The following is a 57,671-nucleotide window of genomic DNA, read 5'->3' as shown; positions in this document are numbered from 1 at the left end:
TTCTATCTTAAATGCTGGTGACGGTGCACATGCTCATCCCTCACAAGCACTTTTAGACCTATACACTTTAACGGAGCATTTCGGTGATCTTAAGGGTAAGAAAATTGCCATTGTCGGAGATATTAAAAGCTCACGTGTAGCCAATTCAAATATTGAACTTTTAACTCGTTTTGGTATGGAAGTGATTTTAGTAGCTCCACCTCAATTTTTACCGAAAACAAATTTAAGAACAACACATCATTTAAATGAGATTATTAATGAAGTGGATGCGATTATGTCACTGCGTACACAAACAGAACGCCACTCTTCACAAAATTACGCATCACTCAAAGACTATGCAAGTGATTTCTGTATCACTGAAGAACTTGTAGGTGATCGTGATCTTATCCTTTTACACCCAGGACCAGTTCATAGAAATATTGATATTTCAGATGCAATGCTTGACGATCCGAGATGTAAAGTGCTTACTCAGGTAAGTAACGGCGTAAACATCCGTATGGCAATTTTGAAAAAACTGATAGCTGACAGTTAAAAGTTTTATGGGGTTTGAAACACTTAATCGCTTAGCAAAAGAGAAACATCCATTTCTCTTTTTAAGTGATTTTCATGGGGAAACCGTAAAAGTTTACCCTTTAGATGAACTGCATAAAGAAGATATAGAATTTCAAATAAAACACAATTTTAAGTATTTAGAACACTCTCATAGACTAAAAAAACTCCCCGTCTCTTTTGCAAATTATAAAGCTAAGTTTGAGCAGGTAATTGAGAATATCAAATCTGGAAATACATACATTTTAAATCTTACACAACCCACACAGATTGAAACTTCTTTGAGTTTAAATGAAATCTATACACTTGCAAATGCAGATTACAAACTGAGATATAAAGATGAATTTGTATGTTTTTCTCCTGAAAAATTTGTGCAGATTCAGGGGAATAAAATAGCAACTTTTCCGATGAAAGGGACTATAGATGCTTCGATCCCTAATGCAAAAGAGAAAATTTTAGCAGATGAAAAAGAGATGGCTGAACACATTATGGTCGTAGATCTTTTAAGAAATGATCTCTCAATCGTGGCAAAAAACGTTAAAGTGGAAAAGTTCCGTTATATTGATGAGATAAATACAGGGGAGAAAAAATTACTCCAGGTGAGTTCTCATATCAGCGGTGATCTGAAAGAGAATTGGCAAGAACACTTAGGGGATATTTTAAAAGCTCTTCTACCTGCAGGGAGTATTAGCGGTACACCGAAAAAAAGTACGGTAGAGTTAATTGAACAAATTGAGGGGTATGAAAGAGGCTTTTTTACCGGAGTATTTGGTGTTTTTGATGGGAAAAATTTTGACAGCGGTGTGATGATCCGTTTTATAGAAAAAACTCATGATGGGTATATGTATAAAAGTGGAGGGGGTGTGACTCTTGACAGTAATGCTTTCGCAGAGTATCAGGAGATGTTAGACAAAATTTATCTTCCTTAAGAAATGTTGGGTTATAATAAGTTAAAAAACCGAGGAAGTTATATATGTATATTGAGGATTTGAAGTTTTCATTATGGGCAGATTTTATTGAAAGAGATTTTTTAGATAATGAATTTCGTGAATTAATTGATGCAAAAATTATTAACGGTGCAACTTCAAATCCGTCTATATTTAAAAATGCTATTTTAAATTCACCCGCATATCTTTCCCAACTACAGACCTTAGAAGATTTAGAGCCAAAACAAAAATATGAAGCAGTGGCAATTTACGATATTCAAAAAGCTGCAGATATTTTACGCCCTTTATATGATAAAGGTGATGATGGTTATGTGAGCATAGAAGTTGATCCGCATCTGTGTGATGATGCAGAGGGAACAATTGCAGAAGGGAAACGTCTTTTTGCTACCATTGACAGACCAAATGTAATGATTAAAGTTCCGGCAACTGAGGCCGGATATAAAGCGATGGAAGCACTTACTTCTGAAGGTATTCACGTAAATGCTACACTTATATTTAAAAAAGAGCAAGCTATAAATTGTGCTGAAGCTTTTGCAAAAGGTGTAGCAAAACACGGTTCTAAAGTAGATACGGTAATTAGTATATTTGTTTCGCGTGTAGATAGAGCACTTGATGCGCATCTTAAAAACAACGGTATAGATGTGGCACTAAGCGGGATTTATAATACTGCGGATATTTATAGTACAATTAAAGAGATGAACGTAAAAGGATGCCGTGCTCTTTTTGCAAGTACAGGAGTAAAAGATGATTCTCTTCCTGCATATTATTATATTGAGAAACTACTTGCATATAACACTGTTAACACAGCACCAATCGAGACGATTAACGCATATGTACAAAACGGCGGAAAAGAAAAAGCGTTGCCAATTGACTCTAGCATAATTCAAGCACATTTTGATAAAATAGCTGCAGCGGGTATAGACTTTGATCTTGTTTTAACACAACAAATTGAAGATGGTCTAGAAGCATTTAAAGACGCATTTCAAGAGATTTTGGAGGCATTATGAGTAATGAAGTAGATGTAAGCAAATTAACTTTTGAACAGTTAAAAAAGGTAAGAGTTCATCTTAAAAAGATGATTGATGTTGGCGGCAGTGACCTTCATGTTAAGGCTAATGCGGTAATGCGTGCAAGAATTAACGGTGAGATGAAACAATTCTCTGGTGGAATTTTATCGAAAGAGGATGCACTTACATTTGCAAAAGAGTTGCTTAAAGGGCGTTTTGCAGAGTTCGTTGAGAAAAAAGAGCTTGACTTAGTATATCCATTTGATGAAAATAACCGTTTTCGTGTAAATATCTTTTTTCAAATGGACGGAGTTTCAGCGGTTTTTCGTGTTATTCCAGTACGTATTCCAAGTTTAGAAGAGCTGCATCTTCCTGAAGTTGTTAGAGGTTTCACAAAAAAAGAGCGTGGGCTTGTCCTAGTAACGGGTGTAACAGGTTCGGGGAAATCAACAACGCTTGCAGCTTTAATCAATGAACTGAATCTTACAAAGAAAAAACATGTAATTACAATTGAAGACCCAATTGAATTCGTTCATAAAGATAGAGGGTGTATTATCAACCAGCGTTCAGTAGGACAAGATACCCTTTCATTTGCAAATGCTCTCCGTGCTGCACTTCGTGAAGACCCGGATATCATCCTAGTTGGGGAGATGAGGGACCGTGAGACAATTAACTTGGCACTACATGCTGCAGATACTGGACACTTAGTATTCTCAACTCTGCATACGCTTGATGCAAAAGAGACGGTTAACCGTATCATTGCACAGTTCCCGACAGAAGAGCAAAATCGTGTTAGGATTTCATTAGCTGGTGTACTTCAAGGAGTTATTTCTCAGCGTCTTGTTCCTGCTAAAGACGGAACTCGTCGTGCAGCATTAGAGGTTCTTGTACGTACACCGCTTATTGAGACTTTGATTATGGAAAATAGAGATGTTGAGATCCGTGATGCGATTGAAGCAGGGAAGGACCACTATAAATCGCAAAGTTTCGATCAAGCTATTTTAGACCTTTATAATGATGGTGTGATTTCAAAAGAAGCAGCTATGGATTATGCAACAAGTGCATCTGACCTTGAACTTAAAATTTCCGGACTTACAAGCGGTAAAATTACGGGTGCTCCAAATGGTCAACATGGGGAAACTCATGAAATTACAATGGATGATGACGTATTTGACTTAAAGTAGAATTAAATCAAATTTTAGTATAATTTCGCCCATTTTATTAATTAAGGACTTCATATGTTAGAAGGTATCGTTAGAGAGAGTACTGGTAAGAAAAGTGTTAAAGCACTTCGCCGTGATGGTTATCTAATTGCAAATATTTACGGAAAAGGTTTTGAGAATATCAATGCTGCATTCAAAGAAAATGAATATATCCGTACAGTGCGCAACAAAGATTCAATTGCATTCGCTATTAAAGTAGATGGTAAAGAGATGAATGTTGTAGTACAAGCATATGAGTCTCACCCAACTACTGGTAAATTACTTCACGTTGATCTTATGGTTGCTCAACCAGGTGTTTTAACACACTATATGGTTCCAGTTGTAGCACAAGGTGACGCTATTGGTCTTAAAAACAAAGGTATGGTTTTCATTTCTAAACCACGTCTTCGTGTAAAAGCTAAAATTGAAGATTTACCAAAAGAGATCGTTGTTGACGTAACTCCTATGGATGTTGGTGATGCAAGACTTATCCGTGACTTACCAACATTTGAAAATGTTACTTACACTGATGCTGACCGTGTAGCAGTTTTAAGTGTGATCAAAGCTAAGTAAGGAATTACTAGTGCTTATAGTCGGACTAGGAAACCCTGGCCCGAACTATGAAAAAACACGCCATAACATAGGTTTTATGGTTATTGATGAACTTGTTCGCAGGTTCAATGCTTCCCAACAATCCTCTTCAAATTTTAAAGGGGACCTTTTCAAATTTAAAAATCATTTTTTATTAAAACCGCTTACATATATGAATCTTTCAGGAGAATCTGTCGTAAAAGTAAAAAACTTTTATAAAATTGATGATGTTGTTGTAATACATGATGATTTAGACTTGCCTTTTGGAACACTTCGCTTTAAATTTGGTGGTGGACATGGCGGTCATAATGGTTTAAAATCGATTGATGCACATATCTCAAAAGAGTATGCTCGTGTGAGAATGGGGATTGGAAAACCGGAACATAAAGGGGAGATTGCCTCATATGTTCTCAGTGATTTTTCTGACAAAGAGAGAGTGTGTCTAGATACATGGATTGAGCATACATGTAATGCAATCGAGTTTTTACTTACAAATCCACTCGAAGATACAAGCTCACAATATGCTAAAAAAGGTGCTATATGTTAATTTATAGATATATAGCGTTACATTATTTTAAATATTTTTTCGTTATTTTACTTGCACTTGTTTTATTTATGGTTGGCTTTGACTATATGAGCAATGCTGATGCATTATCCAAATCAGCAAACTTAACACTTATTTATTTAACATATAAAACTTTTTTTGCGATAGATACTCTTTTGCCTATTTCTCTTGTCTTTGGAATGATTGCAACAAAGATTTACCTGATTCGTTCTAATGCTTTAGTTTCAATGTATTCCCTTGGATATTCACGTGTAGATGCATTGAAACCATTTGTTCTAGTTGCTTCTTTAATTATTTTTTTATTCATTTCTGCACATGCTTTTACAAAATTTTCTCGTGCACAAGAGTATGCTTACAATATTCGTGTTCATGGGAAATATCTCAATCCTAGTCGAGACCTTTTTTTCATACATAAAGGGCAATATATCTATTTTTCTAAACTATTACCTATTCAGGAAAAGGCGATGGGAATTAGAGTTTTTGAAGTGAATAATGGCTCATTGAAAACTGTAATTATTGCAAAAGAAGCACATTATGAAGATGATTATTGGCATATAAAAAGTGCAGATATCATTACAAAGCCTGATGATTTGAGTTTTAGTTCGAAAGGAATTACAGTTGACCAAGAAAAAGACATAAAAATTCTTGATGGTTTTAGACCTAAAATGCTTGATCAGGTATATTTGGGTCAGGTGGATTTTACGATTCAAGATGCTTTTGCAGCATATAAATTACTGAGTTCTCAAGGTGTTGAAACAAGTAATATTCGAGGGGCTCTCTATAGAATTTTCATCTATCCATTTTTTGCACCTACTCTTATAGTTATTATTTTCTTTTTTGTCCCTATTAGTATACGTTTTTTAAACATTTCACTTTTTTCTTTTGGGGCGATTCTCTCAACGCTGCTTGTTTGGGGTGGTTTGTTTATGCTCATTGAACTATCAAACCATAAAACTATACCAAGTGAAGTAGGTGTCATTACTCCAATCACAATCCTCTTTCTCATTGCCCTATGGCAGTGGCGGAAACATCGTTTATCAACTTAGGCACTTATAAGCACATTTTAGATAAAATCGTCAAAAATTTATAGGAAATTTTATGATCGATTTTAAATCTTTAGCAAATGAATATCAAACACCTTTATACGTGTATGATTTTGATTATATGCAAGCACAATTTGAAGAGTTAAAAGAAGCTTTTCGCGGTAGAAAATCAATAATCGCGTATGCAGTAAAAGCAAATTCAAATTTAAGTGTCGTACAACATTTTGCAAAGATGGGAAGCGGAGCCGATTGTGTATCTATCGGTGAAGTTCGTCGTGCACTTTTAGCAGGTGTTCCTGCATATAGAGTGATTTTTTCTGGTGTGGGTAAAACTGATGATGAGATTCGTGAAGCAATAGAAAAAGATATTTTATACATCAACGTTGAAAGTGAAGCGGAACTTGGACGTGTAGCACTTGTTGCAAAAGAATTGGACAAACAGGCACGCATTAGTATCAGGGTAAATCCGAACATCGATCCAAAAACACACCCTTATATCTCAACAGGTCTTCATGATAATAAATTCGGGGTTGATTTAAATACAGCAAAAAGAATGTACATTCAAGCGAAAAATTCTGAAGATTTAGATGCTGTGGGAATCCATTTCCATATCGGTTCACAATTAACTGAACTTGATCCTATTCGTGAATCTGCTGAAATTGTAGCTGATTTAGTTCGCTCTTTACAAGCACTTGATATTGAATTGAAATTCTTTGATATCGGTGGTGGTTTAGGTATTAAATATAAAGATGAAACAACTATTAAACCATACGATTATGCACAGGCAATTTTAGGAACTCTTACAGCACTTGATATGACAATTATTTGTGAGCCAGGAAGATTTTTGACTGCTAATGCAGGTTACTTCTTGACAAAAGTATTGTATGAGAAACAAAACGGTGAGAAAAAATTTGTGGTAGTTGACGGTGCGATGAATGATCTTATCCGTCCTTCTCTTTATAGTGCATATCATGAGATTGAAGCAGTGACTGAGAGTACTGAAGAAACTAGAGAAGTAGATATTGTTGGACCAGTGTGTGAAAGCGGTGACTTTTTTGCGAAAAACTATCCACTTCCTCCGTTAAAGCATAATGATCTACTTGTGATTAAATCGGCAGGTGCATACGGTTTTGGTATGGGAAGTAACTATAACACTCGTGGAAGAAGTGCTGAAGTTGCGATCAAAGACGGTCAGGCTAGAGTGATTCGTCGTAGAGAAAACTTTGAAAATTTAATTGAACTTGAACGTGAGTTTTTAGAAAACTAAGAGAGAAAAACATTGTATTTTATAGATGTGCAAGGGACTTTGATAAGTGATGAGGATAAATCTCCTATAGAGGGAAGTCGCGAATTTATCTCATATTTAAATGAGCATAAGCTTCCTTATATGGTGATCACAAACAACACAAAAAAAGCCTCGAAAGATTTCTATAACTTTTTGCAAGCAAGCGGTTTTGAATTTGGATTTGATAAATATCTTGACCCTTTAATGCTTTTAGAAGAGAAAGTTGAGAAAGACGCAGTAGCAGCTTACGGTGCAATTGAGTTTTTGAAAACTTTGGAATCTATGGGTTATACGCTTAATTATACAAAACCAAAAACTGTACTTGTCGCAATCAAAGAAGATTTTACATCTGAAGAGTTTGCACAGATGATAGAGTTTTTACTTCAAGGTGCAAAACTTGTTGGAATGCATGAAACGTCAATCTATGCAAAAAATGGTAAAAGATATCCGGGTGTAGGTGCAGTGCTTAAAATGTTAGAGTTTGCTACAAGTGTTTCGTATGAAGTTGTAGGTAAGCCCAGTACGGCATTTTACGGTGAATCACTTATGCATTTACAAAAGCAAAATCCTGCAGCTACATTTGAGCATATCGAGATTATCAGCGATGATGTAAAGGGTGATCTCGGCGGTGCAAAAGAGCTTGGAATGAAAACAATTTTTGTAACAAGCGGAAAATATAAGACGGCAGAAGAGATAGTACCTTTTTTAGATGAAAACCTAAGACCGGATTTTGTATATAAAAATATGCAAGAGATTTTAAGCCAGCACAATTTGGAGAGAAAATGAAGACTTTAGATGATTGTAGAGTAGCGATAGATGAGATAGATACACAACTTTTAGAACTTTTAAACAAGCGTATGAAAGTTGTGGAGCGTGTTGGTGAAATCAAAGCAGACACTGGCGGTGCTATCTACAGACCAGAACGTGAAAAGGCGATTATTGAAAGACTTGCTAAACTGAGTGAAGATGAAGGTGGTATTTTAAATAAAGCTGCGATTGAGGCTATCTTTTTAGAGATTTTTGCTGTTTCACGTAATCTTGAACTTCCTGAACGTATTGCATACTTAGGACCTGAAGGAAGCTTTACACATCAAGCAGCAGAGAGTCGTTTTGGGGCAATGAGTGAATATCTTTCAATTAATTCTATAGAGTCTGTGTTTAAAACAATCGAAGCCGGACGTGCAAAATTCGGTGTAGTACCTATTGAAAATTCACGTGATGGAATTGTTGGGGAAACACTTGATCTGCTTTCACGTTCACCTATGAAAATAGTTTCAGAATTTTATATGCCGATTCATGTTGCATTTGCTACAAAAGCGGAAAAACTTGAAGATATTAAAAGAATTTATTCGAAAGATAAAGGCTTCGGGCAATGTCGTGACTTTTTAAGTGAACATGGCTTTAACGAAATCGAACTTATTCCTGTCGAATCAACGGCAAAAGCAGCTATTTTAGCAGCTGATGATCCAAGTGCCGCAGCTATTTGTTCACATATAGCCGCAAAACTTTACGGAGTACCTATTCTTTTTGAAAATATCGAAGATGAGGCAGAAAATTCTACTCGTTTTGTGATTTTAAGCGATTTTAAAAACGCTATAAGCGGTGATGACAAAACATCAATTTTAGTGCGTTTAAAAGATGCGGTAGAAGCTGGAGCACTTGTACATTTTTTACAAGATTTTGATCAGGAGAAAATTAACTTAAGTAAAATAGAATCTCGTCCGTCAAAAGATAAAGACGGTGGTTTTGGTTATTGGTTTTATATCGACTTTTATGGTCATATAGATGAAGAAAGAATTAAAAAAGTTATTGAAAAACACGCTAGCGAAGTAACATGGCTAGGATCATATGTAAAGGGTGAAAATTGAAATTTAATAAACATCTTGAGAGTATCAAGACTTATGAAGCTGGAAAGCCTATAGAATTAGTTGTACGTGAATTTGGTATTGAGCCAAAAGATATCGTGAAACTTGCATCAAACGAAAATCCACTTGGATGTTCACCGAAAGTACAAGAAGCTGTAAGTAAAATTGTAAAAAATATGGCTTTATATCCGGATGATTCAATGATCAAATTAAAAGCAGGACTTGCAAAAAGATTTGACGTAGAGCAAAAAAATATCATCATCGGAAGCGGAAGCGATCAGGTTATTGAATTTGTTATTCATGCAAAAGCTAATGAAAATGCAAAAGTGTTAGTTAACAGTGTAACATTCGCTATGTATGAGATCTATGCAAAGCATGTAGGTGCACAGATTATAAAAACTGCTTCTCAAAAGCATAATCTAGATGAATTTTACGATCTTTATAAAAAAGAGAATCCATCAATTATTTTCTTATGTACACCAAACAATCCGACAGGTGATGCTATTGATGCACACGAGATGCTTGCATTTTTGGAAAAGATTGATGAGAATACACTTGTTGTTGTAGATGGTGCATATATGGAGTATGCTCAGTATGCAGATGAGAAGAAATCGGTTGATCCTAAAGCATTAATAGAAAAATTTAAAAATGTTATTTATTTAGGAACTTTTTCTAAAGCTTACGGTCTTGGTGGAATGCGTACTGGATACGGTATTGCAGATGAATTAATCATTAACGAACTCTATAAATTACGTCCTCCGTTTAACATTACAACACTCTCACTTGAAGCAGCTTCTGTTGCATTAGAAGATGAGGAGTTTGTGAACAAAAGTATCGCTTTAAACTTTGAACAGATGAAACGTTATAAAGAGTTTGCAAATGAGCAAAAAATAGATATAATTGAGAGTTATACAAATTTTGTTACTTTATGTCTAAATAAAAACCAAAATTCGACAAAATTAGCAGACGATCTTCTAAGACGAGGAATGATCGTTAGAGATTTAGCAGGCTATGGTCTGAACGCTATTCGTGTTACGGTTGGGACAAGTGAACAAAATGACAAATTTTTTGAGCTAGCACAGCAATATTTATAGGTGATTTGATATTTAATGGACTTTAAGGCACTTTTTTCCCAGTTATCAGTTGTATATGCAAAACTAACGAAGCAGCAAAAAGCTATTATCGCTTTTGCAATTTTAGGTATTGTTGCATTCTTGGTTTTTTTAGTAACATATACGTCAAGAAATACTGGGCTTAGTTCTTATGAGGTACTGTTTGATTCATTAAGTTCATCAGATGCTGCAAAAGTTGTTGAACAACTTGAAAAAGATAAAATCCCCTATAAACTTGAAGAAAATAATGTTATTAAAGTTCCTAAAGATGTGGTTTATAAAGAACGTATATCTATCGCTTCATTAGGTATTCCAAAAGATAATGTTGTTGGTTTTGAACTTTTTGATAATCAAGAATTTGGTGCTACAAAGTTTGACCAAGATGTAAAATATCTTCGTGCATTGGAAGGGGAACTTTCTCGTACAATTACGGCACTTGCACCTATTAAAAATACAAGTGTATCCCTTGCTCTTCCTAAAGATACTCTTTTTGTCTCAAAACAAACAGATCCTACTGCATCTGTTATGATTGAGTTGGAAGAAGACCGTACACTTTCAAATAAACAAATCCGTGGTATAAAAAATTTGGTAGCAGCAGCTGTACCTAAGTTAGAAGCTACAAACGTAATGGTTGTTAGCAGTAATGGTATTACCCTTGGCGATAATGATGAATTAGGTCAGATGGATGAGCTCTCAGTCGTACAACAACGTTATAAAACGAAAGAGGAAGGGAAACTCAGAAATAAAATAGTTGAGGTGGTTGCTCCTTTTGTCGGCGGGAAGGATAAAGTTGTTGCTCAAGTAACAATAGATTATGATTTTTCGATTCAAAGCTCTACTAGTGAAAAATACGATCCGGAAAATGTTGTAAGAAGTGAACAGGTAAGCGAAGAAAAACGTGAAGGTGCAACACCAGATGCAGTTGGTGGTGTACCGGGAACAGTTAGTAATATTGGTCCTGTTGAAGGTCTTCAATCGAATAAAACAAGTGAGAAATATTCTAAAAATACGGGGACTACAAACTATGAAGTGGGTAAAACAGTCAGTACGACAAAATCACAGTTTGCACGTATAAAACGAATTACTGCTGCTGTTTTAGTTGATGGAAAATATAAATATAAAGTTGATGAAAACGGTAATTTTACAAGAGAGACAGAATATACACCTCTAGATGAAGCAGATATTAATGCACTTACGGCACTTGCAAGTCGTTCTATCGGTATTAATCAAGGTAGAGGTGACCAAATCAGTGTACAAAACCTACAGTTTGAAAGAGAGGCACACGATCCGTCTGCTACACAAGTAAAAGAGGTACTCAAGTTCAGTGAAACATATTTAGTACCGTTTGCAGATTTATTCAAATATATTTTTGTATTACTGTTACTTTTAATACTTTACAAAAAAATTATCGTACCTTTTGCAGACAGAATGCTTGAAGTGTCAAAAGAAGATGAAGAACTTCAAAGACCATCTCTGGATATTGCTGACGATGAAGATGACGATTTGGTTGAAAAAGTACAAACAATGCGTAAAAAAGTTGAAGATCAACTTGGTATTAGCGGTTCATTGAATGAAGACGAACTTAAACATGAAGTACTGCTTGAAAAAGTACGTGTTATGGCTGAAGATGAACCTGACAATGTTGCAGCACTTTTACAAGCACTCTTGTCGGAAGAATTAGAAGCAACATCACATAGACGACCGAGGATAGACTAAGATGGCAAATTTAACACAACAGCAGCAAGCATCATTTGATGAAATGGGAATGGCTGAAAAAATTGCCATTTTATTATTACAGCTCGGTGAAGATATAACTGCAGCCATTTTTTCAAATATGGAAGTAGAATCGATTACTGAAATATCTAAATTTATTGCCGTTAACAAAAGTATAGACAGAGCAATAGCAACAGCAGTTCTTGAAGAGTTCCATGCAATTTTTCAATCGGGTCAGTATCTTACTACTGGTGGTTTAGAATATGCTCGTGAGCTTCTTTATAGAACACTTGGTCCTGAAGAAGCGAAAAAAGTACTTGATAAACTTAGCAAGTCAATGCAAAATACTCAGAACTTTGCTTATCTGTCAAAAATTAAACCACAACAGTTATCAGACTTTATTTTAAATGAGCATCCTCAAACAATTGCACTTATCTTGGCACACATGGATGCAACAGAAGCAGCAGATACATTGCAGTATTTTCCGGATGATTTAAGAAGTGAAGTTGCTATGAGGATGGCTAAACTTGGAGATATCTCTCCATCGGTTATCAAACGTGTTTCGGCTGTGCTTGAATCCAAACTAGAATCACTTGCATCTTACAAAGTTGAAGTTGGTGGAACACGTGCGGTTGCAGATATCTTTAACCGTTTAGGTGCAAAAAGCTCTAAATCGACTCTTGCAACAATTGAGCAGGTTGATGAAGAATTAGCAACACAAATTAAAGAGATGATGTTTACATTTGAAGATATCGTAACATTAGATAAAAATGCAATAGCTGAGCTGTTAAAAGCTATCGATAAACCTGACCTTATGTTAGCGATGAAATCTGCTCCTGAAGAATTAAAAGAAAAATTCTTCTCTGCAATGAGTGAAAGAGCACAAAATGCATTTGAAGAAGAGATGCAGTTTATGGGTGCTGTGAAAATGAAAGATGTTGAAGCTGCACAAAGAAAAATTGTTGAAGTGGTTAATCAGTTAGCTGAATCTGGAACTATCCAAATGGGTTCAACAGAAGAGATGGTAGAGTAAAGTTATGGCAACTGTAATTTCAAATGATGATATTGAAAGACATAATGTTAATACATACAATTTCAAAGTAATTGCTTTTGGAGCAAAAGATGAAGAGATTAAAGAGGAAGCAACAGTTAGCGTTGAACCTCAATTAGCTGATGAAACAATAGATTCAAGTGCACTCAGCAGCGGAACGAAAGATTCTTTGATTGAATCTCTCATGAAAAAAACCGATGAGATGACATCAAACTTTATTAAGTTGCAGATGAAGTTAGAGGAAAAAGAGGCAGAGTTTTCTGAAAATTTACAAAAAGCAAAAGAGGAAGCGTATCAAGAAGGTTTGGAAGCCGGTGTAAAACATGCCCAAGAGGGACTCGAAAAAAGTGTTCAAAATTCAATTGAACTCTATGCTGCATCAGTACAAAAACTGGAAGAATCTGCAAATGAATTCAAAAGTTCGATAGAGTCTTTAAAAAGTGAACTGGTTTTAGCAGCCTTAGATGTTGCTAAAGAAGTTGTAAAAGTTGAGGTTTCCGAGAATTCAAGTGAAATAGCAAAAGTCCTTTCAGAAGAACTTATAAAAGATTTACAAGGTGCTTCTAAAATAACTTTAAAGGTAAATCCTAAAGATCATAGTGTAATATCACAACATTTAGGGAATTTAGAAAATATAACAATAGTTTCAGATAGTGCGATCAGCGAGGGTGGCGTAATCGTTTTAAGCGATGCCGGTAATATTGATGCACAGATACAAAAAAGATTTGAAAGAGTAAAAAAAGCGGCTTTAAGTGAGTAGAATGAACATTAAAGATAAAAGTATTGAAGAGCTGGAGGCTCTTTGTGCTGATATTAGAGAAGAAATTTTAAGAGTTGTAAGTAAAAATGGTGGGCATTTAAGCTCAACGCTAGGTGCCACAGAATTAATTGTAGCTATGCACAAAGTATTTGACAGTCAAAAAGATCCTTTTATTTTTGACGTTTCACATCAGTCGTATGCACATAAGCTTATAACGGACAGATGGAAAGCTTTTGATACACTCCGTACATTTGGTGGAATCAGTGGTTATACAAAACCGAGTGAGAGTGAGCATGATTATTTTGTAGCAGGACATAGCTCTACATCTATTTCATTAGGTGTCGGTGCAGCAAAAGCGATAGCTTTAAAAGGGCAGCAAGATGAACGTATTCCAGTCGTTATGATTGGTGATGGTTCAATGACTGCCGGAATGGTGTATGAAGCACTTAATGAGCTTGGTGATCGTAAATATCCTATGGTTATTATTCTCAATGATAATGAAATGAGTATTGCAAAACCTATTGGAGCGCTCAGTAGAATGCTAAGTTCTGCTATGGCTTCGCCTTTTTATCAAAGATTTAAAAAGCATACTGAAAATTTTGTAGATAATTTCGGTGAGGGTGCTCGTTATATCGCTAAACGTATGGAAGAATCACTAAAGTTAGTGACACCAGGAATTATGTTTGAAGAGATGGGGATTGACTACATAGGTCCTGTTGATGGGCATAATATTTCACAGCTTATCGATATTTTTGAGACGGCTAAGAAGATGAAAAAGCCGGTTATTATTCATGCACAAACTCTTAAAGGAAAAGGGTATGAAATTGCTGAAGGGCATGAGGAAAAATGGCATGGTGTCGGTCCTTTCGATATTGATAGCGGCAGCAGTGCAAAAAAATCTTCAGCAAAATCAGCTACACAGATCTATACAGAAGCTTTAATGGCTTTAGCTGACAAAGATGAAAAAGTTGTTGGTATGACAGCTGCAATGCCAAGTGGTACAGGACTTACTCCGTTACTGGAAAAATATCCTGAACGTTTTTGGGATGTGGCAATTGCAGAACAACACGCAGTAACATCAAGTGCAGCATTGGCAAAAGAGGGCTTTAAACCTTTTTGTACAATTTATTCAACTTTCTTACAGCGTGCTTACGATCAGGTTATTCACGATACGTGTTTAATGGATCTTCCTGTTGTATTTACTCTTGACCGTGCCGGTATTGTAGGTGAAGATGGAGAAACACATCAAGGTGTATTTGATATCTCTTATTTAAGAGCTATTCCAAATATGACATTATTTGCTCCAAGAGATGAAAAAAGTTTTCATCAGGCAATAGGTTTTGCACATGAGTACCAACACCCTTGTAGTATTCGCTATCCTAGAGGTGCTTTCTTTGAATGTGAAGATATGCCTGAATCACAACCATTTGAGCTTGCAAAGTCACAGTTACTTCAAGCAAGTAATGAAGATATCCTTTTCATAGGTTACGGAAATGGAGTAGGACGTGCAGTACAGACTGCAAAACTCTTAGATAAAGACGTAGCTATTTTAGACCTTCGTTTTGTAAAACCATTAGATGAAGATATGTTAAAGACATTGGCACAAAAGCATAAAAAATGGTTTGTGTTCTCTGACAGTGCAAAAGCCGGTGGAGTTGGAAGTGCGCTTTTAGAATTTTTGGCAAAAGAGTTTATAGATGAGATTCAACTTGTCAGTTTTGAATATGAAGATAAATTTATAACTCATGGAAACACAAAACTTGTGGAAGAATCTTTAGGATTACTTCCTGAACAACTGGCAAAAAAAGTGCAAGAGTTACTATAACTCTACCACTGCACCAAATCTACCTGTATTTCCTTCTGCTCTATAAGAGAAAAATTTATGAGTGTTACAGCATGTACATGTATTTGAAATAGTATAGTTTTTAATTCCAAATTCATCAAATTGTGTTTTTAAAATAGCAGGAATATCAAGGTAATAGTTATTCTCTTTTTGCTGGATAGCATATTCAAGTCCAAGTTTTTCTGCCTCTTCTACTATCTCTAAGCCAACTTCATAACAACAAGGGCCTATTGCAGGACCTACAGTTACTTCAATATCTGTAATATCACTATTGTAAAGTATTGCAAATTTTTCGATAACATTTTTTGAGATATTTTTGAATGCCCCGGCTCGTCCGGAATGTGCAACGGCAATGGCATGTTTTTTCCGATCATAAAACACAATAGGAGAACAATCAGCTACCATGACCATTAAAGGGATATTCTTTTTATTTGTGATGAGAGCATCACATGTTGGGGGGTTTTCAAAGCTGTCTCCCTCTTCAACTTCATGGACAATATTAGAGTGTATCTGTTTCATATGTACAAGGCTAGAGAGATCATAATTATGCTTGAGTGCCAAAATTTCATGATTTGATAATACACTGTTGATGTCGTCGCCGACATGAAAAGCAATGTTACCATCTTCCCTATCTGTGAAAATTAATAAAGGCTTTTGATTTAATTTCATATAATCATTATAGCAGAAAAATGAGAAGGGTGATTTAGTGAGCAAACTCAGTGTATTCCCACCGAGATTAGATGGTGCAAATATAGAGGAAAAACGGCAAGAGATCAAGAGATACTTTAACAACAGTTTTGATCTGTTTGAAAAGATGTTTGATATGTTGAAGAGTGATACAGTATATTATAAAAAATCAGAACCTACACGCCATCCAATGATCTTCTATTTTGGACATACGGCAACTTTTTTTATAAACAAACTTATTTTGATGAAACTTATCACTGAACGCATAAACCCTGAGTATGAATCTCTTTTTGCCGTGGGTGTGGATGAGATGACTTGGGATGATTTGAATGAAAAAAATTATGATTGGCCGAAAGTTCACGAAGTCAGAGCATATAGAGTAAAAGTGCGCAAGTTAATTAACTCACTTATAGATACGCTTGAATTTACTCTGCCGATTACGCAAGACTCTGCTATGTGGATTATTTTAATGGGAATTGAACATGAGCGGATCCATATAGAGACCTCTTCGGTTTTACATCGTCAAATGCCGATAGAGTTTATTCAAGAGTTGGATGAATTTATTATTTGCGAAAGCAGTGGAGAGAATATAAAAAATGAGATGATCTCTATTGAGGGTAAAACTATAAGGCTAGGAAAGTCTCATGATCATCATCTGTATGGTTGGGATAACGAGTATGGAGAATACCAAGAGGAGATTAAATCTTTTCAAGTGGCAAAATATCTTGTAAGCAACGGTGAGTTTTTAGAGTTTGTACTTGCAGGGGGATATGATAATAATGAGTATTGGAGTGATGAAGGAAAAGAGTTCCTAGAGCGAAGTAAAGCAAAGCATCCCCATTTTTGGATTAAAAAAGAGAAAGGATATGATTACAGAGCTTTGAGTAAAATCATCCCTTTGCCGTTAAACTGGCCTGTAGATGTGAATGCTTTAGAAGCAGAAGCTTTTTGTAATTATAAGTCAGAAACAGATGGCAAAATATATACTTTGCCAAGTGAAGCAGAGTATATGGCAATTTATGAACTCTCTAATTTGCAAGATATACCTGAGTTGCATGAGAGTTCGGCTAATATTGATTTTTACCATTATGCTTCTTCGTGTCCGGTGGATCAATTTAGTTTTGCTTTAAAAAACGGTTCGGTTATATATGATTTAATTGGAAATGTTTGGCAATGGAGCCGTACACCAATCCGGGGCTTTGAAGGTTTTGAACCACACGTAGCATATGATGATTTTTCAACACCGACATTTGATGAAAAGCATGCTTTAATCCTTGGTTCCTCTTTTGCAAGTACGGGAAATTTGATTATGAAATACTCCCGCTATGCATTTAGAAGACATTTTTTTCAACATGCAGGTTTTAGATATGTAATTAGTAACAATGCAGATAATGATGAGAATATATATGAAACAGATGAACTGGTTTCGCAGTATTGTGAATTTCAATATGGTGAAACACATTTTGGAGTTGAGAACTTTGCAATCTCCTGTGGAAATCTTGCAAAAAAATATGCAAAGAAAACTAAAAAAGCACTTGATTTAGGATGTGCAACAGGACGTGCAACTTATGAGCTCGCTAAAATATTTGATGAAGTAGAAGGTATAGATTTCTCTGTGCGTTTTATCGGTGTAGGAACAAAGCTTCAAAAAGAGGGAACAGTCTCCTTTAAAGTAAAACAAGAAGGTGAAATTATAAAAGAAAAAACTGTAACCATTGAAGCACTCGGATATGATTCATTGAAAGAGAAGGTGAGTTTTTGGCAAGGGGATGCTTGTAATTTAAAACCGAATTTTACTGGTTATGATCTTATCCTTGCAACAAATTTAATTGATAGGTTGTATAATCCGAGACTCTTTTTAGATGATGTCTCTGAGCGATTAAATGAAGAAGGGATATTGATCATTACATCACCGTACACTTGGCAGGAAGAATCAACTGACAAAGAGTTTTGGTTGGGCGGTTATTATGATGAACGAGGAAATGTGGTAGAGACTTTAGAGAATATGAAAACAATTTTACAAGATAAATTTGAACTTGTAGCAGTAGAAGATTTAGAGTTTGTGATTCCCGAAACAAAAAGAAAATATCAACATACAATTGCAGAGGTAAGTGTTTGGAAAAAAATATAATGTACGATTTTACGACTGCGGCTGATAGAAGTCAAACAAATGCAGAAAAGTATACATTAAGAGAAAAGCTATTCGGAACTGAAGATGTACTTCCTGCATGGGTGGCGGATATGGATATAGATACGCCGGACTTTGTACTTGAGAGCGTAAAAAAAAGGTTAGAACACCCAATAGTTGGTTATGAAGAGTTTCCTGATTCTGCCTTTGAAGCACAAATAGAGTGGATGAAAAAACATCATAATGTAGAGTATAAATTAGATGAGATGTTTTATTCCCATTCTGTTGTTGCATCAATGCAAGTAGTAATTAGTGCATTTACAGAGTTTGGAGATGAGGTGATTGTACAAACACCGATCTACCCGCCTTTTTTTCATGCACCGCTTCAGATGGATCGAAAGGTATTGAAAAACCCTTTAAAACAAAAAGAGGATGGTACATATATTTTTGATCTGGATGATTTAAAGTCAAAAATAACAGATAAAACAAAACTGCTTTTACTCTCATCTCCACACAATCCGGTTGGTCGTGTATGGAGAAAAGAGGAACTTGAAGCGCTTTTAGAAATATGTATAGAGAACAATATTGTGATTTTTGCAGATGAGGTGCATTGTGACTTAGTGTATAAGTCGAATAAACATATACCATTTGCATCACTCAAAGGTGCAAAAGAGATTACAATTACAGCGATAGGTGTCGGTAAAACTTTTAATATGGCAGGATTTGCAGCAAGTAGTATTGTTGTACCGAAAAACTTGCAGGAAAAATTTAAAGAAGCGTATGATAGTGTCCATTTTGCACAGGGAAATGTATTGAGTCATGTTGCCTTTGAAGCTGCGTATAGAGAAGGCTCTAAATGGATTGAAGCACTTCTTGTACACCTATATAAAAATTATCAAATGTTAGAGGAATTATGTGCAAAATATAGTGATTATATTAAGTTAATACCTATAGAAGGAACATATCTCGCATGGTTAGATTGTAAAGGGATGCATTTGAGTGATAAACTATTACGCAAATGGTTTGTTCAAGAGGCTAAACTTGGACTCAATGCAGGACTAAGTTTTGGTAAAGAGGGAAGTGGCTTTATGCGCTTGAATTTTGCAGTCCCATCTGCTAAAATGACGCAAATAATAAAGCAGTTGGAAAATGCTTTGCAAAGGATGAAACAACAATGACAATTGATTGGGATGCATATAAAGATCATAAGCAATACAGTGTTAGAAAAGATAATTTTGAGATCACTTTAGAGTTTTTGAAAAGTTATTACAATATGACAAATCCATATGATGTTTTTGATGCTTTAAAAGAGGATGATATAGGTAGCATGATGCTTAATAAACGTAATATTACCGATGCAGCAGGACTAGAGCGTATTCTTGAACAACTGTAATGTCTGAAGATTTAAAAAAGATACATACTTTTATAAAAGAGCATCATGTTCTTACTCTGGCTACAAGTACTGATAACGAGATCAGTGCTTGCAGTCTTTTCTATGCTTATGATGAAGAGAAAAAAACTTTCGTTGTTGCCAGTAGTGAAGAGACACTTCATATCCAACATGTAAGACAAAATAATCATATAGCTGGCAATATTTTACTTGAAACTTCTGAGGTTGGTAAAATTCAAGGTTTGCAATTTCGGGGAGTTATGGAAGAAAATAGTGAAAAAAACTTCTCACAACTTTATTTTAAAACTTTTCCCTATGCACTTGCCTTAACTCCAAAACTATGGACCATAAAAGTAGATTTTTTGAAGTTAACAGACAATCGGCTTGGATTTGGCAAAAAAATTATTTGGCCTTAGCTTTCTCTTCAAAGAGCGAACACTCCAAACCGCTGCTTGAAAAAACAACCATGGATGGGATTTGTTTTGATTTAAAGCCGTATGCTTTACAGCCATGGGGTTGGGAAGCCTCCCATGTTACATAGTAGTATTTACATCTTCTGCAGTTAATTCTTTTCATTCTTATACTTTCTTTTATGAACGCTATTGTACAATAAATCAATAAATTATATAAAGAGAAGTCATGAACAGTAAAATTCTTTTAATGTTGCAATTACAAAACCAATTAAATGATGCTACAAACGGTGAAGAGTGGACAAAAGGTCTAACAAAAAACAATAAAGAGATCAACTGGAGACGCTGTATATATATGGAATGTGCAGAGATGATCGACAGTTTTTCATGGAAACACTGGAAAAACATTTATCAAGAACCGGATTGGATGAATCTACAGATTGAAGTTGTAGATGTTTGGCATTTTATTATGTCTTTGGCAATTGAGAATTACAATCAAGAATTAAAAGGCGGTATCGAAGATATTGCTATTATGATTTCAGATTTAGAATCACTGCAAATAATTGAAACGAGTGAAGTAGATAATTTTGAATTAGATAAAGATATTATGGCAAAAGTAGAAGAGATTATGATTTTATCGTTATCAAGAGAGAAGTTAGATCTGAACTCTATGTTGGCACGTTTCTTTGAACTAGTAAAAATGAGCGGACTGAATTTAGATACGCTTTACCGTTTATATGTTGGAAAAAACATTTTAAATCAATTCCGTCAAGACAATGGTTATAAAGACGGCTCTTATGTTAAGGTATGGGATGGAGAAGAAGATAACGTTGTTATGAAGCGTATCTGGGAAGAGAATCCTGATGTTAAACCTGATGCTTTATATAAAGAGTTAACGAAACTCTACCACTCTTTAGTGAAGTGATTTCTTGCAAACCGTTTTAGAACTTAAAGATTTAGAGTTTGGTTATACAAAAGAGAAGATTCTTTTCAGTGGTTTAAACCTTTCGTTAAAAAAGGGTGAACTCAAGTCTATAACGGGGGAAAGCGGTGCAGGTAAAAGTACTATATTTGAGCTCATTTTAGGAAATATGCAACCTTTAAAAGGAAGTGTAAAAGCTGCTAAACTTTCTCAGGTTTTTCAAGACCCTTACAGTTCATTTCATCCGAGTTATACATTACTTAATCAAATAAAAGATGTAGCTTCTTTGGATGAGCTTGAAATCTATCTCGAAACACTTAATTTAGAAAAAGAGTTACTGACAAAATTACCCCATCAACTATCTGGCGGACAATTGCAACGAGCATCAATACTACGTGCAATGTTAATGAAGCCCGAATTGTTACTTTTAGACGAACCGACATCAGCACTGGATAATGTAATTCAATTGGATGTCATGCAGATGCTTATGCGCCATCTTGATAAAACAGGAATGCTTTTAATTACTCACGATTTGGATCTGGCTTCTTGGTGTAGTGATGAGATAATTACGATTTAAAGTAATTGATCAGATAATAACCGCTTCCGGCCATTATAATAGTACCAAAAAGATTAAGTGTCATATTGGCAAATGCTAAGGCAAAACTTCCACCTTGAAGCAGTAAAAAACTTTCCATTGCAAATGTAGAGTATGTTGTTAGTGCTCCAAGTATTCCTGTTGAGAGAAATGATTTAAATTGTACAGGAAGAGATGAATAGGCAAAGTAAGCGACTAAGCAACCCATAATAAAACTTCCCAAAAGATTTACACTCAGTGTTCCAAAGGGAAGATCATGGGGAAGTTTATGGGAAATTACACCATTTAGATAAGCTCTGAGTAGTGCTCCAATAAAACCGCCGCTACCTATCGCTAGGATTGTTTGCCAACTCATCATCGTAAACCTTTTGCATTGTATCGTGTAGATTATTTAACCAGTCAGGATCGCTTTTATCAGCTATAAATGGTTCTAAGTATATCACTTTTATAGTTTTTGGCATATAGTAGAATGTTTTTACATCATAACAGCCCGCAGTATTGATCAAAACTACAGGTTGGACTTTTAACTTATATTTATCTGCAATAACTTTAGCACCTGATTTAAACGGGAGCATTCTTTTAGTACGTGAACGCGTACCTTCTGGGAACATTGTAATAACTCTTTTTTTTCCAAGTCTATCTTTAGCAGCTTTTAAAAGTTTTACTAATGATGTTTTACTTTCACGTTCTACTTCTATATCTTCAGGTAGTTTCATTGCAAGTCCGAAAAAAGGAACATCAAAAAGAGCTTTTTTCGCAACCCATGCAAGGTCTTTTTTAGTAGTAGTTTCCATTACGCCTATATCGAGATCACTTTGGTGGTTGATCAAAAACATCTGCACATCATCGGCTTCTTTTCCTTCAATAGTCGTAGTGAAAAAAGTAGTACCTCTAATGAACCAAGAAGAGAGTTTTCTGGGATATGGTCTAGGTAGAACAAAGTGCAGAAGTATAGAAAGAGCTAAAGCAGTAAAGATAATAATTGTGGCAAAAACCCAATTAATTCGCGCAAGTATCTTCATTTTTTACCCAACCTATTTTTTCATTTTCTAATCTGACTTTGACATATCGTTTTACGCTTCCTTCTTTAGGAAGATATATTTGACTCTGTGTTCTTTCAAAAATTGTCCCATTATCCACAGGAAGAAGATGTATGGCAGCATCTTGTTTAATACAGACTTCCGTATCCGGAGCTGCAGTCAAATAAAGGTATGCTATAGGAAATACCAATAATACAAGATAGATATATTTTCTTCTCCAGAGAGCAAAAAGAATAAGTAAAAGTGAAACTGCCGCTGCTATATAAGTTTTTATTTTTTCATGTGACTGATTTGTTGGTTTAAGATCGGTCTGCGTAGTTACACTGTCATCGTCTACTATAATAGGAATTTTGATGTCAATAAATTTATTTTCTAAAAGATTGAAGTAAGAGAAAGAAAATGTTTCATACTTTTTATCAATTACGACAAAATATGTTACGTTTGCATTTTTTATTGCTTGTTCTATAGATTCCGTTCCCTGTTTATATACATTATTAAAATGGATAGTATTGAGCATGGAATTAGTTGCGACACCGGAGAAAAGAACAATGTTGTGCTTATTGTCATAACTCGTTGTTTTATAGTTTGTTAATGTAAAACTATCCGCAATAATATTTGAAAAATCTTTTTGAGGGTTTAAAGTGATGATATTAAGGTTTTCACCTACAATTGTAGTAGAGTCATATGGGACACCGGCAATTAAACTCGCTTCAATATCGGGAAGTTTTGCTCTGCTTGCTGTAAGGTAGAGCTTAAAAGTATCGTAATAAAACTTTCCCTTTTTTTCTCTATAAGGTACAGTGTTTAAAACTCTGATACCAGGATGGTTGGTAAACTGATATGTTATGTTTGAGAAGTCTTTGACAGTTGAAAGAGTTTTTACTCTTACTTCAAAGATTTGCCCTTTTATCACTCTTTGCGGTACTTGATCGTAATTAAAGTAAATTACTTTGTTTGCGAATAAAGCACTAGTAATGAGAGAGAGGATAAAAAGAGCTCTTAGAATCACGATTCTAAAAATCCTTGTAACATTTTTACACCGTCGTCACTTCCAAGTACTGCTTCCATAGCACGTTCAGGGTGAGGCATAAGACCAAATACATTTTTCTCTTTATTACAAACACCTGCAATTGAACCTACACTACCGTTAGGGTTTTTCATATCACCGTTTGCATCGCTATAGCGTAAAAGAATTTGTCCATTTGCTTCAAGCTCAGCTAAGCCTTCTGCATCAATGTAATAGTTTCCATCGTGGTGAGCAATAGGAATATTTACAACATCACCGTTGTCAAGTTTTTTCAAGAATGTATTGTCGTTATTTTCAACTTTTAAGTGGTGGTGTTTAGAGATGAAGTGTAAGTTTTCATTTCTTTTTAGTGCACCAGGAAGTAATCTTGATTCAGTTAGAACTTGAAAACCGTTACAGATACCTAGAACTTTTCCACCTTTGTTTGCATACTCTTTTACAGCTTTCATTACAGGAGAAAATTTTGCAATAGCACCACTTCTTAGGTAATCTCCGTAAGAGAATCCTCCAGCTACTACAAGTAGATCTGTATCAGCTGGAATAGACTCTGCTTTATGCCAAATGATTTCAGTTTGGGCACCTAGTTTTTCAAATGCATACTGTGTATCGTACTCACAGTTTGTACCTGGAAATTGTAAAATTGAAACTTTCATTACACTAGCTCTATTTCGTAATCTTCAATAACAGTATTTGCTAAAAGCTCTTCACACATTTTTGTAACTTCTGCCATAGCTTTTTCTTTGTCAGACTCTTGAAGTTGTAGAACAATTTGTTTACCTACACGAACATCGTCTACACCGTTAAAGTGTAGTGATTGTAGTGCGTGGTGAACTGCTTTTCCTTGAGAGTCAAGAACACCTTGTTTTAAAGATACGTTTACAATTGCTTTCATTATATTTCTTTTCCTTAGAGTTTATTATTTGTTTAAGATACGGTTGAGTACTTCTTCGTAAGCTACTTTAAGTCCGCCTAAACCTTGACGGAATCTGTCTTTATCCATTTTTTCACCAGTTTTAGCATCCCAAAAACGGCAGTTGTCAGGTGAAATCTCGTCAATTAAAATGATGTTTCCGTCAGAGTCTTTACCAAACTCAAGTTTGAAATCAACTAGGTTAAGACCTTTTGTAGCAAAATAAGGTTTAAGAATATCGTTTACTTGTCTTGCCATTCTACGAATTTTGTCAAGTTCATCTTGATATTCAACTAGACCCAAGATAAGTGCATGTTGATCGTTAAGTTTAGGATCGCCTAATTCATCATTTTTGTAATCAAATTCAACTAAAGTAAATGGTAGTACTTTTCCATCTTCGATACCAAGGTTTCTTGAAAGTGAACCTGTCGCAATATTTCTTACAATTACTTCGATTAAGATAACGTCAGCTTTTTTATGAAGCATATGGTTGTCATCTAACATTTTGATAAAGTGAGTAGGGATACCGTTCTCTGCTAATAGTTTAAATAACTCTGTAGAGATTTTATTGTTAAGTGCACCTTTTCCAGCCTCACTAGATTTTTTCTCACCGTTAAACGCTGTTAAATCATCTTTAAATTCAGAGATTACTAAATTTGCATCGTCTGTAGACCAGATTTTTTTTGCTTTACCTTCATAAAGAAGTTCTTTTTTTTCCATGTTAAAGATTATCCTTTCGTAATTATAAGAGCTCTTAAAATATCAACACCAGTTTTGAGTTGATTGTCTTTGTTTAACATTTCTGGTGTAATTATATCTTTTTTATCTTTTTGATTAGCTTTGTCGTTAGATTTTTTTCCATCAACTTTTTCTAATTCTTTTTCAAGATGTTTTTTAAGGTCCGCTTCTTTGATTGCAAACTCGTTTTTATGTGTTTTTAATTCACCTGGTAATGCCGTAATATCAGGTGTTACACCAACAGCTTGAATAGTTCTGCCGCTTGGAAGGTAGTATCTTGCAATTGTGAGTTTAATTGCTTCTTCATCAGTAATAGGAAGAACAACTTGCACGCTTCCTTTTCCAAAAGTATTTTCACCAACTAATACTGCACGTTTATGATCTTGAAGAGCACCACTTACGATCTCACTTGCACTTGCACTTCCTCCGTTTACTAGAACAACCATTGGTACATTTGTGATTGTCGAAGAGCTTGAAGCACTGTATACTTTGTCTTCAACTTGATTTCTCCCTTTTTGAGAAACAATTTTCCCTTTACTTACAAAAAGGTCAACAAGACCGACTGCTTGATCAAGTAAGCCGCCTGGATTGTTTCTAAGATCTAGAATAATCCCTTTTGTTGTTCTCTTTTTGTTTTTAATAGCTTTTTCGACATCATCTGCTACTTTTTTGTCAAAACTCGAAACTCTGATATATAAAATATCGTCTCCGATTGTTTTTGCATGTACAGAATCTATAGTGATTTTTCCTCTGACAATATGTACCTTAATCGGTTCAAGTTCACCTTTTCTAACAATTGTAATATCTATTGGGGCACCAACTTTTCCACGCATTAAAGATACTGCTTCATCAATTGTCATACCAAGTGTAGATTTATCGTTGATTTTTAGGATAATGTCACCTGCTTTAAGACCCGCTTTGTCTGCAGGAGTGTCATCGATTGGAGCAATAACCGTTAAGGCACCGTCTTTCATACCTACGGTAATACCAAGACCTCCAAATTCACCGTCTGTTTGAACTTTGAGTTGTTTATAGTCTTTTTGTGTCAAATAGTTTGAATGTGCATCAAGATTTTTCATCATACCGTCAAGTGATTTATCGATTAGTTCTTCAATAGTCACATCATCAACATTATATTGTTCAACTATGGAGATGACTTTTGTAAATTTTGCCAGAGCTTCGAGTCTAGATGCTTCCGCATCTTTTTTTGTCGGTTCCGCAAAAAGTGAACTAGAAACTAAAAGTGAAAGCGATACTGCAACCGAACTAAATCCTAATGTAAAAAGCTTTTTATTTTTCATGGCATAACCTATGTTTTATATTGTTGATATTTAAAGAGGATATTATACCAACTCTTATTAAATGGTAGTTTAAAATTAATTATATATAATGTCGAATACAAAAGGCTACTGCTGCAAAAAGGTGAATATATTTTTATGAAAAATATTGTACTAATCGGTTTTATGGGTGTTGGAAAAGGGAGTGTTGCACGCGAAATTTTAAAACATTCCGATTATATAGCTATCGATACTGACGATCTCATTGAAAGTATGGAAAATAGAAAAATAAAATCTATTTTTGAGACAGAGGGTGAAGAGTATTTTAGAAAAATAGAAAAAAAAGTTGCCAAATGGCTCGAAGAGAGTGTAAAAAATACGTTAATTTCAACTGGCGGCGGTTTTTATAAACAAAAAAATATTAAAAAAATAGGTACAATAGTTCTTTTAGATTCTCCGTTTGATGAGATTATTAACAGAATTAAGGCACATCCAAAAGCAGAAAAAAAGTTAAGAAAGAGACCTTTATTACAAGATCTTGAAAAAGCAAAAGAACTGTACGAACAACGTCGTCCTGATTATTTAAAACTTGCTGATGTAGTAGTGGATGTAACGAATAAAGAAGCACTGGAGTGTGCTAAAGAAGTACTTAAAAAGGTGAAAAAACTATGAAAAAAGTAATCTTAATAATGATGCTTCTCACTGCATCGATATTTGCAAATGAGATCCATTGGGCCCAAGACTTTGAGAGCGGTGCAGCAACGGCAAAAAAAGAGCATAAACCTATACTTTTTGTATTCTCAAGACACACTTGTAAATATTGTGTGCTTTTAGAAAGAACAACATTTGCAAATAAAAAAGTAATTGATGCACTTAACAAAGACTTTGTATCTATTATCGCTTATAGCGATGAGGGTGATCAGTTTCCTCAAATGTTATGGAGACCAGGGACACCTACATTATGGTTTTTAGATGAAAATGCTGAACCGATGTATCAACCGCTTATGGGTGCAGTAGGCGAAGAGTATTTTATTGAAGCATTAAAAGTAGTAAAAAAAGAGTTCGATTCAAGAAAGAAATAAGGCAAAATAAAAATGATAAACATAGCTACAAAAGATCCGAATTTTCAAGCAAGTTTCCAAGAGCTATTAGGGCGTGGAAAAATGGATATTGCTACTGTAAGCAATATTGTAATGAATATTATTAATGAGATTAAACAAGATAAGAATAAAGCTTTAAAAGAGCATATTGCAAAGTTTGACAAATGGACACCGGTAAATGATGAAGATTTACAAATCTCTTCAGAGTCTATGGAAAAAGCATATGCTAATTTAGACCAAGAGTTAAAGTCAGCACTACACTTGGCATATGATCGTATAAAAGTGTATCACGAAAAACAAAAACCTCAGTCTTGGTTTGATACAGAAGAAAACGGAACTATATTAGGACAAAAAGTAACACCTGTAGATAGTGCAGGGTTATATATCCCCGGTGGAAAGGCTGCATATCCATCATCACTGCTTATGAATGTTATTCCAGCTCAAGTTGCAGGCGTAGAAGAGATCGTAGTATGTACACCGACACCTGATAATGAACCAAATGAACTTTTACTTGCAGCATGTCATTTATGCGGTGTAACAAAAGTATTTAAAGTTGGTGGAGCTAGTGCTATTGCTGCAATGGCATACGGTACTGAAAATATTCCAAAAGTAGACGTTATCACGGGACCAGGGAATATCTTCGTTGCAACTGCTAAAAAGATGGTTTTCGGTGATGTACATATCGATATGATTGCAGGACCGAGCGAGATCGGAATCTTGGCAGATGAGAGTGCAAATCCTAACCATTTGGCAATTGATTTACTTTCTCAAGCTGAACACGATGAGATGGCAAGCTCAATCTTAATTACTCCGTCTCAAAAGTTAGCAGATGAAGTAACTGTTGAGATCGAAAACTGGTTACAAAAACTACCTCGTCAAGAGATTGCTAGAAAGTCTATTGAAGAGCGTGGAGCAATAATTGTAACTCAAGATATGGATGAAGCTGTAAAGCTGATGAACGAGATTGCGCCTGAGCACTTAGAGGTAGCAACAACGTCACCGTTTGAACTATTACCATATATCAAACACGCTGGAGCTATCTTCTTAGGACACAATACTCCTGAAGCGATAGGTGATTATGTGGCAGGTCCTAACCATACACTGCCAACTGGCGGGACAGCAAAATTTTATTCACCGCTTAGCGTTGAGAATTTTATGAAGAAATCTTCTATTATCTCATTTAGCTCAAAAGCAATCAATGAGATTGGAGAAGAGTGTGCACTTATTGCAAACACTGAAGGTTTAACTGCACATGAACAATCAGTAAGAGTAAGATTAAAAAAATAGGAAATCAAATTTGCCGAAATTTACATCATTATCATTAAGCGAAGCACAACAAAAAGTTATCGAAGTGATAACTCCAAAGTCCGAATCGCGTTTTATTCCGACAATGGAAGCAGAACAATCGGTACTAGCTTGTGATATTATTGTAAAGAAAAACCTACCTTCTTTTGATAACTCTGCAATGGACGGGTTTGCTTTTAAAGCAAGTGATAAAGGGAAGAAATTAAAAGTTATCTCTACAGTATTTGCAGGTGAAAAAGATGTAAATTGTAACATTCAAGAGGGTGAGTGTTGTAAAATTATGACTGGAGCAAAAGTTCCTGTGGGAGTTGATACGATAGCTCCTATTGAAAACTGCAGTGATGTTACAGATGAGAGTGTAGTCGTTCCTGAAAAAATTAACTTAGGTGATAACTTAAGAAAAAAGGGTGAAGAATTACAAGAAGGTGAAGTTTTATTTCATAAAGGTGAAATTTTAACTGCTGCACACATTGCTCTTCTAGCATCTCAGGGGATTACAACTGTCGAAGTGATTGCTCCATTAAATATTGCTGTTGTTTCTACAGGGGATGAGATCAAAGAACCTTGGGAAGAAGCAGATGAAGATGAAATTTTTAATGCAAATGCTTTTGGAATCAAATCTCTTTTAAAACAGTTTGGCTTTGAAGCTTCATATATTGGTTCTATACCGGATGACTTACAAAAAACAATAGAATTTATCTCTACATTAAACTCTTATGACGTTGTTATCACAACTGGTGGAATCAGTATGGGTGATGCTGACTTTTTGTACCAAGCATTTGTTGCAAATGGCTTAGAATCAATTTTTCACGGAGTAAATGTAAAGCCGGGACGTCCTACTATGATGGGTAAAATGGGAACAACTCTTGTTATGGCAATGCCTGGAAATCCACTTACAACTATGTTAAACGTATTTACATTGTCAATTCCTACACTATTTAAAAAGCAAGGTGCTACAAATTGTTACCATAGTGCCTTCTATGTCAAAAGTGCTAAAACACTAAAACTAAGAAGCGGAAGAGATAATATGGTCCTAGGTTCTGTAAAAGAGGGTCTCTTTTACCCTACAAGAGACAATAAAATTGGTTCTGGGATGCTTTCTCCTCTTGTTGAGAGTAATGCAATTGCATATTTTGCTGACAATATTGATGGCTTTGATGAAGGTGAATATATTAAAGTCGTTTCTCTCCAAGATATTAGTAGAAGTAATACAATTAATTCTGTTAACTTTTAATTATTTATCTAAAAAACTTATTTAAGTTTAAATCTACTCACTCGTCCGTATATCTAAAAAAAATCACATAAATTTATTTTTTATTTAAGATTACTTAGTTACTATATCCATAGTAAAAAAAGCGCTTATTGCCTAAAATAAGGGCTTCTTTTAATTTTAATTAGTCTTGGTTATAACTGAAAAAAACTAGCCATATTTAGTCAAAGGAGAATATATGCAATTAGGCTTCCTAGTTGATTTACATCTTTGTATGGGATGTAAAGGTTGTGAAATCGCATGTAAAGTGGAAAATGAAGTTCCGCTTAGTACATGGAGACTTCGTGTTAAATATGTTGACGTTGGGACTTTCCCAGAAACTAAAAGAACATTTACACCTCTAAGATGTAATCACTGTGAAAATGCTCCATGTGAGAGAATTTGTCCGGTAAGCGCATTACATTATATAGAAAACGGTATTGTAAACATTGATAAAGAAAGATGTATCGGTTGTGCTGGATGTGTTATGGCATGTCCTTATGGTGCAATTTATATTGATCCGCAAACACAAACTGCTGATAAGTGTACTTATTGTGCTCACCGTGTTGCTTCTTCAATGATGCCAGCTTGTGTTGTTGCTTGTCCAGTTCAAGCAAATATCTTTGGTGATTTAGATGATCCAACATCAAACATTTCAAAATATATTCAAAACCACCAAGGTAATGTTCAAGTTCGTAAACCAGAGAAAGGTACAAATCCACATCATTACTATGTTGGTGGCGGAAATGTTACACTTAACCCACTTGCATCTGTAAGAGAAGAGGGACATAACTTATTTAATAATATTACTAAACTTCCACTAGGAGGGCATCACTAATGGTACATGAAACAGTAGCGGCTACACATGCTGTAGTGACTTTAGACGTAGCTTTACCGGATATTTTTTGGGGCTGGTATGTTACTATGAATATGTGGGCGAAAAGTATTGGTACAGGTTTAATCTTTATGCTTTTCCTATTAATGAAGAAAAATGCTAATGAGATGGAAGGTTTAAGAACATCTACACTTATCGTTTCATTCGTATTTATGAACATCTTCTTATTATTCACTTGGTTAGACCTTCACCAAATGTGGAGAATGTGGCATATCTTCTTCTATCCACACTGGACTTCAGCAATTACTGTTGGTGCATGGATGGCTACATTATTCGTAGGTTTAGAGTTCTTAATGATCGTAATTATGTTACTAAAGAAAAATGTTGAAGCATTTGACAAACTATTATTCTGGGTAACTTTACTTGCTATTCCTGTTACTCTTTATACAGCAGGTATTATGGCAGAAGCTACAGCTCGTGAATTATGGCAAATGCCGACTGAATCTGCACAAATGATTTTAGCAGCTACACTATCAGGTTCTGCAGCTATGATTTTACTTGGTGGTTCTAAGTTAAGCGATGAGTCAAAAAGATTCTTTGGTGCTATTTTAGGTTTAAGTGCATTAATGGCATTTATCATCTATATGTCAGAGTATATTTTCGGTGCAATGAAAGCTGAAGAAGTTGCTGCGATCCTAGACTATGTTAAAGGTCACGGTGAGTACTCAACTATGTTCTGGATTGGACAATGGGTAGCTTATATTTTACCAATGTTACTTGTAGCATTAAGCAGAGTTAACAACTCAACTGCTATGTTAAATTTAGCAGCTGTTTTAGCAATCGCTGGTTTATGGGTTGTTAAACACGTTTGGTTAGTAATACCACAATTATTACCATTAAGTTAAGAAGAGGATTTTAAATGTATTTAGAAAGTAGAAGAACATTTTTAAAAGGTGCTGCATTTACAGTTGCTGGCGCTGCAATCGCGAAAGGTGTTTTTACAACTGACGCTATTGCTGAATCTGTTGAAGAAAGCAAATTTACAAATACTCCAGATTCACTGTCATTCTATCCTCCTATGGAACAATGGGAAGATTTCAAAGAATTAGACGGTGATGATTGGAAAAGAGGTGGTATTGATCGCCACGGTGTAAGAAGTGAATCAAACCCTGACGGTATCGAAGTAAATGATTATATGATCGTTCCAACTGCTTGTTCAAACTGTGAGGCATCTTGTGGTTTAACTGCATGGATTGATAAAAAATCATTCACTGTTAAAAAATATATGGGTAACCCATTACACCCAGGTTCTCGTGGTAGAAACTGTGCTAAAGGTTACGCTACACAATCTCAAATGTATGATCCAGATCGTATTGCATTCCCATTAAAGCGTGCTCCAGGTTCTGCTCGTGGTGAAGGTAAATGGATCCGTACTACATGGGATGAAGCTATGACTACTATCGGTAAGAAGATGGGAGATACATTAGCTACTGGTGATGAGTTATCTAAAAAATCAGTAATGTTCCACGTTGGTCGTCCAAATGAGAATGGATTTACTGGTAAAGTATGGCAAACACTTGGTTGTGATGCATTCAACTCACATACTAACATCTGTTCATCTGGTGGTCGTACGCCAACTATTCAATGGGCAAATGACGATAGAACATCTCCAGACTGGGCAAATGCTAAGTTAGTATTCCTTAACTCTTCACATGCTGCAGATGCTGGTCACTACTTCCAACAATCTGCTTCATTCATTGCTGATGCAAGATCAAAAGGTGCAAAACTTGTAGTTATGGACCCACGTATGTCTAACTCTGCTGGTATGGCTGATCTTTGGATTGCTGCATGGCCAGGTACTGAGCCTTTAATCTATCTTTACTTAACTCAAAGAATCCTAAACGAAGGTAACGTTGATCGTAAATTCGTTAAGAAATGGGTAAACTGGGAAGTATTCTTAGATAACAAAAAATACCTTAAGTATATGGTTGAAAAAGGTTATATCTCTAAAATGCCTAAAGGCAATGACTTTGATACATTCTTAGATACTATCAAAGAACTTTACAGCCCGTATACACTAGAACACGTTTCAAAAGAAACACACGTTCCTGCTTACAAGTTAGAAAAACTTTACGAAATGTTCATCTGGGCTGGCGAGTCTATCTCTTCTTACTTCTGGAGAGCAACTGCTGCTGGTAACCGTGGTGGTTGGATGAGTGGTAGAACTGGTTATTTACCACTTGCATTACGTGGTGCTATCGGTCCTGAGGGTGGTACATTCTTCCACCACTGGCACGTTATTTCTGTTGCTGGTAAAGGTGGAGCTGCTACTGTTGGTCAAGGTAAGCGTGGTGCTGACGTTGCTAAAGTTGACGTTTATAACGAACTTACTTGGCCGCCAGAATGGCCACTTTCAACATACGAAATGTCATTCTTATTACCTCACTTATTAAGTGATACTGAGTGGCAACAAAAATGGAAGAAAAAAGGTCTTAACGTACCTGAAAAACTTTCAGTTTGGATTCCTCGTATGTATAACCCAGTATGGATTAATCCAGATGGTTTCAGATGGTTACAAGTTCTTAAAGACGAGTCTAAAATGGAACTTACTTTCAACCTGTCACCAACATGGTCTGAGACAAACTGGCATGTTGATTACGTATTACCTGTTGGTTTAGCTGGTGAGCGTCACGATCAACACTCTGAAGCAACTATGCCTGCAAGATGGACTTCATTCCGTCAACCTGTTATGAGAGTTGCATTAGAAAAAGCTGGTTGGAAACCACAAAACCCTAACCGTGCTACACTTGAAGCACACATTAAAGCTGGTCTTGGTGAAGTTTGGGAAGAGAATGAGTTCTGGTTCGATATGTGTGTTAACTACATCGATCCAACTGGTAAACTTGGTATCAAGAAAATGTGGGAATCTAAAAAGAACCCTGGTAAACCAGTTACAATTGCTGAGTGGTATGATGCAGCATTTGGTGACAACTTACCAAATCTTAAAGCAACAGCTACAAGCGATGCTAGATACAAAGATGCTGAATATCCAGTATACGAGTATATGAGAGATCACGGTGCATGGTTAGAAGAAAATAAAATCTACTCTGCACAAGAGCGTGAAATCAAAGAAGAGGGTAACTACTATATCGCTCACGGTAAAAAATATAACAAACACCACGTACACACTGATAAACGTACAGGTGTTATGTCTGTTGAGCATGAAGGTAAAAAACACTCTATCGGTATCGAAATTGACGGTAAGAAAATGGAAGGTTTCTCAACACTTGACAAGAAACTTGACTTCTTCTGTGAGTGGTTAGCTGATGATTGGAAATGGCCAGAATACGCTATTCCATTCTATCCAAGAACACCGGAAGAGAAAAAACAAATGCATCACATTGTTTCTCACGTAGATCATACTTATATGACTGAAGAGAACTCTTATGCATTAAATACAGTATTCCGTTTACCGTATAATATCCATACTCGTTCAGGTAACTCTAAACACCTTATGGAAATTTCTCAAAACCATGACCCAATTTGGATCTCTACAAAAGATGCAAAACGTCAAGGTTTCAAACGTGGTGATGCTATCCGTGTAAGAATCGTGGATTCTGTAACTGGTTTAGAATCTGGTTACTTTGTAGCTATGGCTGTACCTACTGAAGGTGTATTACCAGGTACATTAGCATGTTCACACCACGGTGGTAGATGGAAACTTGTTAACTCTGTAACTATTCCTAATGGTGTTACAGATGGTAAAGTTGCATCTCAACCAGTAGCACGTAACATGAATGATCCTCAATTTATGGCTGCTAAAGTTGAAAATGCTGGTAGCGAAGCTGGTCAAATCAAAATCGAAGATTATGATGGAACAGCAGGTCTTAACAGCTTCGGTGTTCCAACAGCTGAACTTGTTATGGATGGAAAAGTTGGTAAACTAAAATATACTCAAGGTATCCATCCATTCCATTCAGAGCGTTTCGCTGACTATAACCGTGATAGCGGAAATGTTTGGTGGGATGGTCTAAGTGGTTCTTGGCAAAATGCTGTTGCTGCAGCTCATCCGGATCCAATCTCTGGTATGCACTGTTGGCACCAAAAAGTTATTTTAGAGCCTGCACAAGCTGGTGATAAAATTGGTGACATCTATGTGAACTATGAAAACAACTTCAAAGTTTACCAAGGATGGAGAGATCAACTTACTCGTCCACTAAACGAGCACGACAAATTACGTCGTCCACAACACATTAAGCGTCCATGGGTTCCACTATCGGACAAAGCTTATGCAGTAGAGATAAAAGCGTAACGCTTTTATCCCCTGCAACCTTATTTAAATAATTTAATCCACCACATCCTTAATAATAAACCGATTGTACTTGTATATCCCACTTCACTAAAAACCAAATTCTGATTTTGATCATAAATAAAAGTTGTAGGAAAAGCTTTTATGTTAAATTGAGTAGAGTACTCAGAGTTATTATCATTTATTACTTTAAAGTGAAGATCTCTTTCTTGCAGGTATGTATGCAGTTCATAGTCAGAGCCTGAATTTACAGCTATTGTAATTACATTGTAGTATTTAGATAAATATTCAATGTTGGAAGTTTCAAGTTTACATGTTGGGCACCAAGTAGCCCAAAAGTGAACTATTAACGGTTTAGAAGTATTGACATTGTAGGTAGTATTATCAATCAGTTTAAAAGATTGAAATTTGAGAGCTTGTTTATTTAGCTCTTGGCTTTTATATATACTTAGTATATTCGCAAATATACTCATGAAAATAATGATAAATACTAATTCTTTAGCGTAGTAAAAAACTTTTTTTTTCAACATTTCTATCCTTTATAAAGCAGTAGATTAATGTAATTGTAATAATAAACAGTTACAATTTTATTGAATTATTACGAGATTTAAGGAAAAAAGATGTTAAAGAGTCTTCTTTTAGCTACGGTATTACTACTTACTTTTGCCGGATGTACACAACAAACTACTATGACAAAAAAAGCTGACATGAAACCTAGAATGATGTTTCAAACAGTAGATGAAAAAGATGCTGTACTTGTACAAACAGGAAATGAGAAGTATTACTGTCATATATGCGGTATGCATTTAGTAAAATTTTATAAAACAAGTTATATGGCTGAGGATGGTACGCGTAAATATCAGTATTGTTCTATCCATTGTTTAGCAGATCATTTAAATCATGATGTGGAACTTAAAAATCCACAAGTTATTGATGTAAGTTCATTAAAACCAATATCTGTATTACAGGCTTATTATGTTGTAGGAAGTGATGTTAGAGGAACAATGAGTCGTGTGAGTAAATATGCATTTGGCACATATGAAGCTGCACAAAATTTTCAAAAACAACATGGTGGAAAAATCATGGATTTTAACGGTGCACTGCAAGAAGCACAAAAAGATTTTAATTAGAAGGTATTAAATGGGTTTCTTACCAGAATATGGAGAAAAAGTTGCAGGCTATGACGTCAGAGTATTAAATGAGCGTGAAGCAAGAGCAGCAGCAGCATTATTGTTTGTTGGGGCATTTATCGGTTTAACAAACGGTGTAATGTTGCAAACAGCTGTCTTTTCAAAATACTTTATAACTTTTTTTACTCTCGATTTTTTGATCAGAATAGTAAATCCCCGTTATGCACCTAGTTTAATGGTGGGTCGTTTTTTTGTACAAAACCAAACACCTGAATATGTAGGTGCTACGCAGAAAAGATTTGCATGGGGTCTGGGATTTATTATAGCTGTACCTATGTTTTATTATTTAGTTATTAGTTTTGAACCAAATCCACTTAAAGTATTAGTGTGTTTAATATGTATGTTTTTACTTTTCTTTGAAGCAGCATTTTCAATCTGTATAGGATGTAAGCTTTTTAATCTATTTATGAAAGAAAAAGCGACACACTGTCCCGGCGGTGTATGTGAGTTTAGAGTAAAAGAAGATGTTCAGAAGTTTAATCCGCTTCAAAAAATAATTTTAATTGTCACTGTTGTCGGTGCTCTTTACGGAACTTATGCATATTTTACAGAATTAAAAGACAGAACTATATTTGTGAAAAAAATGAAAGAGTTATTTATGTCGGATAAAGCTCTAGAACAGATGCAATATGAGAAGGATTTAGAAGAATTCGATAACGAAGACTTCTAACTATTCACTCCCGAAAAGGGAGTGAAAAACTAAAACTACAAAACTTGATACCGTTGGATCAACCCCCTTTATCATCAAGCCGTAAATTGATTTTCACCATTTTTAAAAATCGTATGTTTTGGTTAACTTCAGGATTGTGGGCACAAATAAGGGCAACTTCAGCATAAACACGGTTCATGACAGATCCTTAGTATTGATTTTTACAAAAGTAAAACAATATATTATAAGCAATTTGCGTTCACAATATTGATTAATTATATAGCAATATCTAAATTTAAATCATTTTATTTGAAATTATCGATTATTTTAAAATCTCAATAATCTCTCTTGTGTCTTGATATAAGCGTACAAGTTTGCCCTCTACACTGATTGTAAGTAAGCCGTCTTTATCTAATGGTTGTACAATACGACCGTGCTCATATACCTCACGATCCATAATAGCACCAGGTTTTAACTTCTTTTGCCATCCAGGAGGTAAAGGTTTTCCAGTGTTTTCTGAACGCTTTTGTAGCCCATAAGGGATAGAAGAGGATTCTTTACGTTCCCAGCTTTTTTCCGGTTTTTTATGTTTATGCTTTTTCTCTTTTTGTTGTTTATGAGAATACTCATAATCATCATTGTCTTTATTAGGCTTAGCCATTAGAACTGAACTACTTAGACTAATGACTGCTATTGATAACAAAACTTTTTTATACATTTTTATACTCCCTTTGAATTTATGCACTTTGTTTGTAAGTTTTCAAACCGGTTTGTTGGTTTTGTTCTTCTTGAAGTTGTTTTACAAGCTCTTGTTGTGCAGTGAGTTCCATCATACGTGCACTGGAAGCAACGGAGAAGTCTTGTGGACTAGGATTGGCAGGTGCCATAGCTGCAGCAGCTACCTGTCTGGCATTTGATATAGTTTCTTGCGGAGTTGCACCTTTTTCAAAAGAGATAGGGACTTCCCCGCCAATAGCGTACATCTTACCGTCAGGTCCTCTTTGATAAGAAAAAGAGGCTGAACCAGCTAGTCCTCCACCTGCAGCTTTATGGGCAGCTTCATGAGCTCTTACTTCAGAATCCCTTGCTTGAAGTTTATTTACCTCTTGTTGCTGGGAAGCATCTAGTTTAGTAGTGCTACTAGATTTTTCTTCTTTTTTATCCTCTTGGGAAGAAGATTTGTTCTGATTAGATATGTCGTATGAACTATTGGAACTAATTTGCATAATATAAATTGTATCACTTAGAATTTTAAAATAGACTTTGATATTATTTTAATTACTTATATAAGGAGTTTACTATCTGTTTTGCACTATCAATCATATTTATAACCATTACATTTGTATTTTATTTTCAAACATTATATATTCAAGCCATTATGAGCGGAGTGATTGCATCTATATTATTTAGTATATTTTTAATGAGAGTATATAAGAATAGAAAGTGTATTTTTGGAGATAAAGACGATTGTCAAAAAGACAATCGCTTTAAAATTAAGAAGAAGGACTAGAAGTTATTCGATTTCAGCGTCGATAACGTCGTCGTCATCTTTCTTTTTAGAAGTATCAGCTCCACCTTGAGCTTGTCCTTCTTGTTGTTGTTTGTACATTTGCTCAGCCATTTTGTGACTTGCTTCGCTAAGAGCTTTTACTTTTTCTTCAATTTGCTCTTTAGTAGCATTTTCATCTTTTAGTGTTTCTTTAAGAGCATCGATTGCCGCAACAATGTTTGCTTTTTCAGAGTCTTCAAGTTTGTCACCCATCTCTTCCATAGTTTTTTCTGTTTGAGCGATAAGTGCATCTGCTTGGTTTTTAGTATCAACTAATTCTTTTCTTTTTGCATCTTCAGCTTTGTGCTCTTCTGCATCTTGAACCATTTTGTTGATCTCTTCTTCACTTAGACCAGATGATCCAGAGATAGTGATAGATTGAGATTTACCAGTACCTTTATCAGTTGAGCTAACAGTTAAGATACCGTTTGCATCGATATCGAATGTTACTTCAATTTGAGGTACACCACGTGGAGCAGCAGGAATGTCACCAAGTTCAAATAAACCTAAAGATTTATTGTCTTTAGCGAACTCACGCTCACCTTGAACTACATTGATAGATACTGCCGGTTGGTTGTCTTCAGCAGTTGAGAATACTTGAGATTTCTTAACAGGAATCGTAGTACCTTTTTCAATAACTTTAGTTGCAACACCACCAAGAGTTTCAATACCAAGTGATAACGGAGTAACGTCTAGTAAAAGAACATCTTTTACATCACCGCGTAAAACACCACCTTGGATAGCAGCACCAGCAGCAACAACTTCATCTGGGTTTACAGATTTGTTAAGTGCTTTACCACCGAAGTATTCACTTACTTTTTGTTGAGCTAATGGTACACGAGTAGAACCACCAACCATGATGATCTCTTTAATATCACCTTTATCTAAATCTGCATCTTTCATCGCAGTTGAGATGTGATCCATAGTCTCTTTAACAAGACCGTCAATCATACCTTCAAACTTAGCACGAGTTAATTTTACAACTAAGTGTTGTGGTCCAGCTTCAGTCATCGTGATGAACGGTAAGTTAATCTCAGTTTCAGTCGATGCAGAAAGCTCTTTTTTAGCATTTTCAGCAGCATCTTTTAGACGTTGCAGTGCCATTTTGTCATTTTTAAGATCGATACCGTGAGAGCTTTTAAACTCATCATTTAAGAAATCAACGATCTTGTTATCGAAGTCGTCACCACCAAGGAATGCATTACCGTCAGTTGAAAGAACTTCAAAAGTACCGTCAGAGATCTCTAAAGTTGTAACGTCGAATGTACCACCACCAAGGTCATAAACTAAAACGTTCTCATCAGATTTGCTATCTAGTCCGTAAGCAAGTGCAGATGCAGTAGGCTCATTGATGATACGAAGAACATTAAGTCCAGCAATTGTACCAGCATCTTTTGTAGCCTTTCTTTGTGCATCGTTAAAGTAAGCAGGAACTGTAATAACAGCATCTGTAACTTTTTCACCTAAGTAAGCTTCCGCATCTTCTTTTAGTTTTGTTAAGATTTTTGCCGAAATTTCTTGTGGCGTGTAGATTTTACCAGCAACATCAACAGCAGCCATACCGTCTTTATCTACAATCTTATAAGTAACTTTGTCATGCGCTTTTTTAGCATTTTCTTCGTTCATCATAAGACCCATAATTCTCTTAACAGAAGAGATTGTTTTTTCAGGGTTTGTGATAGCTTGACGTTTTGCCGGATCACCAACTAAAACCTCACCTTTATCAGTGAAGGCTACTACTGACGGAGTTGTATTTTTCCCTTCTGCATTTGGGATAACTTTTGCTTCACCACCTTCGTATACAGCAACACAAGAGTTTGTTGTACCTAAGTCTATACCAATTACTTTACTCATTTTTTTTCCTTTTATGTATTTCTTTTTTTACTTGTTAAAATTTATTTAGTTTTTTTAAAACATCGATATTGTACGATCTTTCAAAAATTCGTTTTGCAACTTTAGTTGCATAGTGACAATTTTTAGTTTGCCACTACAACCATTGCTTCACGTAATGGTCTTTCTTTATATTTATATCCTGTTTGGAAAGTTTGAACAATTTGTCCACTTTCTACATCTTCACTATCAACACTTTGGATAGCATTATGGATATTCGGATCAAAAGGTTCATCATGTGATACCATTGTTACACCGTGTTTTTCAAGGGAAGTCAAAAATTGTTTATATGTTAATTCAATCCCCTCTTTTAATTTATCGAATAATTCTGCTTTATCTGCATCTGTTGCAACAGACTTTAAAGCTCCCTCTAACGAGTCGATTACAGGAACCATATCTTTTGCAAATTTTTCATTTGCATATTCAACGGCAGTATACTTTTCACGTTCTAATCTTTTTTTGATGTTTTCAAAATCAGCATGAACACGTGCATATTTATCTTTTAGTGTATTTAGTTCATTTTGTAAAAGATCAAATTCATTCTCAACAGCTTGTTCATCTGCTTGAGCTTCTTCATTTGTAACTTCTACATCTTCTTGAATCTCTTCATTTTTTATATCGTTTTTTTCTTCAGACATAACTGTTTTACGCTCCTTTTCTCAAAAGATGACATTATTATACATATTGAGTGTAATAATGTCAAGTATAGTTTAATTTCAATCTATAAATAAAGTTGAGTCTATTTATATCAAGTATGAAATGTTTCTTTCATTTCAGTTTTTTTTGTATCATTATAGAATTATAATAATTGGAGTGACTATGAAGTTTCTAAAGTGGTTTGCAGCGATAGTGATCGTATTGGTTATAGGAATTTATGTTTTAGCGTTTACAAGTTTCGGTAATGGTATTGTAGGTCCTATTATAGAGGGGAAAATTAAAGAAGCAACAAAACAGGATGTGAAGTTAGAAACATTTGTACTCAATATGAGTAGTATAGATTTTGTTTTATTCCTCGATCAAGACAATAGTATATCTGTAAAAGGAAAGTATTCACTATTTGCTCAGTCTTTTGATCTCAAATACAATGTAGTTCTGAATAAATTAGCATCTTTGGAAGCACTGACTCAAACAAAACTTTCAGGCTCATTTCTGACAGACGGGACTGTTGTAGGTAACTCGAAACTTCTTACAATTGATGGAAAAAGTGATCTTGCTAAGAGTGCTACAAGATATCATGTAGAGTTGCAGGAGTTTAATCCTACTTCAATCATCGCTAAGATTGATAACTTAGATCTAAGTACTTTGCTTGCAATGGCAGGGCAAAAACAGTATGCAAGTGCACAGGTTGATCTTGACCTGAATTTTAAAAATATCAAACCGCATCAACTTGACGGAGATGTAAAACTCTTAACTACAAATGGAAAGTTAAATACACAAGTTATGAAAAAAGACTTTCAACTTACAATTCCTGAAACTGCTTTTAAAATGAAGCTCGATGCAAAGCTCCAGGGTGATGATCTTATTTATAATTACTTACTTAATTCAAACCTCGCAAAAATAGGTTCTAAAGGAAAAGTAGTACCGGAACCTTTAAATATAGACTCGACGTATGCTCTAAATGTTCAAGAACTTGCTGTTTTAAAACCTCTCACTCAAGCAGACATTAGAGGTGCACTCAATCTTAGCGGAACGGTAAAAGGTTCAAAAGAAAAAATGGTAATAGACGGAAAGAGTGATATTGCAGATTCTTTAACTGCTTTTCAAGCTGATCTTAAAAACTTCCAGCCTGATAGTGTAAAACTGGCTATAAAACATTTAAAACTGCAAAAACTTCTTTATATGGTTAAACAGCCCCATTACGCAGATGCTACATTTAATCTGGATGCAGCTTTGAGTAGTTTAGATCCGAAAAACTTACAAGGTAATGTAAACACGGCAATAACAGAGGGTGTACTTGACAGTAAATATCTTACGAAGACATATGAGTTCAAATCACTTATGCCGTATACTACATTCAGTGCTAAGACAAACACTGTACTAAAAGGAACAAAGATAGATACTAAAGTACTACTCAAGTCAAATATGGCAAACTTAGATATTAAGCAGGCACGATTTGATCTAAAAGAGAGTTCCATATCAAGTGATTATCAAGCTATTATTCATGATTTAGATAGGCTCTTTTTTGTTACTCAAAGACATTTAAAAGGTGCGATCGTAGCTACAGGTGAATTGAAAAAAGCAAAAGATTTGGATTTTACCCTAGTAAGTAATTTTGCAGGTGGAAAATTAGATGCAAAACTGCATAATGATGATTTTGTCGCTTACATAAATAAGATGCAGACTTTGGATATTTTAGATATGCTGATCTATCCCAAAGTGTTCAAATCAAATATTGATGCTAAAGTGACATATAATCTGGCACAAGCTAGCGGGAAATTTGATGCTGATCTAAAAGATGGATTGTTTATGCCAAATCAGATCTTAGATTTGACAAAACAGTTTGCAAAAGTGGATCTCTATAAACAAAAATTTGTCGGAAATGCAAACGCTGTGATTAAAAAAGAAAACATAACGGCTCTTCTAGATTTAAAGTCTAACACGTCTTCTATCTATACAAAAGACACAAAGTTAAACTCAAAAACAAAAAATATTGATTCGAATATTAAAATTATTGCAAATAATAATCCAGCAATTTATGTTACGCTTCAAGGTAATGTTGAATCACCTAAAGTGAAAGTGGATGCGAGTGCAATCATTAAAGATGAAGCAAACAAAGCTATCAAAAAAGAGGCAAACAAACAGCTGGATAAACTCTTCAACAAGCTCTTCTAACGAGCTTGTTTGAGTTGGTGATACTTATCTACAAATAAAAGCATTACAGGAAGAATAAAGAGATCACTCAGTAAAGAAAGAGTAATGAGTAGTGCACTGTATAAACCGATGAGTTGTAGAGACTGTACTTGGGAAAAGTAAAGTGAACCAAAAATAGTGATCAGTACTATTGAACCTATAATTACCGGAATACCTGCATAGAAAAACACTTTTTCGAGGGCATGTTTTTGTGAATGCCCGAAATAACGTAGACGGAAGTATTTAAAAGCAAAGTGGATTGTCGCATCCGAAGCAAGCCCTAAAGAGATAGTCATTGCTATGAGCATCTCTAAACTCAGAGGTATATCAAATACGGTAATTAGGACTCCAAACCACAATATCGGGATGAGGTTTACGCTAAAACCGACAAATATCATAGTCTTTAATCTAAATATCCATCCTGTAACAAGTCCAATTAAAAACAGTGCTGCAAAGAGTGAAGTAGCCAATAAAATTGTCTGATTGTATTTGGCAATACTTAAAAGCGAATCTTGATCAAGAAAATAAAGATTAATTCCCTTATAGTTAACCAGCCAGTCCAGCAATTCGAGTTTATTGATATCGAATATGTTAATAACAAGATTAACAGAATTATCATCAAAATATTTGTCATTGAGTTTATAGAGGTCAATATAAAACAGTGCTTGCAGTAAAGCTTCTTCATCAAGTGTATCTGTTTGCGTATTCGCTTCGTTAAGGTTTTTAATAAGTGTGACTACTGAGACTACGTCTCCCAAACCATCTTCAAATTTTTCTTGGATGTCCTGTGAGAATTGGTCTAGAGAATTGATGAGGTTTAAATCTATTTGTTCGTATGGTATCTTGAGTTCAATCTGTTCATTTTGTACATGAAGTTCAAAAAAATTATGACTTTTAGAATAGATCAAAAAACCACCGACAAGTAAAAGTAAATAAGTTATAGATAAAAACGTATATAAAAACTTTCTATTGTAGTGAAGCTCATTCGATGAAAGCATAAATCCAAGTTTTGCATATGGTACATGTGTGTGCTTCAGTGTAAAGTAGCTTAAAAGGGCAGGGAGCAGAGTTAGATTTAATATATAACTCATAACAGATGAAACAATTACACTAAGACTCAGCAGTTTAATAATGTCTGAGTCTATCAGTACCAAACTTCCCAGACCTAGGATCGTAAGTACTGATGTCCACATTGCCGGTATCATACTTCTGTTAAGCATTTTTCTCAAAGAATGAAAAACATTTGTTTTATACTGTGATACATGCCAGCGATAATAAAAATACAAAAATTCAACTAATGCAATACTGATTGTAATAAACGGCATAGTAATATGGATAGTATGTATTCCCGTGAGCATAATTATAGTAGTAAATGTCAGTACAGTAGAGAGAGTAATGACAAACATTGCAATAAAAGCTGCAATATAGTTTCTAAATAATACTCTAAAGAGAAGTAAAAGAACAGATGCAAAGATAAATGCATAAATAAATAATATACTCCATTTGATCTCATCCACAGAATCTATATACTGATATTTACCCGGAATTTTTAAGCCGGAGATATCTAGTTTTTCTGTCGCACTTATATAGAAATAGAATGTTGAAAACTCTTTATCTACGACATTACAATAGTCATTATGTGCCGATTTAAGAAGTTGTTTTAATTTGAAAGTATCTACTTCTGTACCGTTAAGAACAACAAGCATATTTGAACTATTTGAATCATATCTGTTTTCAATAAAATCATTACTAAAAATAGAGGAGACTTTTTTGACATTTTTAAGTGATGACAAGTCTGTATGAAGCTTTTGTAAAAGGCTAAGTGTCTCATCGTTAAGTGTTTCAATTTTTACAATTAGTTTTGACTGTATATAGGTAGTGAAATTTTTTGATTCCGTTTTTTGCAACTCTTTTGAACTGTTAAGCCAAAACAATTCGTCTGATGATAAAAATTTCGGTTGAAAAAGTGTAGCACTCAATGTTGCTAAAAATATAAAAAATAAAATGATGAATTTGCGAAACTTGACTATAAAGTCGAGGTATCTATGAATGTTCGGTGTATTATAGTACATTGAAGTCCCTTAGTTTATTTCTCTATTATTAAAAATGGTCTTTTGTTGACATGAAGTTCTTTTGCTGTATTTGCTATTGTGTTTATTTTATTTTGTATATTTGTATTAAGCGGCATAACTGTTTTATCATCATGAAGCATAATATTTAAAAGTGTAGATAAAGGTTTTTTAGCATTATAAACAGCTGCTATTGCATTTTGGGAATGTAATCTTGGAATACCGTAGAGATAAAGATAATAACGGTATTTTGAAAGCATCTCTTTATTGCTTGACACCATAGTAATAAATTTTCTAGAGTAACGGCACCATGGATCGATAAACACATAGACTTTTTGTTGACCAGAACCATAGACGATAGCCTCTTTTTGAATAGCGTGAGCAAGCTGTATTTGTGTATTATAGGACAGCTTTTGCGTAAGGTCCACATCACTAGCAAACAAAAAACAATTTAGAAGTAAAGTTAATAATATTGTCTTATACATGCAACAATTATAACTTTTTTTAATTACAGTGATATTACAGGAGTGGATCTTTTTTCATCAATACTTTTTAGTTTAAATCGACTAGACTTAAACAAAAAGATACCCTCTCTTTTCCAAAAGTTTCTATAGCTTCATTCAATGTAGTTCCTGTAGTGACTATGTCATCTACGAGTATAATATTTTCTTTTACACCTGTATTGCTTTTAAAAGATCGAGGATTAGTTCTGCGAAAATATTTGGATTTTCCCGAATAAGTTAAGTGGTTTTGTGCACGTAATTGGTTGTAGAGAGGTGTAATATTGTATGATTTAAGATGTTTATTTAAAATGGCTGTATGAGAATAACCGTGTCGAACATGATCATCTACTGCAATTGAGAAAAATTTCTCATCAGTGTGAAATTCATCGGCAAATTTTGCAAATGAGAGTTTTGCCAGAATGTTATATATATGGTAACCAAGATCGCTATGTTTTGTATGAAGCAGTTTTTTTATCTCATCATATTTATAAAAAGAGATAAGCTGAATATTATTAGGAAGAGTTCTTTTATATAAAGAGGGTTGTAAAAAGTTATTTTGACAGGAGGAGCAGATGTGTGAGAAAGAAAACCTTTCACACATCATACAGCGCATGTTAGTCCATTTTTAAAACTGACATAAAGGCTTCTTGCGGAAGCTGAACTTTACCGATAGACTTCATACGTTTTTTACCCGCTTTTTGTTTTTCTAAAAGCTTACGTTTACGTGTGATATCCCCACCGTAACATTTAGCAGTTACGTTTTTCCCCATAGATTTTACAGTTTCACGTGCAATAATCTGAGAGCCTAAAGAAGCTTGAACAGCTACTTCAAAAAGTTGACGAGGGATTAACTCTTTCATGTTCTTTACAAGCGCACGGCCACGAGCAAGTGCTTGCGTACGAGGTACTATAACACTCAATGCATCAACAGCTTCACCAGCTACTTTGATGTCAAGTTTCACAAGGTCACCCACTTTAAAATCAAGCGGTTCATAGTCAAAAGAAGCATACCCTTTTGAGATCGATTTTAGTGTATCGTAAAAATCTACAACGATCTCATTCATTGGAATCTCGTATTCGAGCATAACCCTGTCTTCATTAAGATAAGTCATTTTCGACTGATTTCCACGTTTGGAAACTAGTAATGTAATGATATTTCCTAGATACTCACTCGGTGTAATTACCGTTGCACGTACATAAGGCTCTTCAATCTTATCAATCTTTTGCACCGGTGGAAGTTCTGAAGGGTTTTGTACTTCAATTTTTGAACCATCAGTCATATAAACATGATAAATAACAGACGGTGCAGTTGCAATTAGGTCTAGACCATATTCACGCTCTAAACGCTCTTTAATTACTTCCATATGTAACATACCAAGGAAACCTACACGGAATCCAAAACCTAGTGCTACCGATGTTTCCGGTTCATACGATAGCGAAGAGTCGTTAAGCTTTAATTTGTCGAGTGCATCACGAAGATCTTCGAATTTGTCTGTATCGATTGGATATAGTCCGGCAAAGACAAACGGTTTTGCCGGTTCATAGTCACCTACAGGTTCTGCTGCCGGGTTTTTCGCATCTGTAATTGTATCACCTACGTTGATAACACTTACCTCTTTAAGNGACGGTGCAGTTGCAATTAGGTCTAGACCATATTCACGCTCTAAACGCTCTTTAATTACTTCCATATGTAACATACCAAGGAAACCTACACGGAATCCAAAACCTAGTGCTACCGATGTTTCCGGTTCATACGATAGCGAAGAGTCGTTAAGCTTTAATTTGTCGAGTGCATCACGAAGATCTTCGAATTTGTCTGTATCGATTGGATATAGTCCGGCAAAGACAAACGGTTTTGCCGGTTCATAGTCACCTACAGGTTCTGCTGCCGGGTTTTTCGCATCTGTAATTGTATCACCTACGTTGATAACACTTACCTCTTTAAGACCAAGAACAACAATACCAATTTCACCAGCTTTAATTGATGGAGTTTTGATCTTGTGTTTAGGGTGTGGATACATAAGGTCAAGAACCTGATGTTCCTCTTTAGAGCTCATTAATTGAATATTTTGCCCTTTAGTGATTTCACCGTCAAATACACGAACAAGTGCAAGTGCACCAAGATAGTTATCAAACCAGCTGTCATAAATGATAGCCTTTGTTGTCGCATTAGGATCTCCTACCGGAGCAGGAACTCTGTCAACAATAGCATCAATAAGTTCACGAATACCTATACCTGTTTTTGCACTTACCAGTACAGCATCTGTTGCGTCGATTCCGATTGAAGTTTCAATCTCTTCTGCAACACGTTCAGGCTCAGCTGCTGGCAAGTCGATTTTATTGATTACAGGAATCAGTTCAAGGTCATTGTCCAGTGCCAGATAAACATTGGCAATAGTCTGTGCTTCAACACCTTGAGCAGCATCTACAATTAAAAGTGCACCGTCTGAAGAAGCAAGAGACTTACTGACTTCATATGAGAAGTCAACGTGGCCCGGAGTGTCAATGAGGTTAAGGATATAGTGCTCACCGTCTTTTACATAGTCAAGTCTCACAGATTGTGCTTTGATCGTAATACCGCGCTCTTGCTCAATATCCATAGTATCCATCATTTGAGTTGTAAGTTCACGATCACTTACGGCACCACACTCTTGGATAATTCTATCTGCCAAGGTACTTTTACCATGGTCGATATGTGCAATAATAGAAAAATTTCTAATGTTTTTCAATTTTGTCCTCTACATAAACAGGCTGTTTACACTTTCATTGTGGTAAACTCTGCGGATTACTTCAGCGAAAAGTGGAGCAACTGTTAAAACTTTAACTTTACTATGTGGTTTTGTCTCTAGTGTATTAGTGATGATTAATTCGTCTAATTCACCGTTTGTAAGGTTCTCATATGCTTTACCGCTTAAAACACCGTGTGTAGCACATGCCATTACCGAAGTAGCACCTTTGTTTTTCAGTGCAGTAGCTGCTTTAACCATAGTTCCGGCAGTATCTACCATGTCATCGATCATGATTACGTCTTTACCGTTTACATCGCCGATAATATTCATAACTTCACTCTCGTTTGCTTTCTCACGACGTTTATCAACGATAACCATCTCTAAACCTAAACGGCTTGCAAAGTAACGAGCACGTGCAACACCACCGATATCAGGAGAAGCGATGATAGGGTTTTTAAGGTTTTTAGATTTGATATATGTTTCAAAAGTGATACTTCCGTAAAGGTTGTCAACAGGGATATCGAAGAATCCTTGAATTTGACCAGCGTGTAGATCGATAGTAACAACTCTGTCAATACCTGCTGTTTGATACAGATCAGCTACTAGTTTTGCAGTAATCGGAACTCTCGGAGCAGCTTTACGATCTTGTCTTGCATACCCATAGTAAGGTACAACAGCAGTGATGCTTGACGCAGAAGAGCGACGAAGTGCATCAACCATGATAAGCAGTTCCATTAAGTTGTCATTTGACGGTGCTCCCGTTGATTGTACGATAAATACATCACGACCACGAACAGATTCAGAGATCTGAACAGAGATCTCACCATCACTAAATTTCTTGATATCTGCTTGTGCTAAAGGCACGTCTAAAATGGAACAGATCTCTTTAGCAAAATCAACACTTGCAGAACCAGCAAAAATTTTATAACCACGCATAAGTTAACCCTTTGGAAAAATTAATACGTGATTATACTGCAAGAGTCCTAAGAAGATGTTAAAACGAAAAAACTATTGGCAGTTTTTGCAAATTCCCGAGAGAACCATATCGACTTTATTTACTTGAAAGTCTACTTTGCTCAAATTTAGTTTTTTCATAGGGGATAAGTCTATATGCAAATCCTCTACACTTCCGCATTTTTCACATACTAAATGGGAATGTGCCTCTTTTGTCAATTCATATACAGATTTGGCATTTGGAATTTTTACCTCTTGTATAAAGGCATTTTCTATCATAAGATTTATATTTTTATAGATAGTAGCCAATGATATAGAATTGAACTTTTTTAACAATATATCATAGAGTTTTTCTATCGTTAAGTGCCCGTTTATCAATAAAGCATTCGTAATCTCAATACGTTGAGGCGTTGCTTTAAGATGATGTGCTCTTAACATTTCTGTATAGTTTTCCATGTTTAAATTGTACAATACCGTTTATTAAATGATAATCATTATATTTTAACTATATTTTTTTTTAAAGAGTTTTTTGAAGTTTGATTAAGGTTGAACGTAAAATTGCACCCTTGTCATTATGGCTGCTTTTCATTTTTAATTCATTCTGCAATAGAAGTTCATGTAGCTTGTAATATGTCTGCGGTTTGATTTTTATTGCCTGATTTGCTTTTGCATCTACTACAAACTTTGGAGCAGGGTAACCCAATATATCAAGGGCATTTGGCGCACCGTTAACGCGGATGTAAATATTGAACATATAGAGTTGAGTTATGTAAGATGTAATGGTTGTAAGAATTCGGATCTCATCTTCACCGTGTTCTAGAATATTTTGCAGATCTTCGGTGATATCGCGTTTTTCCAGAAGTTTCTTAATAAAATCTTCTAAATTGATTTCACCTAAACCAAATACTATATTATCTATATCTTTTGTTGAAATTTCTCTGTCAAATACTGAAAGTTTGTCAAGTTCGTTAGCAGCAAGAGATATATCGGAATTATGAATCTTTAAGAGATGTGCAATAGTGTACTTGTCAATTTTAATATCTTTTTGTGATGCTAAAGAGAGCACAATGTTTTGTGCTTCATAATCTTTAGGATTGAAAAAGCGGACACTCATTGCTTTTGTTTTGGCAAATGCTTTGGTATATGTTTTGTGATCACTACCGTAGTAAGCATATACAAAAACATTGTCGGGATTTTTTTCACAAAGTTCTAACAGTGTGTCAAGCTCTTTTTTATTGACTTTCTTTTCACTTTTAATAATTAGAATATTACGATCGCCGAAAAGTGAAGCTTGAGAGAGATGTGCTTTTGCAGAGTTAAAATCGTATTCATCATAATAAAAGGTGATTGCATTCGCATCTTCTATATTTGTCATCAGTTTTGTATACATATCTATTAGAAAAATACTTTCCCCAAAAAAAACAAAAGCATTCGAGACACTTTTGTTTTGGATATGTTTGTCAAACTCTGCTTTATACATCAACTCTTCTTACAACAGTCGCAAATATTCTTGCTTTAGGGATATCTACTTTATCGATTCTTACAATGACGTCTTCAAAAAGAACATAGTTGTCATGAGCCGTGAGCTGTAATTTTGCACCGATAATTTCATCATGAAGATCGGCTCTGAGTTCAGGGTCTGTTGCCGAGATTCTTGCTTTAAATTCACGTCCTAAGTTGTCGTTTGCCCAACGTGCATATTTACGTGCCATAAATTCTATTTCTATGGTACTCGCTTCACGCTCTTTTTCACTGATTGCCATTGCCAATGATTCTATATTACGAAGGACATAAGAACCCTCAGCCGTATCACCTGCATTAATCGCTTTGAGTAAACGGTGAACAATTAAGTCACTGTATCTTCTAATAGGTGAAGTAAAGTGTGTATAGCGTTCAAATCCAAGACCGAAGTGCCCATGGTTTAACGGTGAGTATCGTGCCTGCATCTGTGCGCGTATAATAAGAGTATCTACTTCGCTTGCCAGACCAAGTTCCTCTGCTTGTGTTTGAATAAATTCAATTGTCTCTTTAACCGTGTCTTTGATCTCTATCTGAATACCGATTGATGAAAGTTCTTGATAAAGAGTTTGAAGTTTTGCCTGACTAGGGGGTTCGTGGATCCTAAAGATACCGCGTTCATACCTTGAAGCTGCTTCTTTGTTCGCTAAAAGCATACAATCTTCGATCAAAGAGTGTGAAGGTGTTTCTTCAGCTTCTTCAGTTGAAATGATATGGTGTTGTTCATCGATCTTCATCTCAATTTCACTCGATCTGAAATCAAAACCGATCTTCAATCTTTTTTCTCTCAGGGCATCAGTTACAGGTTTGAGCTGTTCCAGTGCTTTTAAAACATCTTCTTCATCTTTGTTCTGAGCTTTGTAGTTTCCTTCAAAAAAATGGTCTATCTCTTCGTAGTTAAATCTTCTTTTTGAATGGATGATCGCTTCATACACTTCAGAATGAGTTACCTCAAGAGATTCAAGATCAAGTTTCATCTCAAAAACATATGATAATCTGTCTTTATGAGGCTGCAGGGAACAAAGTGTTTCACTCAGCTGACGAGGTAGCATAGGGATAGAGCGGTGAGGAAGATAGATTGAAAAACTTCTGTAAATTGCCTCATTATCTACAGCACCGAAAGGTTTGACATATTCACTAACATCAGCAATTGCAACATAGAGTGTTGTATTGTCTTGATCCCAGTAGATTGCATCATCAAAGTCTTTTGCCGTTACAGGGTCAATTGTACAAAATGGAAGTTCTCTTAAGTCCCTTCTTTTTGGATATTTGGAAGCATCGACTTCTTTAAAGGACTGTGCTTCTGCTAAAACTTCTGCATCAAACTCATCATGTTTATTAAACTGGGCAAGAACTATTTTTTCATCAACCAGTGGGTCTGCCAAGTTTCCTAAAAAATCAATTACCTTATTTTCGAGGTTGTCTATCGTAAAAACATCGCCTATTTCGTGAGAAGCGAGTTGCTCTGTGCTAAACTCTGCACCGATAGGATGTTCTGTTTTAAGATCTACCAATGATCTATGATTATACTTTTCAATAATGTATCCAATTGAATACGTCTGTTCACGGCCGACAACTTCTGCAATTTCAGCTGCAGGTGTCCCTCGTTTTCCCAAAAGTCTTTTAGCAATGATGAGATCACCCTCAGTTGCCACACCGATATTTTCAATAAAAAGATCTTTAATATTTTCACCAATTACGTGCAGATAAGCAGTGTCGTTTTGTACAAGTCCCAGAGTACCTGCTCGATATTTAGAATGAAATTTGTAGACGTCGTTTTTATGTGTAAGGTATTTTTTTGCAGTCCATTCCTGGAGTAGCTTGAGTTCATGTTCGGTAGTGTCCTGCTCACTCAATCCATGAGTGAGTTTAACAAGTAGAGACTTCAAAGTATTGGAATTTTATTATAGATTTTGAATTGCCGCTTCAAAGCTTTCTAAATCAAGCCCGTATTTAGCGATTAACTCTTTTGCCGCTGCAACACTTTCATCTGTAACAACACCGTTAATAGGTACTGTAACACGTACTACATGAAGGATTTTAGCTGCACGTTTCATATCTTCATTTTCTGCTTCATCAGGATTTTCACAATGTCCGATAACATCTACAAGATTTGGCTCAAATTTCCACTGTGAAAAAATTGAAGCACTTACTTCAGGAGTATCTGCACCGACAATTTCTCTCTCAGCAGCTTCTACGTTTTGTAACCTAGTCATAGCTTCAAGAAATTCTGTTTGTTTTGAGTCTGCAATAATTTGTTGAGCAATAATTACTTTTCCAATCTCAACCAAGAAAGCTGCAGGTGATAAAACACCCATCAGTTTATTTTCTTTTTTCAAACACCATCCCGTCACAAGAGCATGTTGTTTTTTAGAAAGTGTAGAGAACATTTCGTCTGAAATCTCATAAGGAGAGAGATCAAGGATAAAGCTTTTTTTCACGATAGAAGCTAAAGCAAACCCTCTGACTGTCCCCATACCGAATAAACCAACTGCTTGAGAAATAGCATTGATTTCACGTGAAAAGCCGTATAATGGAGAATTTGCAGCCTTTAAAATATCTGCAGTTAAGAGCGGATCCTTCTCTAGAATCTTCACCATGTCATTAAAAGTGCTGTCTGGGTTTTGATAAACAGCTTCTATCTGCATTGCAGATTCCGGTAGCGGTGGAAGCTGTTTAATCTTCTTTAAAATTTCTTCAGTCATTTGCAAGACTCTCTTTTATGATTTATTATTTTATAATTATATAACGAATATATAAATAAGAGCTAAAATCGAGTAGGATATTTACAAAAAACTGTTATGATCTTTCTCTTAAATTAATAATAAAACCAAGGATATATACGATGCAAAATGATGCGATGCTAATACAGTTAGGATATGCACCGAACCAAACACTTCTAGAACAGTTTGAAAAGATTAAAAAAAATACGAAAGATTATGCAAAAATTGAGAAACATATTATGGATTTACACAATCATTTAAAAGTGAATAATTCATATGTGGCACTGTCAAATACAAAAGATTATTTCAAAATCAAAATTGAAGCTGATACCCCGGCATTGATAGAAGAAGCGCATCAAAAAGTGAAACACTTTAGTGAAAAATTTAAAGTAAATGTTGAAAAAATTCCGGAAAAACACACTTATTATATTTTAGGTTTCCATCATTAAAATATGACGGAGCCGATGAGTTTAGAAGGGTACGATCTTCTTGTAGAGGAATTTAAGTTTCTGCTTGAGATTGAAAAACCCAAAACTGCAGAAGAAAAAAGAGTCGCAGCTGCTCTTGGCGACAGAAGCGAAAATGCAGATTATCAAGCTGCAAAAGAGAAGCTGCGCTTTATAGACAAACGTCTATTTTACCTCGATAAAATGATCAAAGCCGCTGTGGTTATTGATCCCTCTCTACATGGTCATTTAAAAGTCTCTTTCGGCAGTACAGTTACCATTGTGAATTTAGATACTGATGAGGTGGAAAAATATACTCTTTGCGGCGTTTTGGAAAGTGAAATCGAAAACGGACTCATCTCGATCCATTCACCTCTTGCAAAAGCTATGATTGGAAAAGAGGAAGGGGACGATTTTAAAGTAAAACTTCCTAAGGGTATAAAAGAGTATGAGATTGAGTCTATTGAGTACATAAATATCTTTTCTCTCAAAAAAAATATACGAACTAAAAAAGAGTTCTCCTTCCATTAAAATAAGATTTAGCAGATTTTCGATATAATCCACATTTAAAAACTCAAATTTTAGGAACTATCTGTGAGCCAACAACTACCTGATATAGATAAGCAACTTGCTAATCACAAGTTAAGCCAAGAGGATTACAAGCACATAAAAGAGATTTTAGGTCGTGAACCAAATCTTGTTGAACTTGGTATTTTTTCAGCAATGTGGTCTGAACACTGTTCATATAAATCTTCAAAAGTACATTTAAAAGGCTTCCCTACAAAAGCTCCATGGGTTATTCAAGGGCCAGGTGAAAATGCCGGTGTTATTGATATTGGAGATGGATACGCTGCCGTATTTAAAATGGAATCACACAACCATCCAAGTTTTATTGAACCTTACCAAGGTGCTGCAACGGGTGTTGGTGGAATTATGCGTGACGTATTTACAATGGGTGCACGTCCTGTTGCAAACTTAAATGCACTTCGTTTCGGTAACGTTTTAAACGATGACGATATCTCTAAACACCAAAGATATTTAGTTCGCGGTGTAACTGAAGGAATCGGTGGATACGGTAACTGTATGGGTGTACCTACTATCGGTGGTGAGACAAGTTTCGATGAATGTTATAACGGAAATATCCTGGTAAATGCATTTACACTTGGTCTTGCAAAAGCGGATGAAATCTTTTACGGCCGTGCAGAAGGTATCGGAAATCCAGTTTTATATGTTGGTGCAAAAACTGGTCGTGACGGTCTTGGTGGGGCTGTTATGAGTTCGGATAGTTTTACTGAAGAGTCAAAATCTCTTCGTCCAACGGTTCAAGTTGGAGATCCGTTTACAGAAAAATTACTTCTTGAAGCATGTTTAGAGCTTTTCAAAACTGACTACGTTGTTGGTATTCAAGATATGGGTGCTGCCGGTCTTACATCTTCATCTTTCGAGATGGCTGGACGTTCAGGTTCAGGTATGATTATGCATTTAGATAAAGTTCCTGCTCGTGAAGAGGGGATGACTCCGTATGACTTCATGCTTTCAGAATCTCAAGAGCGTATGCTTCTTTGTGCTAAAAAAGGAAGTGAAGAAGAGATCATCAAGATTTTTGAAAAATGGGACCTTGATGCTGCGGTTATCGGTGAGGTAACGGCTACTGGAAATATGGAACTTTTCTGGCATGGTGAGAAAGTTGCTGAGGTTCCTGTTGATCCTGTTTCAGAAGAAGCACCAGAACTTAACCGTCCTATGAGAAGACCAGCTTACTTAGATGAGATCAAAGATACTACTATTAATGACTTTGCAAAAGTATCAAACCAAGAAGCGTTTGAAAAACTGACAAAATCTATGGAAGTTGTAGATAAATCTTGGATCTATACTCAGTATGATTCAATGGTACAAACAAACACGGTAAAAAAAGGTGGAGAGCTTGATGCTTCTGTAATCCGTGTAAAAGAAAACGGTCGTGCTTTAGCTATGTCGGCTGACTGTAACGTTCGTTACTGTTACATCGATCCTAAAGGCGGTGGAGCAGCTGCAGTTATCGAATCTGGTAGAAATGTTGCTATGACTGGTGCTCGTCCACTTGCGATCACTGACTGTCTTAACTACGGTAACCCAGAAAACCCTGAAGTTATGTGGCAATTCGGTGAGGGTTGTTTAGGTATTAAAGAAGCTTGTGCTGAACTTACTACTCCAGTTATCGGTGGAAACGTTTCTTTGTATAATGAAACAAATGGAGTTTCAGTATTCCCAACACCATCAATTGCAACTGTTGGTGTAAATGACGACCAAAACAACGTATTACTTTCAACTTTCCAAAATGAAGGAGATATCCTTTATCTAGTTGGTGAGTCAAAAAGTGAATTCGGTGGATCTTTATATATGAAAGAGATCTGTGGTACTGTTGCCGGAACTCTTCCAGAGATTGACTATAAAAAAGAGTTAGCTCTTTGGGACTTAGTAATTGAAACAAATAAAAAACATCTATTAGAGTGTGCTAAAGATGCTTCAAGCGGTGGTGTGGCTATTGCACTTGCTAAAATGGCGGCAACATCAGGTCTTGGTTGTAATGTAACGATGACTGTAGAAGATGAAAGAGATATTTTTGCTGAGTCTTTTTCTCGTGCAATCGTTTCTGTAAAACCTGAGAATGCAGCAGCATTTGAAGCATCATTAAACGGTCTTGCTTGTGAAAAAATTGGAACAATCGGTGGTGACTCTGTAAAAATTAACGATGTTACAATGAGTATGGAACAACTTCAAGACAACTACTTCAACACATTTAAAAGAGTAATAGAGAGAGACTTATAGTCTTCTCTATTATATATAGATAGCTCCCCTTATAAAACTGCACAATATATAATCAACTTAACTGATTAAAAAATAATCAACTATTTGTATCTATTTCTTTCTAAAAAGTATATAATTTTCGTACTTTATTTTTAAGGATTAACATGAAGAGATGGCTAGTAGCGATGTTATTCGCATTACCGACTTTGGCGTTAGCAGAGGATGCGCCGAAACTAGATACAGGTGATACAGCGTGGATGATGGTATCAGCTGCATTAGTATTACTTATGACACCAGCAGGTCTTGCACTTTTTTATGCAGGGATGACAAGAAGCAAGAATGTGCTTAATACTTATGCA

Annotated in this window: 55 protein-coding genes and 2 pseudogenes (1 of these 57 running past the window's edge); 35 read left to right on the top strand and 22 right to left on the bottom strand. The window is 35.4% G+C overall.

Features of this window, described 5'->3' with window-relative positions; translation table 11 throughout:
* The 15 genes in view from P6N22_RS08785 to dxs are tightly spaced (at most 54 nt apart) and all read left to right on the top strand, a layout consistent with a single transcriptional unit that may run on beyond the window.
* On the top strand, positions 1–532 hold the 3' portion of the coding sequence (locus tag P6N22_RS08785) for an aspartate carbamoyltransferase catalytic subunit (RefSeq protein ID WP_280332145.1). The gene continues 344 nt to the left of window position 1, outside the view; 532 of the gene's 876 nt are visible here — the last part of the coding sequence; its start codon lies off the left edge, out of view; its stop codon occupies positions 530–532.
* Between the two features lie 7 nt (positions 533–539).
* A complete protein-coding gene (locus tag P6N22_RS08780) occupies positions 540–1,478 on the top strand; it encodes an aminodeoxychorismate synthase component I (RefSeq protein ID WP_280332144.1) in 939 nt (312 codons plus the stop codon).
* A 44-nt stretch (positions 1,479–1,522) separates the two neighbouring features.
* Entirely contained in the window at positions 1,523–2,503 is a 981-nt protein-coding gene (locus P6N22_RS08775; protein ID WP_280332142.1) for a transaldolase, read from the top strand.
* Entirely contained in the window at positions 2,500–3,687 is a 1,188-nt protein-coding gene (locus tag P6N22_RS08770) for a PilT/PilU family type 4a pilus ATPase (protein WP_280332140.1), read from the top strand. Before P6N22_RS08775 ends, P6N22_RS08770 begins: the two co-directional genes overlap by 4 nt.
* Before the next feature lie 54 nt (positions 3,688–3,741).
* The gene (locus tag P6N22_RS08765; RefSeq protein ID WP_280332138.1) at positions 3,742–4,278 is read left to right on the top strand and encodes a 50S ribosomal protein L25/general stress protein Ctc; all 537 of its coding nucleotides are present in this window, start codon (positions 3,742–3,744) and stop codon (positions 4,276–4,278) included.
* 10 nt (positions 4,279–4,288) lie between these two features.
* Positions 4,289–4,843: an aminoacyl-tRNA hydrolase gene (pth, locus tag P6N22_RS08760; protein ID WP_280332136.1), complete on the top strand. Its 555-nt coding sequence runs from the start codon at positions 4,289–4,291 to the stop codon at positions 4,841–4,843.
* Positions 4,837–5,907 (top strand): LptF/LptG family permease, encoded by a 1,071-nt coding sequence (locus tag P6N22_RS08755; protein WP_280332135.1) that lies wholly within the window; start codon positions 4,837–4,839, stop codon positions 5,905–5,907. The genes pth and P6N22_RS08755 overlap by 7 nt, the downstream gene beginning before the upstream one ends.
* 52 nt (positions 5,908–5,959) lie before the next feature.
* Entirely contained in the window at positions 5,960–7,171 is a 1,212-nt protein-coding gene (lysA, locus tag P6N22_RS08750) for a diaminopimelate decarboxylase (RefSeq protein ID WP_280332133.1), read from the top strand.
* A gap of 12 nt (positions 7,172–7,183) precedes the next feature.
* Complete coding sequence (locus P6N22_RS08745) at positions 7,184–7,975, top strand: HAD-IIA family hydrolase (protein ID WP_280332131.1); 792 nt, start codon at positions 7,184–7,186, stop codon at positions 7,973–7,975.
* Positions 7,972–9,057, top strand: coding sequence for a prephenate dehydratase (gene pheA, locus P6N22_RS08740; RefSeq protein WP_280332129.1), 1,086 nt, complete (start codon positions 7,972–7,974; stop codon positions 9,055–9,057). Before P6N22_RS08745 ends, pheA begins: the two co-directional genes overlap by 4 nt.
* Positions 9,054–10,148 (top strand): histidinol-phosphate transaminase, encoded by a 1,095-nt coding sequence (gene hisC / locus P6N22_RS08735; protein WP_280332127.1) that lies wholly within the window; start codon positions 9,054–9,056, stop codon positions 10,146–10,148. Before pheA ends, hisC begins: the two co-directional genes overlap by 4 nt.
* Before the next feature lie 15 nt (positions 10,149–10,163).
* Positions 10,164–11,882 carry a flagellar basal-body MS-ring/collar protein FliF gene (gene fliF, locus P6N22_RS08730; RefSeq protein ID WP_280332125.1) on the top strand — a complete coding sequence of 573 codons (1,719 nt, stop codon included), beginning with the start codon at positions 10,164–10,166 and terminating at the stop codon, positions 11,880–11,882.
* Position 11,883: 1 nt separating this feature from the next.
* Complete coding sequence (gene fliG, locus P6N22_RS08725; protein WP_280332123.1) at positions 11,884–12,912, top strand: flagellar motor switch protein FliG; 1,029 nt, start codon at positions 11,884–11,886, stop codon at positions 12,910–12,912.
* Between the two features lie 4 nt (positions 12,913–12,916).
* Positions 12,917–13,690: a flagellar assembly protein FliH gene (gene fliH / locus P6N22_RS08720; RefSeq protein ID WP_280332122.1), complete on the top strand. Its 774-nt coding sequence runs from the start codon at positions 12,917–12,919 to the stop codon at positions 13,688–13,690.
* A gap of 1 nt (position 13,691) precedes the next feature.
* A complete protein-coding gene (gene dxs, locus P6N22_RS08715; RefSeq protein ID WP_280332120.1) occupies positions 13,692–15,515 on the top strand; it encodes a 1-deoxy-D-xylulose-5-phosphate synthase in 1,824 nt (607 codons plus the stop codon).
* Here the strand turns inward: dxs and pgeF are convergent.
* Positions 15,510–16,202: a peptidoglycan editing factor PgeF gene (gene pgeF, locus P6N22_RS08710; protein ID WP_280332119.1), complete on the bottom strand. Its 693-nt coding sequence runs from the start codon at positions 16,200–16,202 to the stop codon at positions 15,510–15,512. The two genes, dxs and pgeF, sit on opposite strands and share 6 nt — an antisense overlap.
* A 37-nt stretch (positions 16,203–16,239) precedes the next feature.
* Here pgeF and ovoA point away from each other — a divergent pair, with 37 nt between their 5' ends.
* From ovoA to P6N22_RS08680, 6 genes are all read left to right on the top strand, one after another.
* On the top strand, positions 16,240–18,351 hold the full coding sequence (gene ovoA / locus P6N22_RS08705) for a 5-histidylcysteine sulfoxide synthase (RefSeq protein WP_280332117.1): 2,112 nt from the start codon (positions 16,240–16,242) through the stop codon (positions 18,349–18,351).
* On the top strand, positions 18,336–19,526 hold the full coding sequence (locus P6N22_RS08700; protein ID WP_280332115.1) for a PatB family C-S lyase: 1,191 nt from the start codon (positions 18,336–18,338) through the stop codon (positions 19,524–19,526). Before ovoA ends, P6N22_RS08700 begins: the two co-directional genes overlap by 16 nt.
* Positions 19,523–19,741 (top strand): hypothetical protein, encoded by a 219-nt coding sequence (locus P6N22_RS08695; RefSeq protein ID WP_280332113.1) that lies wholly within the window; start codon positions 19,523–19,525, stop codon positions 19,739–19,741. Before P6N22_RS08700 ends, P6N22_RS08695 begins: the two co-directional genes overlap by 4 nt.
* Positions 19,741–20,154: a pyridoxamine 5'-phosphate oxidase family protein gene (locus P6N22_RS08690; RefSeq protein ID WP_280332111.1), complete on the top strand. Its 414-nt coding sequence runs from the start codon at positions 19,741–19,743 to the stop codon at positions 20,152–20,154. The genes P6N22_RS08695 and P6N22_RS08690 overlap by 1 nt, the downstream gene beginning before the upstream one ends.
* 223 nt (positions 20,155–20,377) lie before the next feature.
* On the top strand, positions 20,378–21,073 hold the full coding sequence (locus P6N22_RS08685) for a dUTP diphosphatase (protein WP_280332109.1): 696 nt from the start codon (positions 20,378–20,380) through the stop codon (positions 21,071–21,073).
* Positions 21,074–21,077: 4 nt separating this feature from the next.
* Entirely contained in the window at positions 21,078–21,647 is a 570-nt protein-coding gene (locus P6N22_RS08680; protein ID WP_280332108.1) for an ATP-binding cassette domain-containing protein, read from the top strand.
* Here P6N22_RS08680 and crcB read toward each other — a convergent pair.
* From crcB to P6N22_RS08645, 7 genes are read right to left on the bottom strand one after another with little or no spacing between them, the layout of a single operon-like run.
* Entirely contained in the window at positions 21,637–22,020 is a 384-nt protein-coding gene (crcB, locus tag P6N22_RS08675; RefSeq protein WP_280332106.1) for a fluoride efflux transporter CrcB, read from the bottom strand. The genes P6N22_RS08680 and crcB overlap by 11 nt on opposite strands.
* Positions 21,989–22,687 (bottom strand): lysophospholipid acyltransferase family protein, encoded by a 699-nt coding sequence (locus tag P6N22_RS08670; RefSeq protein WP_280332105.1) that lies wholly within the window; start codon positions 22,685–22,687, stop codon positions 21,989–21,991. The genes crcB and P6N22_RS08670 overlap by 32 nt, the downstream gene beginning before the upstream one ends.
* Positions 22,665–23,714, bottom strand: a complete 1,050-nt coding sequence (locus tag P6N22_RS08665) for a hypothetical protein (protein ID WP_280332103.1) — start codon at positions 23,712–23,714, stop codon at positions 22,665–22,667. Before P6N22_RS08665 ends, P6N22_RS08670 begins: the two co-directional genes overlap by 23 nt.
* Positions 23,711–24,385 carry a phosphoribosylformylglycinamidine synthase subunit PurQ gene (purQ, locus tag P6N22_RS08660; protein ID WP_280332102.1) on the bottom strand — a complete coding sequence of 225 codons (675 nt, stop codon included), beginning with the start codon at positions 24,383–24,385 and terminating at the stop codon, positions 23,711–23,713. The genes P6N22_RS08665 and purQ overlap by 4 nt, the downstream gene beginning before the upstream one ends.
* A complete protein-coding gene (purS, locus tag P6N22_RS08655) occupies positions 24,385–24,624 on the bottom strand; it encodes a phosphoribosylformylglycinamidine synthase subunit PurS (RefSeq protein WP_280332100.1) in 240 nt (79 codons plus the stop codon). The genes purQ and purS overlap by 1 nt, the downstream gene beginning before the upstream one ends.
* Before the next feature lie 24 nt (positions 24,625–24,648).
* On the bottom strand, positions 24,649–25,362 hold the full coding sequence (gene purC / locus P6N22_RS08650; protein WP_280332099.1) for a phosphoribosylaminoimidazolesuccinocarboxamide synthase: 714 nt from the start codon (positions 25,360–25,362) through the stop codon (positions 24,649–24,651).
* An 8-nt stretch (positions 25,363–25,370) separates the two neighbouring features.
* Positions 25,371–26,681 (bottom strand): S41 family peptidase, encoded by a 1,311-nt coding sequence (locus P6N22_RS08645; protein ID WP_280332097.1) that lies wholly within the window; start codon positions 26,679–26,681, stop codon positions 25,371–25,373.
* 135 nt (positions 26,682–26,816) lie between these two features.
* Between P6N22_RS08645 and P6N22_RS08640 the strand changes: the two genes are divergently transcribed.
* From P6N22_RS08640 to P6N22_RS08610, 7 genes are all read left to right on the top strand, one after another.
* Positions 26,817–27,329: a shikimate kinase gene (locus P6N22_RS08640; RefSeq protein WP_280332096.1), complete on the top strand. Its 513-nt coding sequence runs from the start codon at positions 26,817–26,819 to the stop codon at positions 27,327–27,329.
* Positions 27,326–27,739 carry a thioredoxin family protein gene (locus tag P6N22_RS08635; protein WP_280332094.1) on the top strand — a complete coding sequence of 138 codons (414 nt, stop codon included), beginning with the start codon at positions 27,326–27,328 and terminating at the stop codon, positions 27,737–27,739. The genes P6N22_RS08640 and P6N22_RS08635 overlap by 4 nt, the downstream gene beginning before the upstream one ends.
* Before the next feature lie 12 nt (positions 27,740–27,751).
* The gene (gene hisD / locus P6N22_RS08630; protein ID WP_280332093.1) at positions 27,752–29,044 is read left to right on the top strand and encodes a histidinol dehydrogenase; all 1,293 of its coding nucleotides are present in this window, start codon (positions 27,752–27,754) and stop codon (positions 29,042–29,044) included.
* 10 nt (positions 29,045–29,054) lie between these two features.
* Positions 29,055–30,296 carry a molybdopterin molybdotransferase MoeA gene (locus P6N22_RS08625; RefSeq protein WP_280332091.1) on the top strand — a complete coding sequence of 414 codons (1,242 nt, stop codon included), beginning with the start codon at positions 29,055–29,057 and terminating at the stop codon, positions 30,294–30,296.
* Between the two features lie 214 nt (positions 30,297–30,510).
* Positions 30,511–31,149 (top strand): 4Fe-4S dicluster domain-containing protein, encoded by a 639-nt coding sequence (locus P6N22_RS08620; RefSeq protein ID WP_280332089.1) that lies wholly within the window; start codon positions 30,511–30,513, stop codon positions 31,147–31,149.
* The gene (gene nrfD, locus P6N22_RS08615; RefSeq protein WP_280332086.1) at positions 31,149–32,051 is read left to right on the top strand and encodes an NrfD/PsrC family molybdoenzyme membrane anchor subunit; all 903 of its coding nucleotides are present in this window, start codon (positions 31,149–31,151) and stop codon (positions 32,049–32,051) included. Before P6N22_RS08620 ends, nrfD begins: the two co-directional genes overlap by 1 nt.
* Before the next feature lie 14 nt (positions 32,052–32,065).
* Entirely contained in the window at positions 32,066–35,458 is a 3,393-nt protein-coding gene (locus P6N22_RS08610) for a molybdopterin-dependent oxidoreductase (RefSeq protein ID WP_280332084.1), read from the top strand.
* A 20-nt stretch (positions 35,459–35,478) separates the two neighbouring features.
* Here P6N22_RS08610 and P6N22_RS08605 read toward each other — a convergent pair whose 3' ends face one another.
* Complete coding sequence (locus P6N22_RS08605; RefSeq protein WP_280332082.1) at positions 35,479–35,982, bottom strand: protein disulfide oxidoreductase; 504 nt, start codon at positions 35,980–35,982, stop codon at positions 35,479–35,481.
* Between the two features lie 93 nt (positions 35,983–36,075).
* On the opposite strand from P6N22_RS08605, the gene P6N22_RS08600 reads away from it, so the two are divergent.
* Together P6N22_RS08600 and P6N22_RS08595 are read left to right on the top strand one after the other, a co-directional pair.
* On the top strand, positions 36,076–36,585 hold the full coding sequence (locus P6N22_RS08600) for a nitrous oxide reductase accessory protein NosL (protein ID WP_280332080.1): 510 nt from the start codon (positions 36,076–36,078) through the stop codon (positions 36,583–36,585).
* A 10-nt stretch (positions 36,586–36,595) separates the two neighbouring features.
* Complete coding sequence (locus tag P6N22_RS08595) at positions 36,596–37,315, top strand: DUF4395 domain-containing protein (protein WP_280332078.1); 720 nt, start codon at positions 36,596–36,598, stop codon at positions 37,313–37,315.
* A gap of 301 nt (positions 37,316–37,616) precedes the next feature.
* On the opposite strand, the gene P6N22_RS08590 is transcribed toward P6N22_RS08595, so the two are convergent.
* The 4 genes and pseudogenes from P6N22_RS08590 to grpE form a co-directional block, all read right to left on the bottom strand.
* On the bottom strand, positions 37,617–38,012 hold the full coding sequence (locus P6N22_RS08590; protein ID WP_280332076.1) for a hypothetical protein: 396 nt from the start codon (positions 38,010–38,012) through the stop codon (positions 37,617–37,619).
* Between the two features lie 55 nt (positions 38,013–38,067).
* A pseudogene (locus P6N22_RS08585) lies at positions 38,068–38,520 on the bottom strand (putative metalloprotease CJM1_0395 family protein); the annotation flags it as partial.
* Positions 38,521–38,807: 287 nt separating this feature from the next.
* Positions 38,808–40,697 carry a molecular chaperone DnaK gene (dnaK, locus tag P6N22_RS08580; protein WP_280332073.1) on the bottom strand — a complete coding sequence of 630 codons (1,890 nt, stop codon included), beginning with the start codon at positions 40,695–40,697 and terminating at the stop codon, positions 38,808–38,810.
* Positions 40,698–40,819: 122 nt separating this feature from the next.
* Positions 40,820–41,371, bottom strand: coding sequence for a nucleotide exchange factor GrpE (grpE, locus tag P6N22_RS08575; RefSeq protein ID WP_280332071.1), 552 nt, complete (start codon positions 41,369–41,371; stop codon positions 40,820–40,822).
* A gap of 181 nt (positions 41,372–41,552) precedes the next feature.
* On the opposite strand from grpE, the gene P6N22_RS08570 reads away from it, so the two are divergent.
* Positions 41,553–43,565: a hypothetical protein gene (locus tag P6N22_RS08570; protein ID WP_280332069.1), complete on the top strand. Its 2,013-nt coding sequence runs from the start codon at positions 41,553–41,555 to the stop codon at positions 43,563–43,565.
* Here P6N22_RS08570 and P6N22_RS08565 read toward each other — a convergent pair.
* From P6N22_RS08565 to P6N22_RS08525, 9 genes are all read right to left on the bottom strand, one after another.
* Positions 43,562–45,655 carry a hypothetical protein gene (locus P6N22_RS08565; RefSeq protein WP_280332066.1) on the bottom strand — a complete coding sequence of 698 codons (2,094 nt, stop codon included), beginning with the start codon at positions 45,653–45,655 and terminating at the stop codon, positions 43,562–43,564. The two genes, P6N22_RS08570 and P6N22_RS08565, sit on opposite strands and share 4 nt — an antisense overlap.
* A 14-nt stretch (positions 45,656–45,669) precedes the next feature.
* A complete protein-coding gene (locus P6N22_RS08560) occupies positions 45,670–46,137 on the bottom strand; it encodes a hypothetical protein (RefSeq protein WP_280332064.1) in 468 nt (155 codons plus the stop codon).
* A 67-nt stretch (positions 46,138–46,204) separates the two neighbouring features.
* Positions 46,205–46,768, bottom strand: coding sequence for a ComF family protein (locus P6N22_RS08555; RefSeq protein WP_280332062.1), 564 nt, complete (start codon positions 46,766–46,768; stop codon positions 46,205–46,207).
* 1 nt (position 46,769) lies between these two features.
* Positions 46,770–48,884: a translation elongation factor 4 gene (lepA, locus tag P6N22_RS08550; RefSeq protein ID WP_280332060.1), complete on the bottom strand. Its 2,115-nt coding sequence runs from the start codon at positions 48,882–48,884 to the stop codon at positions 46,770–46,772.
* A gap of 9 nt (positions 48,885–48,893) precedes the next feature.
* Complete coding sequence (locus tag P6N22_RS08545) at positions 48,894–49,820, bottom strand: ribose-phosphate pyrophosphokinase (protein ID WP_280332058.1); 927 nt, start codon at positions 49,818–49,820, stop codon at positions 48,894–48,896.
* Positions 49,821–49,892: 72 nt separating this feature from the next.
* Positions 49,893–50,294, bottom strand: a complete 402-nt coding sequence (locus P6N22_RS08540; protein ID WP_280332056.1) for a Fur family transcriptional regulator — start codon at positions 50,292–50,294, stop codon at positions 49,893–49,895.
* Between the two features lie 61 nt (positions 50,295–50,355).
* On the bottom strand, positions 50,356–51,318 hold the full coding sequence (gene holA, locus P6N22_RS08535; protein WP_280332055.1) for a DNA polymerase III subunit delta: 963 nt from the start codon (positions 51,316–51,318) through the stop codon (positions 50,356–50,358).
* Positions 51,311–53,245, bottom strand: a complete 1,935-nt coding sequence (locus P6N22_RS08530) for a ribonuclease R family protein (RefSeq protein ID WP_280332053.1) — start codon at positions 53,243–53,245, stop codon at positions 51,311–51,313. The genes holA and P6N22_RS08530 overlap by 8 nt, the downstream gene beginning before the upstream one ends.
* 15 nt (positions 53,246–53,260) lie before the next feature.
* Positions 53,261–54,061 carry an HDOD domain-containing protein gene (locus P6N22_RS08525; RefSeq protein WP_280332051.1) on the bottom strand — a complete coding sequence of 267 codons (801 nt, stop codon included), beginning with the start codon at positions 54,059–54,061 and terminating at the stop codon, positions 53,261–53,263.
* A 140-nt stretch (positions 54,062–54,201) separates the two neighbouring features.
* Between P6N22_RS08525 and P6N22_RS08520 the strand changes: the two genes are divergently transcribed.
* The 4 genes and pseudogenes from P6N22_RS08520 to P6N22_RS08505 form a co-directional block, all read left to right on the top strand.
* On the top strand, positions 54,202–54,528 hold the full coding sequence (locus P6N22_RS08520) for a hypothetical protein (RefSeq protein WP_280332049.1): 327 nt from the start codon (positions 54,202–54,204) through the stop codon (positions 54,526–54,528).
* A gap of 3 nt (positions 54,529–54,531) precedes the next feature.
* Positions 54,532–55,056: a transcription elongation factor GreA gene (greA, locus tag P6N22_RS08515; RefSeq protein ID WP_280332047.1), complete on the top strand. Its 525-nt coding sequence runs from the start codon at positions 54,532–54,534 to the stop codon at positions 55,054–55,056.
* A gap of 63 nt (positions 55,057–55,119) precedes the next feature.
* Positions 55,120–57,333 (top strand): phosphoribosylformylglycinamidine synthase subunit PurL, encoded by a 2,214-nt coding sequence (gene purL, locus P6N22_RS08510; RefSeq protein ID WP_280332045.1) that lies wholly within the window; start codon positions 55,120–55,122, stop codon positions 57,331–57,333.
* Positions 57,334–57,476: 143 nt separating this feature from the next.
* A pseudogene (locus P6N22_RS08505) lies at positions 57,477–57,671 on the top strand (ammonium transporter); the annotation flags it as partial.

Origin of the sequence: Sulfurimonas sp. C5 (assembly GCF_029872055.1) — a bacterium.
Lineage (GTDB): Bacteria > Campylobacterota > Campylobacteria > Campylobacterales > Sulfurimonadaceae > Sulfurimonas.
Note: the sequence above shows the minus strand (reverse complement) of the source record. Positions and strands in the feature narration are given on the sequence as shown.

Excerpts from the sequence above, each read along its gene's own strand:
- P6N22_RS08780 (WP_280332144.1), top strand. The coding sequence starts at position 540 with ATGGGGTTTGAAACACTTAATCGCTTAGCAAAAGAGAAACATCCATTT.
- P6N22_RS08775 (WP_280332142.1), top strand. The coding sequence starts at position 1,523 with ATGTATATTGAGGATTTGAAGTTTTCATTATGGGCAGATTTTATTGAA.
- P6N22_RS08770 (WP_280332140.1), top strand. The coding sequence starts at position 2,500 with ATGAGTAATGAAGTAGATGTAAGCAAATTAACTTTTGAACAGTTAAAA.
- P6N22_RS08765 (WP_280332138.1), top strand. The coding sequence starts at position 3,742 with ATGTTAGAAGGTATCGTTAGAGAGAGTACTGGTAAGAAAAGTGTTAAA.
- P6N22_RS08755 (WP_280332135.1), top strand. The coding sequence starts at position 4,837 with ATGTTAATTTATAGATATATAGCGTTACATTATTTTAAATATTTTTTC.
- lysA (WP_280332133.1), top strand. The coding sequence starts at position 5,960 with ATGATCGATTTTAAATCTTTAGCAAATGAATATCAAACACCTTTATAC.
- pheA (WP_280332129.1), top strand. The coding sequence starts at position 7,972 with ATGAAGACTTTAGATGATTGTAGAGTAGCGATAGATGAGATAGATACA.
- fliF (WP_280332125.1), top strand. The coding sequence starts at position 10,164 with ATGGACTTTAAGGCACTTTTTTCCCAGTTATCAGTTGTATATGCAAAA.
- fliG (WP_280332123.1), top strand. The coding sequence starts at position 11,884 with ATGGCAAATTTAACACAACAGCAGCAAGCATCATTTGATGAAATGGGA.
- fliH (WP_280332122.1), top strand. The coding sequence starts at position 12,917 with ATGGCAACTGTAATTTCAAATGATGATATTGAAAGACATAATGTTAAT.
- dxs (WP_280332120.1), top strand. The coding sequence starts at position 13,692 with ATGAACATTAAAGATAAAAGTATTGAAGAGCTGGAGGCTCTTTGTGCT.
- pgeF (WP_280332119.1), bottom strand. The coding sequence starts at position 16,202 with ATGAAATTAAATCAAAAGCCTTTATTAATTTTCACAGATAGGGAAGAT.
- P6N22_RS08695 (WP_280332113.1), top strand. The coding sequence starts at position 19,523 with ATGACAATTGATTGGGATGCATATAAAGATCATAAGCAATACAGTGTT.
- P6N22_RS08690 (WP_280332111.1), top strand. The coding sequence starts at position 19,741 with ATGTCTGAAGATTTAAAAAAGATACATACTTTTATAAAAGAGCATCAT.
- P6N22_RS08685 (WP_280332109.1), top strand. The coding sequence starts at position 20,378 with ATGAACAGTAAAATTCTTTTAATGTTGCAATTACAAAACCAATTAAAT.
- crcB (WP_280332106.1), bottom strand. The coding sequence starts at position 22,020 with ATGAGTTGGCAAACAATCCTAGCGATAGGTAGCGGCGGTTTTATTGGA.
- P6N22_RS08670 (WP_280332105.1), bottom strand. The coding sequence starts at position 22,687 with ATGAAGATACTTGCGCGAATTAATTGGGTTTTTGCCACAATTATTATC.
- purQ (WP_280332102.1), bottom strand. The coding sequence starts at position 24,385 with ATGAAAGTTTCAATTTTACAATTTCCAGGTACAAACTGTGAGTACGAT.
- purS (WP_280332100.1), bottom strand. The coding sequence starts at position 24,624 with ATGAAAGCAATTGTAAACGTATCTTTAAAACAAGGTGTTCTTGACTCT.
- purC (WP_280332099.1), bottom strand. The coding sequence starts at position 25,362 with ATGGAAAAAAAAGAACTTCTTTATGAAGGTAAAGCAAAAAAAATCTGG.
- P6N22_RS08645 (WP_280332097.1), bottom strand. The coding sequence starts at position 26,681 with ATGAAAAATAAAAAGCTTTTTACATTAGGATTTAGTTCGGTTGCAGTA.
- P6N22_RS08640 (WP_280332096.1), top strand. The coding sequence starts at position 26,817 with ATGAAAAATATTGTACTAATCGGTTTTATGGGTGTTGGAAAAGGGAGT.
- P6N22_RS08635 (WP_280332094.1), top strand. The coding sequence starts at position 27,326 with ATGAAAAAAGTAATCTTAATAATGATGCTTCTCACTGCATCGATATTT.
- hisD (WP_280332093.1), top strand. The coding sequence starts at position 27,752 with ATGATAAACATAGCTACAAAAGATCCGAATTTTCAAGCAAGTTTCCAA.
- P6N22_RS08620 (WP_280332089.1), top strand. The coding sequence starts at position 30,511 with ATGCAATTAGGCTTCCTAGTTGATTTACATCTTTGTATGGGATGTAAA.
- nrfD (WP_280332086.1), top strand. The coding sequence starts at position 31,149 with ATGGTACATGAAACAGTAGCGGCTACACATGCTGTAGTGACTTTAGAC.
- P6N22_RS08610 (WP_280332084.1), top strand. The coding sequence starts at position 32,066 with ATGTATTTAGAAAGTAGAAGAACATTTTTAAAAGGTGCTGCATTTACA.
- P6N22_RS08600 (WP_280332080.1), top strand. The coding sequence starts at position 36,076 with ATGTTAAAGAGTCTTCTTTTAGCTACGGTATTACTACTTACTTTTGCC.
- P6N22_RS08595 (WP_280332078.1), top strand. The coding sequence starts at position 36,596 with ATGGGTTTCTTACCAGAATATGGAGAAAAAGTTGCAGGCTATGACGTC.
- P6N22_RS08590 (WP_280332076.1), bottom strand. The coding sequence starts at position 38,012 with ATGTATAAAAAAGTTTTGTTATCAATAGCAGTCATTAGTCTAAGTAGT.
- dnaK (WP_280332073.1), bottom strand. The coding sequence starts at position 40,697 with ATGAGTAAAGTAATTGGTATAGACTTAGGTACAACAAACTCTTGTGTT.
- grpE (WP_280332071.1), bottom strand. The coding sequence starts at position 41,371 with ATGTCTGAAGAAAAAAACGATATAAAAAATGAAGAGATTCAAGAAGAT.
- P6N22_RS08570 (WP_280332069.1), top strand. The coding sequence starts at position 41,553 with ATGAAGTTTCTAAAGTGGTTTGCAGCGATAGTGATCGTATTGGTTATA.
- P6N22_RS08565 (WP_280332066.1), bottom strand. The coding sequence starts at position 45,655 with ATGTACTATAATACACCGAACATTCATAGATACCTCGACTTTATAGTC.
- P6N22_RS08560 (WP_280332064.1), bottom strand. The coding sequence starts at position 46,137 with ATGTATAAGACAATATTATTAACTTTACTTCTAAATTGTTTTTTGTTT.
- P6N22_RS08555 (WP_280332062.1), bottom strand. The coding sequence starts at position 46,768 with ATGCGCTGTATGATGTGTGAAAGGTTTTCTTTCTCACACATCTGCTCC.
- P6N22_RS08545 (WP_280332058.1), bottom strand. The coding sequence starts at position 49,820 with ATGCGTGGTTATAAAATTTTTGCTGGTTCTGCAAGTGTTGATTTTGCT.
- P6N22_RS08540 (WP_280332056.1), bottom strand. The coding sequence starts at position 50,294 with ATGGAAAACTATACAGAAATGTTAAGAGCACATCATCTTAAAGCAACG.
- holA (WP_280332055.1), bottom strand. The coding sequence starts at position 51,318 with ATGTATAAAGCAGAGTTTGACAAACATATCCAAAACAAAAGTGTCTCG.
- P6N22_RS08525 (WP_280332051.1), bottom strand. The coding sequence starts at position 54,061 with ATGACTGAAGAAATTTTAAAGAAGATTAAACAGCTTCCACCGCTACCG.
- P6N22_RS08520 (WP_280332049.1), top strand. The coding sequence starts at position 54,202 with ATGCAAAATGATGCGATGCTAATACAGTTAGGATATGCACCGAACCAA.
- greA (WP_280332047.1), top strand. The coding sequence starts at position 54,532 with ATGACGGAGCCGATGAGTTTAGAAGGGTACGATCTTCTTGTAGAGGAA.